General features: G+C 46.4%; 36 protein-coding genes, 1 other RNA gene and 2 pseudogenes (1 of these 39 cut by a window edge). 24 read left to right on the top strand and 15 right to left on the bottom strand.

The window, feature by feature from the left end; genetic code table 11:
• The 8 genes and pseudogenes from prfC to deoD all read left to right on the top strand — a co-directional run.
• Positions 1–1,338, top strand: the 3' portion of a protein-coding gene (gene prfC, locus A8L45_RS09515) for a peptide chain release factor 3 (RefSeq protein ID WP_068901617.1). It extends 252 nt beyond the left edge of the window; only the last 1,338 of its 1,590 coding nucleotides appear in the window; the start codon falls outside the window, past its left edge; the stop codon is at positions 1,336–1,338.
• Between the two features lie 48 nt (positions 1,339–1,386).
• A complete protein-coding gene (locus tag A8L45_RS24565; protein WP_175401960.1) occupies positions 1,387–1,554 on the top strand; it encodes a hypothetical protein in 168 nt (55 codons plus the stop codon).
• 28 nt (positions 1,555–1,582) lie between these two features.
• On the top strand, positions 1,583–2,371 hold the full coding sequence (locus A8L45_RS09520) for a TatD family hydrolase (protein ID WP_068901619.1): 789 nt from the start codon (positions 1,583–1,585) through the stop codon (positions 2,369–2,371).
• Positions 2,372–2,551: 180 nt separating this feature from the next.
• Complete coding sequence (locus A8L45_RS09525) at positions 2,552–3,814, top strand: NupC/NupG family nucleoside CNT transporter (RefSeq protein ID WP_068901621.1); 1,263 nt, start codon at positions 2,552–2,554, stop codon at positions 3,812–3,814.
• Positions 3,815–4,319: 505 nt separating this feature from the next.
• Positions 4,320–5,093 (top strand): deoxyribose-phosphate aldolase, encoded by a 774-nt coding sequence (gene deoC, locus A8L45_RS09530; protein WP_068901624.1) that lies wholly within the window; start codon positions 4,320–4,322, stop codon positions 5,091–5,093.
• Between the two features lie 61 nt (positions 5,094–5,154).
• Positions 5,155–6,484, top strand: a pseudogene (gene deoA / locus A8L45_RS09535) (thymidine phosphorylase).
• 11 nt (positions 6,485–6,495) lie between these two features.
• Positions 6,496–7,716, top strand: a complete 1,221-nt coding sequence (locus A8L45_RS09540) for a phosphopentomutase (RefSeq protein ID WP_068901626.1) — start codon at positions 6,496–6,498, stop codon at positions 7,714–7,716.
• 37 nt (positions 7,717–7,753) lie between these two features.
• Complete coding sequence (deoD, locus tag A8L45_RS09545; protein WP_068901628.1) at positions 7,754–8,485, top strand: purine-nucleoside phosphorylase; 732 nt, start codon at positions 7,754–7,756, stop codon at positions 8,483–8,485.
• A 93-nt stretch (positions 8,486–8,578) separates the two neighbouring features.
• On the opposite strand, the gene A8L45_RS09550 is transcribed toward deoD, so the two are convergent.
• Positions 8,579–9,184 (bottom strand): YtjB family periplasmic protein, encoded by a 606-nt coding sequence (locus A8L45_RS09550; RefSeq protein WP_068901630.1) that lies wholly within the window; start codon positions 9,182–9,184, stop codon positions 8,579–8,581.
• A gap of 215 nt (positions 9,185–9,399) precedes the next feature.
• On the opposite strand from A8L45_RS09550, the gene serB reads away from it, so the two are divergent.
• On the top strand, positions 9,400–10,374 hold the full coding sequence (gene serB / locus A8L45_RS09555) for a phosphoserine phosphatase (RefSeq protein ID WP_068901632.1): 975 nt from the start codon (positions 9,400–9,402) through the stop codon (positions 10,372–10,374).
• Here serB and A8L45_RS09560 read toward each other — a convergent pair.
• Both A8L45_RS09560 and A8L45_RS09565 read right to left on the bottom strand, forming a co-directional pair.
• Positions 10,353–12,311, bottom strand: coding sequence for a PilZ domain-containing protein (locus A8L45_RS09560; protein WP_083228281.1), 1,959 nt, complete (start codon positions 12,309–12,311; stop codon positions 10,353–10,355). The genes serB and A8L45_RS09560 overlap by 22 nt on opposite strands.
• 464 nt (positions 12,312–12,775) lie before the next feature.
• Positions 12,776–14,770 (bottom strand): PilZ domain-containing protein, encoded by a 1,995-nt coding sequence (locus A8L45_RS09565; RefSeq protein ID WP_068901637.1) that lies wholly within the window; start codon positions 14,768–14,770, stop codon positions 12,776–12,778.
• 71 nt (positions 14,771–14,841) lie between these two features.
• On the opposite strand from A8L45_RS09565, the gene radA reads away from it, so the two are divergent.
• Positions 14,842–16,221 carry a DNA repair protein RadA gene (gene radA / locus A8L45_RS09570; protein ID WP_068901639.1) on the top strand — a complete coding sequence of 460 codons (1,380 nt, stop codon included), beginning with the start codon at positions 14,842–14,844 and terminating at the stop codon, positions 16,219–16,221.
• A 130-nt stretch (positions 16,222–16,351) separates the two neighbouring features.
• On the opposite strand, the gene A8L45_RS09575 is transcribed toward radA, so the two are convergent.
• The 3 genes from A8L45_RS09575 to ettA all read right to left on the bottom strand — a co-directional run bounded on the left by A8L45_RS09575 (position 16,352) and on the right by ettA (position 19,797).
• Positions 16,352–17,464, bottom strand: a complete 1,113-nt coding sequence (locus A8L45_RS09575; protein ID WP_068901641.1) for a M23 family metallopeptidase — start codon at positions 17,462–17,464, stop codon at positions 16,352–16,354.
• Between the two features lie 64 nt (positions 17,465–17,528).
• Entirely contained in the window at positions 17,529–17,900 is a 372-nt protein-coding gene (locus A8L45_RS09580; protein ID WP_068901643.1) for a PilZ domain-containing protein, read from the bottom strand.
• Between the two features lie 229 nt (positions 17,901–18,129).
• On the bottom strand, positions 18,130–19,797 hold the full coding sequence (ettA, locus tag A8L45_RS09585; protein ID WP_068901645.1) for an energy-dependent translational throttle protein EttA: 1,668 nt from the start codon (positions 19,795–19,797) through the stop codon (positions 18,130–18,132).
• 157 nt (positions 19,798–19,954) lie between these two features.
• On the opposite strand from ettA, the gene sltY reads away from it, so the two are divergent.
• Both sltY and trpR read left to right on the top strand, forming a co-directional pair.
• The gene (gene sltY / locus A8L45_RS09590) at positions 19,955–21,892 is read left to right on the top strand and encodes a murein transglycosylase (protein ID WP_245680694.1); all 1,938 of its coding nucleotides are present in this window, start codon (positions 19,955–19,957) and stop codon (positions 21,890–21,892) included.
• Positions 21,893–21,956: 64 nt separating this feature from the next.
• Positions 21,957–22,250: a trp operon repressor gene (trpR, locus tag A8L45_RS09595; RefSeq protein WP_068901646.1), complete on the top strand. Its 294-nt coding sequence runs from the start codon at positions 21,957–21,959 to the stop codon at positions 22,248–22,250.
• A gap of 89 nt (positions 22,251–22,339) precedes the next feature.
• Here the strand turns inward: trpR and yjjX are convergent, their stop codons facing one another.
• A complete protein-coding gene (yjjX, locus tag A8L45_RS09600) occupies positions 22,340–22,873 on the bottom strand; it encodes an inosine/xanthosine triphosphatase (protein ID WP_068901649.1) in 534 nt (177 codons plus the stop codon).
• 14 nt (positions 22,874–22,887) lie between these two features.
• A complete protein-coding gene (locus A8L45_RS09605; RefSeq protein WP_068901651.1) occupies positions 22,888–23,727 on the bottom strand; it encodes a sterol desaturase family protein in 840 nt (279 codons plus the stop codon).
• A 219-nt stretch (positions 23,728–23,946) separates the two neighbouring features.
• Here A8L45_RS09605 and A8L45_RS09610 point away from each other — a divergent pair, with 219 nt between their 5' ends.
• Both A8L45_RS09610 and A8L45_RS09615 read left to right on the top strand, forming a co-directional pair.
• The gene (locus tag A8L45_RS09610; RefSeq protein ID WP_068901653.1) at positions 23,947–26,268 is read left to right on the top strand and encodes a marine proteobacterial sortase target protein; all 2,322 of its coding nucleotides are present in this window, start codon (positions 23,947–23,949) and stop codon (positions 26,266–26,268) included.
• A complete protein-coding gene (locus A8L45_RS09615) occupies positions 26,265–26,879 on the top strand; it encodes a class GN sortase (protein ID WP_083228283.1) in 615 nt (204 codons plus the stop codon). Before A8L45_RS09610 ends, A8L45_RS09615 begins: the two co-directional genes overlap by 4 nt.
• Positions 26,880–26,934: 55 nt before the next feature.
• Here A8L45_RS09615 and A8L45_RS09620 read toward each other — a convergent pair.
• Positions 26,935–27,701, bottom strand: a pseudogene (locus tag A8L45_RS09620) (ribonuclease H1 domain-containing protein).
• A 264-nt stretch (positions 27,702–27,965) separates the two neighbouring features.
• Between A8L45_RS09620 and A8L45_RS09625 the strand changes: the two are divergent.
• The 4 genes from A8L45_RS09625 to A8L45_RS09640 all read left to right on the top strand — a co-directional run bounded on the left by A8L45_RS09625 (position 27,966) and on the right by A8L45_RS09640 (position 33,728).
• A complete protein-coding gene (locus tag A8L45_RS09625; RefSeq protein ID WP_068901656.1) occupies positions 27,966–29,936 on the top strand; it encodes an LTA synthase family protein in 1,971 nt (656 codons plus the stop codon).
• A gap of 558 nt (positions 29,937–30,494) precedes the next feature.
• The gene (locus tag A8L45_RS09630) at positions 30,495–30,980 is read left to right on the top strand and encodes a DUF3015 family protein (RefSeq protein ID WP_068901658.1); all 486 of its coding nucleotides are present in this window, start codon (positions 30,495–30,497) and stop codon (positions 30,978–30,980) included.
• Between the two features lie 61 nt (positions 30,981–31,041).
• Positions 31,042–32,895, top strand: a complete 1,854-nt coding sequence (locus tag A8L45_RS09635; RefSeq protein WP_068901660.1) for an Lnb N-terminal periplasmic domain-containing protein — start codon at positions 31,042–31,044, stop codon at positions 32,893–32,895.
• Positions 32,896–33,164: 269 nt separating this feature from the next.
• Complete coding sequence (locus A8L45_RS09640; protein ID WP_068901662.1) at positions 33,165–33,728, top strand: DEAD/DEAH box helicase family protein; 564 nt, start codon at positions 33,165–33,167, stop codon at positions 33,726–33,728.
• Positions 33,729–33,876: 148 nt separating this feature from the next.
• Here A8L45_RS09640 and A8L45_RS09645 read toward each other — a convergent pair whose 3' ends face one another.
• A complete protein-coding gene (locus A8L45_RS09645) occupies positions 33,877–34,128 on the bottom strand; it encodes a hypothetical protein (protein ID WP_068901663.1) in 252 nt (83 codons plus the stop codon).
• A gap of 287 nt (positions 34,129–34,415) precedes the next feature.
• Between A8L45_RS09645 and A8L45_RS09650 the strand changes: the two genes are divergently transcribed.
• The gene (locus tag A8L45_RS09650; RefSeq protein WP_068901664.1) at positions 34,416–34,814 is read left to right on the top strand and encodes a hypothetical protein; all 399 of its coding nucleotides are present in this window, start codon (positions 34,416–34,418) and stop codon (positions 34,812–34,814) included.
• Between the two features lie 13 nt (positions 34,815–34,827).
• Here the strand turns inward: A8L45_RS09650 and A8L45_RS09655 are convergent, their stop codons facing one another.
• The 3 genes from A8L45_RS09655 to A8L45_RS09665 form a co-directional block, all read right to left on the bottom strand.
• Positions 34,828–35,310, bottom strand: a complete 483-nt coding sequence (locus A8L45_RS09655; RefSeq protein WP_083228284.1) for a very short patch repair endonuclease — start codon at positions 35,308–35,310, stop codon at positions 34,828–34,830.
• Between the two features lie 91 nt (positions 35,311–35,401).
• The gene (locus A8L45_RS09660; protein WP_068901665.1) at positions 35,402–35,611 is read right to left on the bottom strand and encodes a hypothetical protein; all 210 of its coding nucleotides are present in this window, start codon (positions 35,609–35,611) and stop codon (positions 35,402–35,404) included.
• A 70-nt stretch (positions 35,612–35,681) separates the two neighbouring features.
• Positions 35,682–36,254 carry an HNH endonuclease gene (locus tag A8L45_RS09665; RefSeq protein WP_217492150.1) on the bottom strand — a complete coding sequence of 191 codons (573 nt, stop codon included), beginning with the start codon at positions 36,252–36,254 and terminating at the stop codon, positions 35,682–35,684.
• Positions 36,255–36,434: 180 nt separating this feature from the next.
• On the opposite strand from A8L45_RS09665, the gene A8L45_RS09670 reads away from it, so the two are divergent.
• The 3 genes from A8L45_RS09670 to A8L45_RS09680 all read left to right on the top strand — a co-directional run bounded on the left by A8L45_RS09670 (position 36,435) and on the right by A8L45_RS09680 (position 42,553).
• Positions 36,435–37,622 carry a DNA cytosine methyltransferase gene (locus tag A8L45_RS09670; protein ID WP_068901666.1) on the top strand — a complete coding sequence of 396 codons (1,188 nt, stop codon included), beginning with the start codon at positions 36,435–36,437 and terminating at the stop codon, positions 37,620–37,622.
• 125 nt (positions 37,623–37,747) lie between these two features.
• Positions 37,748–40,615, top strand: a complete 2,868-nt coding sequence (locus A8L45_RS09675; protein ID WP_217492151.1) for an ATP-binding protein — start codon at positions 37,748–37,750, stop codon at positions 40,613–40,615.
• Positions 40,616–40,708: 93 nt separating this feature from the next.
• On the top strand, positions 40,709–42,553 hold the full coding sequence (locus A8L45_RS09680) for a response regulator receiver domain (RefSeq protein ID WP_068901667.1): 1,845 nt from the start codon (positions 40,709–40,711) through the stop codon (positions 42,551–42,553).
• Positions 42,554–42,641: 88 nt separating this feature from the next.
• Here A8L45_RS09680 and ssrA read toward each other — a convergent pair.
• Positions 42,642–43,028, bottom strand: a transfer-messenger RNA (tmRNA) gene (ssrA, locus tag A8L45_RS09685).
• A 46-nt stretch (positions 43,029–43,074) separates the two neighbouring features.
• Entirely contained in the window at positions 43,075–43,560 is a 486-nt protein-coding gene (gene smpB / locus A8L45_RS09690) for an SsrA-binding protein SmpB (RefSeq protein WP_068901690.1), read from the bottom strand.
• A 363-nt stretch (positions 43,561–43,923) separates the two neighbouring features.
• On the opposite strand from smpB, the gene A8L45_RS09695 reads away from it, so the two are divergent.
• Together A8L45_RS09695 and A8L45_RS09700 are read left to right on the top strand one after the other, a co-directional pair.
• A complete protein-coding gene (locus A8L45_RS09695; RefSeq protein WP_068901668.1) occupies positions 43,924–44,358 on the top strand; it encodes an SRPBCC family protein in 435 nt (144 codons plus the stop codon).
• On the top strand, positions 44,348–44,695 hold the full coding sequence (locus A8L45_RS09700; RefSeq protein WP_068901692.1) for an RnfH family protein: 348 nt from the start codon (positions 44,348–44,350) through the stop codon (positions 44,693–44,695). The genes A8L45_RS09695 and A8L45_RS09700 overlap by 11 nt, the downstream gene beginning before the upstream one ends.
• Positions 44,696–44,739 lie beyond the last annotated feature (44 nt).

Raw genomic sequence — 44,739 nt, forward strand, 5'->3', positions numbered from 1 at the left:
AACTTACTCGATACCCCCGGACACGAAGACTTCTCTGAAGATACCTACCGTACGTTGACAGCGGTTGACTCCTGCTTGATGGTGATCGATGCGGCAAAAGGTGTCGAGGATCGCACCCGTAAGCTGATGGAAGTTACCCGTCTGCGCGATACGCCTATTGTCACCTTCATGAACAAGCTAGACCGCGATATCCGCGATCCGATGGAATTGCTGGACGAGGTGGAAAGCGAGTTGAATATGGCCTGCGCGCCTGTCTCATGGCCGATTGGCTGTGGTAAAGAGTTCAAAGGGGTGTATCACATCCACCGTGATGAAACGATCCTTTACGCGACCGGTCAGGGCCACACTATTCAAGATGCACGAATCATTAAAGGTTTGGATAACCCAGAGCTTAATGAGGCAGTTGGTGACGACTTGGCCGAACAGCTTCGTGAAGAGTTGGAACTGGTGATTGGCGCTTCACATGAATTCGACCACGAGCTATTCCTGAATGGTGAATTGACACCTGTCTTCTTTGGTACGGCACTGGGTAACTTTGGCGTTGACCACATGCTGGACGGGCTCACAGAGTGGGCACCTAAGCCACTGCCACGTCAGACCACAGCTCGTGCTGTCACGGCCGATGAAGAGAAGTTCTCGGGTTTTGTCTTTAAGATTCAGGCCAACATGGATCCAAAACACCGAGACCGTATCGCGTTCATGCGTGTGGTGTCTGGTAAATACGATCAGGGCATGAAGATGAAACATGTTCGCCTTGGTAAAACGGTATCAATCTCTGATGCTGTGACCTTCATGGCGGGTGACCGTGCCCGTGCGGCGGAAGCATTTGCCGGTGACATTATTGGTCTGCACAACCATGGCACCATTCAGATTGGCGATACCTTTACTCAAGGTGAAGATTTGAAGTTCTCCGGCATTCCAAATTTTGCGCCTGAGCTGTTCAGACGTATTCGACTGAAAGATCCGCTGAAGCAAAAACAGCTGCTGAAAGGATTGGTTCAGTTATCTGAAGAGGGTGCTGTTCAGGTGTTCAGACCGTTACAAACCAATGATCTCATCGTTGGTGCCGTCGGTGTTCTGCAGTTCGATGTGGTTGTTGCCCGTCTGAAAGCTGAGTACAACGTTGAGGCGATTTACGAGCCAGTTAATGTTGCCACAGCGCGTTGGGTTGAATGCGGTGATGCCAAGAAACTGGATGAATTCCAGCGCAAGAACCAGTCCAGCCTGGCGCTAGATGGCGGCGATAACCTCACATATATCGCCTCTACCATGGTTAACCTGCGTCTGACACAAGAACGTTACCCTGATGTTGATTTCCGTGCTACCCGCGAGCACTAATAGAGAAACGCTATCAGCCATCGCTCACTAACGCTTGGGCTGTGGTAAATGAATAAAGCCGTCATTTTCGACGGCTTTTCTATTTTTTCGCCACTGTTCACGCCTTCACTTGAGCTTAAGTATCAAACTCTACTTCTGTTATCGCCTGAGTATTTCGACATTCAGGAAAATTTGTTTCAAACTGGCAATATAAATGAAGAAATGCGTCAGCATTGATTTGTCTGACTAGACTGAGCCAGATTGTATGTATATCGACAGCCACTGCCATTTTGATTTCCCTCCCTTTGAACAGGACCCTGATAACTGGCTCAAAACAGTTAAATCGGCAGGTATCGCCAAGCTTATTGTGCCTTCAGTCGCGGTGTCCAATTGGGAAAGAATAGAAAAATTAGCGCAACAATCTAACGATGTCTTGTATGCACTTGGCCTTCATCCCGTTTGGCAAGATGAACATCAGGAGCAGGATTTACTGTTGCTTGAGCAGCGTTTAAGAGCATGCCCCTCTCAGTGTGTCGCAGTGGGTGAGTGCGGTCTCGACTTCGCTTTGCCTGACGCTCGTCGCGAGTGGCAGTTAACCTTGCTGGAGCGACAGTTGGCACTGGCTACCGAATTGGATCTGCCCGTTATTCTGCACTGTCGAAAGGCACACAATGAGCTTTTGCAAATGCTCAACCGTTTCCCCTCTGTCAGGGGGGTGATACATGCTTTTAGCGGCAGTTATGAACTGGGGATGAACTACGTCAGGCGTGGTCTTTATCTCGGAATTGGCGGAACAATTACCTATCCCCGAGCCAATAAAACCCGTCAGGCAGTGGCAAAACTCCCCCTAGAATCGATGCTATTGGAAACGGATTCGCCCGATATGCCGATTTATGGTCATCAGGGTAAGCCCAATTCTCCTGAGAAATTGATCGATATTGCGTGCGTGTTGGCAGAGCTTAAGTCGACGACTGTAGATAATATTGCCCATAAAAGTTTTCATAATGTCCAGATTTTATTTTCGCTGAACGCGCTGACTTCGTCGCATACGTAAACGATTGCGTTTTTCAAATTTCATTTATCTAGATCTAAATCACTTTTTCATGTTTCTTACATAATTATTTTCACCAAAAGAGTGATCTTGGCATTCCCCAATACATCCTGCTGTGCGTATAATCGCCGCCGAAATTTACCTCTTATTCGATACGTGAACTAAAAAAGGAAGCCATAAACCATGAGTCTGTTTATGAGCGTGATCGGCATGTTTGTACTGCTGGGTTTTGCAGTACTGTTGTCAGATAACCGCAAAGCAATCAATTTACGCACAGTAGGTGGTGCGTTTGCCATTCAGTTTGGTCTGGGTGGTTTCGTTCTTTTTGTCCCGGTAGGCCGAGACATTTTGTACAGCATGTCGCAATACGTGGCTAACGTTATCAATTATGGTAATGACGGTATCAATTTTCTGTTCGGTGGCCTGACATCTGCCAAGATGTTTGAGGTGTTCGGTGGTGGCGGCTTCGTTTTCGCCCTGCGTGTTCTTCCTGTCATCGTCTTCTTCTCAGCACTGATCTCCGTTCTTTATTACATGGGTATCATGCAGTGGATCATTAAGATTTTGGGTGGCGCACTGCGCAAAGCACTGGGTACGTCTCACGCTGAATCTATGTCTGCGACAGCGAATATTTTTGTTGGTCAAACCGAAGCCCCTCTGGTAGTTCGTCCGTTTGTACCTAAAATGACCCAGTCTGAGCTGTTTGCCGTTATGTGTGGTGGTCTGGCATCTGTTGCTGGTGGTGTTCTGGCGGGTTACGCATCAATGGGTGTTCCTCTTGAGTACCTGATCGCTGCATCTTTCATGGCGGCTCCGGGCGGTCTGTTGTTCGCAAAAATTATCAAGCCTGAAACAGAAGAACCTGTTGAACAACTGAATGCTGAAGAAGATGACGAAAACAAACCTGCCAATGTCATTGATGCCGCAGCATCTGGTGCGTCTTCAGGTATGCAGCTGGCACTGAATGTTGGTGCGATGTTGCTGGCATTTATTGGTTTGATTGCCCTGATTAACGGTATTCTTGGCGGTGTAGGTGCATGGTTTAACATGCCTGACCTGACACTTGAAATGATTCTGGGTTATGCCTTCAGCCCTGTTGCATTCATGATTGGTGTACCATGGTCTGAAGCTCAAGTCGCTGGTTCCTTCATCGGTCAGAAACTAGTAGTGAACGAATTCGTTGCTTACCTGAACTTTGCCCCTTACCTAGGTGAAGCGGCTGAAGTTGTTCTGTCTGACAAGACGAAGGCAATTATTTCCTTCGCATTGTGTGGCTTTGCTAACCTGTCATCAGTAGCGATTCTACTGGGTGGTCTGGGTGGTCTGGCACCATCACGCCGTCCAGAGATTGCTCGATTCGGTTTGAGAGCAGTAGCAGCAGGTACCCTGTCTAACCTGTTGAGTGCAACTATCGCAGGCTTCTTCCTGAGCCTCGGCGCACTGTAACAACCTTCTCTGAGAATAGCGCTGCCGTTTGGCAGCGCTATTTTTTTGTCTTTATAAGCCATTATTCATGCAGTAAAGAGTGGCGAATGTTTTGTCAGTAAAATAACAACAGAGACACATTCACCGCGTTGAAATCAGGTTACTGTTATCAGTGACTGATAACCACCAGGGGCCTGTCCCTGACGTGGTTGAGGGTTACTTCTGTCGAATATTAATAATTGCTTTTAATCACAAAAATTAAAGGTTAGTTACATTTTAATATTTCATTTATGTGACAAGAAGCGACTTAAATAAATCCTAGGTACATATAATTTTCATTCTGCATTCATCGCTGTCAAACAGTGTGAAATGCAGAGCCGGACTCCTTTCCGGTATGCGGCAACAAGGACGTTGATTGAAAGCCAGACTTTCAAACTTCAAGGAGCCAAGTCCGCTCATCAGGCTTATGTCACCACAGGGTGTGGTGCAAAGCTAAAATATGGTTCAACAATCATTTGGAGACATGATGAGCGATTTAAAAGCGGCAGCGCTGCAAGCGTTGAAACTGATGGATCTGACCACACTGAACGATAACGATACTGACGAAAAAGTTATCGATTTGTGTAAAGCGGCAAAAACAGCAGTAGGTAATACCGCCGCTATTTGTATTTATCCGCGGTTTATCCCAGTAGCAAAGAAGCAGTTGAAGGAGCAGGGTACCCCTGAAATCCGTGTAGCAACCGTCACTAATTTTCCTCACGGTAACGATGATATTGATATTGCCGTTGCAGAAACTCGGGCTGCCATCGCGTATGGCGCGGATGAAGTCGATGTTGTCTTCCCTTATCGCACCTTGATTAGTGGTGACGAAAAAGCCGGTGTAGAGCTGGTGAAACAGTGTAAGGCTGCATGCGGTGACAAACTTCTCAAGGTCATCATTGAAACGGGTGAGCTTAAAACGCCAGCATTGATCAAACGCGCCTCTGAGCTATCGATTGAGGCGGGTGCAGATTTCATTAAAACCTCGACCGGAAAAGTTGCAGTCAACGCAACACCGGAGGCAGCAGAGATTATGCTGACTGTCATCAAAGATATGAAGGTCGCAGAACGCGTTGGATTTAAGCCTGCAGGTGGTGTGCGTACCGCCGAAGACGCAAAAGCCTATCTTGCCATGGCTAAGAATATTTTGGGTGAGAACTGGGCCGATAGCAGCCACTATCGATTCGGTGCTTCCAGTCTCCTTGCAAACCTTCTCCATACTTTGGGAGAGGGAGAGCAGGCCGCGGAAGGCGGCTACTGACAGTGGCTTGCCAGCAACTATCTGCTGGCATAGAACCGTCGTTGTCTAATCGGAGAACAGGATGTTTTTACCTCAGGAAATTATCAGGAAAAACGCGAAAACATCGCGTTGACTCACCAAGAAATCGCGGATTTTGTTCAAGGGATCAGTAATGATACTGTCTCGGAAGGACAGATTTCCGCGTTTGCCATGGCAGTTTATTTCAATGATATGTCGATGGATGAGCGCGTGGCACTGACCTGTGCAATGCGCGATTCTGGCATGGTGCTTAACTGGGATCATATGGCTTTTGACGGTCCTGTTGTTGACAAACACAGCACTGGCGGCGTGGGTGACGTGACGTCATTAATGTTGGGGCCTATGGTTGCAGCATGCGGGGGTTACGTGCCAATGATCTCAGGTCTGGCCTTGGCCACACTGGTGGCACTCTCGATAAGCTGGAATCGATTCCCGGCTACAATATCACGCCAAGTAATAAGGTGTTTGGTCAGGTGACCAAAGAGGCGGGCGTGGCTATTATTGGTCAAACTGGCGATTTGGCTCCCGCTGACAAACGGGTATACGCGGTGCGGGATATCACCGCCACCGTAGACAGTATTGCAATGATCACAGCCTCTATACTGTCGAAAAAACTGGCAGCAGGACTGGATGCACTGGTTATGGATGTCAAAGTTGGCACCGGCGCTTTTATGCCAACGTATGAGGCCTCAGAGAATCTGGCGCAATCCATCGTGGCTGTGGCTAACGGCGCGGGGACTCCAACCAGCGCGCTGCTGACTGACATGAACCAAGTGTTGGCCTCAAATATTGGTAACGCACTCGAAGTGCGGGAAGCCGTGCAGTTTCTGACTGGTGAGTACCGCAACGAAAGGCTGCTTGAGGTGACCGTTGCACTCGGCGCTGAAATGCTCATGCTATCAGGTATCTGTCGTGATGAGAGCGAGGCACGCAATAAATTGATGTCAGTGCTCAATTCCGGTCAGGCCGCAGAACGTTTTGGCAAGATGGTATCAGGCCTTGGTGGCCCAGCTGACTTTGTTGAAAAGTATCATGACTATTTGCCAACGGCTGGTATTGTTCGTCCTGTTATGGCACCGCATGTTGGTGTAGTAACAGGGATGGATACCCGAGAAATAGGCATGGCAATTGTCGGTTTAGGTGGCGGTCGACGCGTTGCCAGCGATAAAATAGATTACTCAGTTGGAGTCAGTGAGATGATCCGCTTAGGACAGGAAACTGACAGTACGACGCCACTGGCCGTGATCCATGCTCAGGACGAACAGCAATGGCAGCGGGCAGCAAATCAAATTCAGGCCGCGGTGAATATCACCGGACAAGCAGGAACAGCGACTCCGGACATTTACCGACGTATTGGCCAAGAAGACGTCTGATGGAGGCGATCATGAAACGTGCAATTATTCTTGTCTTGGATTCATTTGGCATTGGTGCCACAGAAGACGCAGTTAAATTTGGCGATGTTGGTTCAAACACCCTTGGCCATATTGCACAGGCTTGTGAAAAAGGTGATGCCAACAACGACGATCGTTCCGGTCCTTTGCGTTTGCCTAACCTGAACCGTCTTGGATTAGGAAAAGCCTGCGAAGAGTCGTCCGGCTATTTTCCTGCTGGACTGGATGCCGATGCGGACATTATTGGTGCATTCGGTCACGCAAAAGAACTCTCTTCCGGTAAAGATACTCCCTCCGGACACTGGGAAATTGCTGGTGTACCTGTGTTATTTGACTGGGGATATTTCACTGATAAAACCAACAGTTTCCCGCAGGAATTGCTGGATCGTATTGTTGCTCGCTCCGGTATTCCCGGGTATCTAGGTAACTGCCACGCATCAGGGACTCAGGTACTTGACGATCTTGGCGAAGAGCACATGAAAACGGGCAAGCCGATTTTCTATACCTCTGCGGATTCTGTATTCCAGATCGCCTGCCATGAAGAAACTTATGGTCTCGACAACCTTCTTGAGCTTTGCCAAATCGTGCGTGAAGAGCTGGAAGACTACAACATTGGCCGAGTGATCGCCCGTCCATTTGTCGGAGCGGGTAAAGGTCAGTTCGAGCGTACTGGTAACCGCCGCGATCTGTCTGTTGAACCGCCATCGCCAACCGTGTTGTCAAAGCTGGTTGATGAGAAGGGTGGAGATGTGATCTCTATTGGTAAGATTGCAGATATTTACGCCCACTGCGGGATCACCAAGAAGGTAAAAGCGACAGGTCTTGATGCCCTGTTTGACGCGACCAAAGACGCCATGCAAGACGCAGGCGATAAGAGCATTGTCTTCACGAACTTTGTCGACTTCGACTCATCTTATGGTCACCGCCGTAATGTGGCTGGCTACGCCGCTGCGCTTGAGTATTTTGACGGCAGATTGCCTGAGATCATGGAAATGCTCAAAGAAGGGGATCTCCTGCTGCTGACGGCAGACCATGGCTGTGACCCAACCTGGCCGGGTAATGATCACACCCGTGAGCACATTCCCGTTCTTGCTTTCGGTAACGGCGTTAAAGCAGGTTCGTTAGGCCGTCGCGATACGTTCGCAGACATTGGGCAGACACTGGCAGAGTACTTTGATGTCTCTGACATGGAATACGGTAAATCTTTCCTCTGACAAAATATTCAGAGGGAATAGAAACAAGGATAGATTGATGGCAACTCCACATATCAATGCAGAAACCGGCGCGTTCGCAGACGTTGTTCTTATGCCGGGTGATCCACTCCGTGCGAAATATATTGCGGAGACTTTTCTGACTGATGCAAAAGAGGTGACAAATGTACGTAATATGCTGGGTTATACCGGCTATTACCAAGGGCGTAAAATATCCGTAATGGGCCACGGCATGGGTATTCCCTCATGCTCAATTTATATGACTGAGCTGGTCAAAGATTACGGTGTGAAGAAAATTATCCGTGTCGGAAGTTGTGGCGCTGTCCGTGACGATGTAAATCTTCGTGACGTGGTGATTGGTGTCGGTGCCTCAACTGACGCCAGCGTAAATCGCATCCGATTTGGTGGTTATGATTTGGCAGCTATCGCAGATTTTGACATGACGCGTTGTGCTGTGGATGCAGCCAAAGCCAAGGGCATAGACGTTAAAGTCGGTAACCTGTTTTCGGCAGACCTGTTTTACACGCCTAATCCAGAATTTTTCGACGTCATGGCGAAATATGGCATTCTGGGTGTAGAAATGGAAGCGGCTGGCCTTTATGGCGTCGCTGCAGAATATGGTGTCCGTGCTCTGACTATCTGCACAGTATCAGACCACATCATCAAAGGTGAGCAGACGACTTCAGAAGAGCGTCAATCGACATTTAATGAGATGATTGAAATCGCATTGGAGTCGGTGCTGCTGGGTGACAAACTGGAAACTACTGCCTGATTCAGCATGTGAACACTTACCATAATTGAAAAGGACAGCATAGCTGTCCTTTTTTGATTGCGGCGGCCCACCATGATTGACGTTTGATATCTCTCAATCATTGATGGGGAGGCTGAGTCTGCTGTGTCCTGTTTTTCGGTGGAAGAGCGTAAACGCCAGCCAAGCTCCCGTCGCCAGAGCCAGCAGTATCATTGCCCTGACCAAATTAATGCTCTTATCAAGCCGATTCGCCGCAGCCTTTATCACACTGCCATGCTCGAGGGTAACTCGCAGGAAACCCACAATGCGATCGCCTTTTATAATGGGTTCAACTAACTGTTGGCGTCCAATACTGGCAACGGACAATGGCGTATTCAACCCGGTCAGTTGAGAAAGTGGCATGGCATTGTCTGAATTAGCGATCACCAGTCCCTCTGCGTTGTATATCGTTGCATCAAGGACAAGAGGCTCTTTCTGAAGGTTATTGACCAGCTTTTCCAGACGTCCGGTGTTGTCGTCAGAAATAGCAGGCACTGCGCTAACAGCCATTTGACGCAGAAATAGCCTCGCCATATCTTCTGTCTGATCAAACAGCATCTTGTAGTTTCGGTTATTAAGGTTATTACTGTAAACGAACAGCATGACCACAGTGACCAAACAGATAGAAATAACCAATAATTGCCAGAGCCTTCTCAGGCGCTTTTTGTTAATTTGCAGCATATACCTCTTCCGGCCGCAGTGATCCATGTCCCCCGATGGTCATGGATACCAAACTGTCAGTTTGCTGATATAACGCGATAATTTCAACTTCACTGTCTCCACAAACTGACTGCCTGTGTCAAACCAACAACCTATCAGCGGATTTTACCTTCAGACTGTGATACTTGTGGCAATTTGATATAGTGAAAGGAGATTGAATAAGGAAATGATAAAACATGGATGCGTTTAAACCCTATCCGCTCAAAAAACAGTCCCGCCTGTACCGCCAGTTTCCCTCTTTAAGACGTTATAACCCGTTCTCAGTGAAGCAAGCTGGTTGGATACTATTTGGCCCGTCGATTTTACCGTCCCATCTCGAACATATTAGCTTCTATCTGGGGGAAGACGTGGAGCCAGTGGCGGGGTGGACAGTCGCCGACCATACCGTGCTGCTTATGCCTGGGACGCTCAATCCCGATATTGAAGAGATATGTCAGGCAATAGAGCTGGACTATGCGTCAGTCGACTGTCTGCCTGAATTGGACCAACCGGGTCTTGCAGTCTTTGACATGGACTCCACCGCGATACAGATTGAATGTATCGATGAAATAGCTGCACTTGCCGGCGTTGGCGAGCAAGTCTCGGAAGTCACTGAGCGCGCAATGCAAGGTGAGCTGGATTTCGAGCAGAGTTTGCGTGAGCGGGTTGCTGCCCTGAAAGGAGCTGATATGGCGATACTCACACAAGTTCGTGACAGCTTGCCGTTGATGCCGGGAATGGGACAACTGGTGGCGACGCTGAAACATTTTGGCTGGAAAGTGGCGATTGCCTCCGGCGGTTTTACGTGGTTTTCAGACAAGTTGAAACAGGATCTACAGCTTGATCATGCTGAATCCAACCAGCTTGTTATTGATGGCAATGTTCTGAGTGGAGAACTGACAGGCAACATTGTCGATGCACAAAGAAAAGCAGACATATTACGTGAACTGGCCGATAAGTTTGATATACCGGCCACCAACACGATTGCGGTTGGCGATGGCGCGAATGATCTGGTAATGATGGCCTCGGCAGGGCTGGGGATAGCATTTCATGCGAAGCCTAAAGTTGAGGCACAGGCTCAGGCCGCTGTGCGATTCAGCGACCTTGTCGGTGTTGCCTGCATTCTCTCTGCCTCATTAATCAAGACAGGTCAGCTTTCCCTCAAGGGCTGACGGATCTTCAGGGTAGCTCGCAGTAGCACCTCATCGGTGATATCTGTGAGCTCTCCATAAATACACATCTGGTCCATTTCACTTTCCAGCGCTCTCACTTTGTTGCTTGCCGTAAAATAGAGGGCTTCAAGTTCATTGCGTTTTACATGATTCAATATACCTGACAGTGCCTGCATGGTATTTCTGACTGCAATGAACTGACCGCGTTTTCTACTTTCAACAATAAAAGCAACTCTTTGCTCATACGTGGCGAAATCAGAGGCAGCCTTCACGACGATTTTGTCGTCATGGCCAAAGTTGTACAGCACCACATAAAACTCCTGATAAATGGTGCCGCCGTTTTGAAAGACCTGCCTGACGGCCTGATAAAAGATTGCATGAAAAATAGGCTCCAGACTGAGCTTACCCTTCTCATTGTAAGTCGCCAGTACCTGATTCAGGAAATTGTCCATGGAGCTGATACCAAATGCCCTGACAGATAACGCATCACCGTCACGGGCAATAAAATAGCGTGTGGATGACAGATGTCCAATCGCTACTTTCTTGAGTCCTTCGCTAAGGTGCGAGCGATCAGCGGCGAACACCTCACGGACCTCCGAACGCGATCGTTTATGACGGGTAAACGGAGTCAGGCTATCTACCTTGGCAGAAGCCACATCGGCAGGCATATAATCTTCCGTGTGCTCTCTGGTAATATCCTGAACGAAAGCGATGTGTGACAGCCGGGTTAAATCAGGGTAACCCTTTAGCTCTTTCCGGTTCACTTCGCTGAAGGTTACCCTGAGTACCCGCCATGAGCTTTTCTGAGAGCCAATCTGACAAAGGAGGTGTCTTTTCTTAATCGAAAGCTCATGAGAGCCCGCGCAAAGGTAATACTTTTTCCCATTGTGATGTTGATGGAAACAATAGAAGAAGACTTCCTGCAGGCGTTCCAGTTGCTTAATACGCTCCGCAGAAAACAGCTGGTCGAAGAAGTGTTGGTTGTTTTCATCGTGCCAATATGTCCATTCGGCTTGATTATTGGCGTTCAGTAACACAAAACGTGGAGTCTCACCTTCAAAATAAATCGGCAAGCTCTTCGTCCGCTCAGCAATAACACCCTCAAGTGCCCGGTTTCTCAGGTTTTCTATTTTATCCTGATTCTCAAAGCGCCTTTTCGGTTCTTTTCCTGCAATTAAAGGTTGGATGATCCCAGTAACAGATTCTGACTCAAACTGAGAAACCAGCGCCAGTCCCAACGACACCCACTGAGAACTGTGGCTGTACTCTTTTATCCGAGTAATTCGATAGCGAAAGCCCATGATATTACCGGGTGGTCTGGCATCTTTGTAAGGGTTTTTAAGCTGGACAGTCAGCGTATCGCCCTCTCGATAATCAAATGCCGATGTCAGCCTGAGTTTGATGCCAGATCGAGAGATATTTTGGGTAGAGCCATGAACAATCGTGTTGTCTTCCAGCATTGCCGTGATAGGGATCGACAGATTAAACCGACTCTCCTTGCGCAAAATGTTTTTACCGAACTCAACGTAGCGTGCGCTCAGCCAAGGTGAGGTCAGTTTGCCTTGCTCGTTATCCTCGCTGGTTTGCAGCAGACGGTTACTATTCGGCATACGCTGCAGCTCTTCGTAGAGTCCTTGGGTAAATACTCCTCCAAAATCGGGAAGGCGTTTCAGATAATGGTTGAGTGCCACGTCATCAACCCAGGATCGCGTATTATGCAGTAGGTACAGTCGGCAATCTCCCTGTACTTTACCGCGCAGGTCTAAATGCTTATTGCAGGGTGCCATAAGGCGTTTAAGTTCAATCTTTATAAGTACTTTTGCTGCACTTGGCAGACTTTGAGAAAGCTTGTTCAGCTTGTCTTCAAATTCAGACAAAAAATAAAGAGGTAACAGTGCCTGAACCTCTTTATGGTACTCATGCATTTTTATCGTCATGGTTTTATTTTTTTGAGTGTATTCTGGACGAACACCAGTGGAGGATTTATCTAAACATAACGATATCAGTCGAACTTATGGGTATACAAAAATAGGCAAAATGTGAATGAGAAATTAAGCTTATACGGCAATTTTTGTACAACTAAGTGAAAACGTAATATTGTTATCCGACTCAAATCACTCCAAAAATTCAGTATTCTTTGGTTTATCCGTTATTGGAATTTTATTAGGCAATGGGACGTATATTGAGTCAACTCAAAAATAATATGATGTGATAAAAGTGCGTATTCTGGTGGCTAAAAGTCGTTATTTGTGGCGTTTTTGCTGTAATGTGTGTAAAAAATGCAAAAGAATTTGAGTTGGAAAAGATAGGCAATATTATATTCACGCGCACTGTTATGTTAAGACTATTTAGCCTGTGCAACCATTTTGCAGAGCCTAAATTGCCTTTTTTTCTGGTCAAATTACTGGTTGCCTAACAAATACCGCTTCAATACTTCCTGAGTAATATTGGTCAGCTCACCGAAAACACATATTGAATTCATTTCATGTTGTAAAAGGGTGATTTGATTTCTTGAATTTGTGAGCAGGGGACTGAGTGCTCTGTTGTCGGCATAATCATAAACGCGCCGAATGGGCTGCAACGTGTTTCTTACTGCGACAAAACTTCCCATCTTACGGGCATTAATGATGAAGTTTACTCTGTCTATGGGTGATGAAAATTCACTGAAGGTTCGCACGGCTGACCTGACCTTGTTTTTCCCGGCAGGAAATATCGCAATATAAAAGTCGATGTGGCTGATGGGGGGAGGTGAGTTTTTCTTGGCCGCTTTTTTTATCAACCTCATTAGCTCGTCGTGATAAAGAGGCTGAAGTGACATATTGCTGGTTTTTTTCTTCTCCAGCAGAATCTGGTTAAGAAAGTTGTTATGGGTATTAATCACAAAGGCATGGGCAGAATAAATCATGTCTTTTTTGCCCAGAAAATAGCTGGTGCTGTCAAAATGGTCGACAGAAATTTTACGCAATAAATCAGCAAATTGAGACTGGATGTCTGGATTGATTGGGCTGATACGTGAGCTGTTATATAAACTGCGACTAAAGCGGTTCAGCAGCTCCGTCTTCACCTCTGGTTCAGGTGACTCAATCTGGTAGTCGTCCCGCTGGTCATGGTCGGTCAGATCCTGAATCAATACAATGTGACTCAACGCTGCCATATCGGTAGGAGAATCTTTCAGCTCATCTTTTTCTATAGCACTGAGTCTGAGGCGCAGTATCCGCCATGAAGGTTCATTAATACCGATCGACCAAAAGTGTTTTCTTTCCTGCTCGGAAAGTTCTGTATCCGATGCGCAGACATAATATTTCTGGTCTTTTTTGTAGCGACAAAAACAGTAAAAAATGAGCTCACGTTCTTTTTGGAGACTCTGTAAACGCCCCTCACTGAGCAGTTGTGAGAAGAACTGCTCGCCTTTTTCGTTGTGCCAGTAATCCCAGATGCCCCGATTCATCAATGTCATGAGTGCAAAGCGAATGGCACCAAACTCCAGAAAAAGCGCCAGTGTGGTGGTATGATTGACCACCACTTTTTCAAGTGCTCTATGCCTGATGTTATCTATCTGGTGATTGCTATCTTCTGTTGGTTTTTGAGACTTCTTGTTGCGGTGCCGATTATCAATAACTGCTCCTATCGCCTTTGACGGCGACACGATTTTCAGCCCCAAGGTCATAAAGTGGCTACTGTAGGAATAGTCACGAATTTGGGTGATAGTGTAGGTAATTCCCTCAATAAGCTCCGGCATCTCTTCTGCTTCGTCGAGTTTGGGAAATCGAATCGTGACTTCATCGTCGACATGATAATCGAATGCGGCCGTTGCTTTGATTTTTAGACCTGATGAGGAAATATCCAGCGTGTTACCATGCACCAAGCACCCGTCAGGCAGCACCAGTTCTATGGTGGCGAAGAATTTATATCGACTCTCTTTTCGCAGTATCCCTGCACCTGATTTGAAGTATTCAGCCGAGAAGTTAGCGGTCGGTTCTGCTTTGTGTTGGGTGGGTTTGAGTAACACATTTCGTTTTTCCTGCTTCGGCTGCAGCTCCTCCCACAGACCATGGGTTAATGAACCACCATAAAACTCTATGCGTTTGCGGTAATGATTGAGTGCAATATCATCAAGCCAGCAGCGCTCATTCTCCAGTTCGTACTCCCTCACTTCACCCGGTACCCGGCCACGCAAATCCAAGCGTTTGGAGCATGGCGTCATCCTGCGGTTAATCTCCATTTTAATCATGAAGACCTCGGTAGAGGTGTATTTACTGGATAATGCGTCTAATCTTGCTTCAAAGTTAGGTTTAAGAAAATGTGGGAGCAACTCAATGACAACATGCTCAAATTTCTGCGCGCTAATAGTCATGTCTGATAAACTGAAATGCCATTCTATGATCAATCGTTTCATGTAATTGTAGTTTGTTCCTCATAGATAACAGGGTATTACACTTTTTTTCCTCAGATCATTTCGGAGAGCGAATGGCAAAAGCAAAACGCGCCTACGTTTGCAACGACTGCGGCGCTGATTATCCGCGCTGGCAGGGACAGTGTTCGGCGTGTGCCGCATGGAACACAATTACCGAAGTTAGGCTTGCCGCGTCACCTCAGGTTGCCCGTAACGAAAAATACGCAGGCTATGCGGGAACCACAGAAGCCAAGGTACAAACGCTGGAAAGTATCGACCTACAGGAAGTTCCGCGCTTTACCAGTGGTTTTAAAGAGTTGGACCGTGTGCTCGGTGGCGGTATTGTACCGGGAGCGGCGATCCTGATTGGCGGCAACCCGGGGGCGGGTAAAAGTACTTTGTTACTGCAAACCATGTGCTGGCTAGCCAGCCAGATGCCAACCCTTTATGTGACAGGAGAAGAGTCACTTCAGCAGGTGGCAATGCGTGCTGATCGTCTTGGGTTACCGAAAGATAAGCTGAAAATGCTGTCGGAAACCAATGTTGAGGCTATCTGCCAGATCGCCCGGCAGGAAAATCCGAGGATCATGGTGATTGACTCGATTCAGGTGATGCATGTTTCTGACGTGCAGTCGGCACCGGGCAGCGTCGCTCAGGTAAGAGAGTCTGCTGCGGCGCTGACCCGTTATGCTAAACAGCATAACGTGGCTATTTTTATGGTCGGCCACGTAACCAAAGATGGCAGTCTCGCTGGCCCTAAAGTGTTGGAGCACTGTATAGACTGCTCTGTGCTATTAGATGGCTCCAGTGACAGTCGTTTCCGCACGCTGCGCAGCCACAAAAACCGCTTTGGTGCCGTGAATGAGCTTGGTGTATTTGCGATGACCGGGCAGGGGCTTCGTGAAGTCAATAATCCCTCCGCTATTTTTCTCAGCCGGGGTGAGGAAGTTACCTCGGGCAGTTCTGTCATGGTGATCTGGGAAGGCACCCGGCCTTTGCTGGTTGAGTTACAGGCATTGGTAGATTACTCACAGCTGGCTAACCCAAGACGGGTGACAGTGGGCCTTGATCATAACCGACTGGCGATCCTGCTGGCAGTGTTACACAAACATGGTGGCCTGCAGATGTCGGATCAGGACGTATTTGTGAACGTTGTCGGTGGCGTTAAGGTGGGTGAAACCAGTGCGGATCTCGCTTTACTGCTGGCACTGATCTCCAGTTTCCGCGATCGTCCTCTGCCCAGAGATCTTGTGGTGTTCGGGGAAGTAGGGCTGGCAGGGGAAATCCGCCCTGTCCCTAGCGGTCAGGAACGTCTGATGGAAGCGGCTAAACACGGTTTTACCCGCGCTGTTGTGCCCTCTGCCAATGTACCTAAGGCAGAAATGAAAGGGATGAAGGTTTATGGCGTTAACAAGCTATCTGAAGCTCTGCAGGTTTTAGATGAGTTTGATTGATGCTATACGCAAAAGCGAAAAGAGCGCCGAGGCGCTCTTTTTTTCCGACGTAAGTGTTTAATGTCCAAACGGATATAGCGTTGACACATGCACGACGCCACTAGAGCTATTCGAACTTCTCCTATCGAAGCTATTCTTTTTCTTCCTGTCGAGCGGGCTTGCGGTTCGCCAGCATCGGCGATTGCTCTGGCGGTGTTGATGAGGCCACCTGAATATTGGTTGCCACCATTCCTTCAATGATGCTGATAAGATTTGCCCAATCAACCCGCTTTTCTTTGTGAAGCAGTGACTCAAAACTTTCCGGTGTCCATGACATGAAAAATGAGGGGTTCAATGCCCTGCCAACAAATCGCACTTCGTAGTGAAGGTGTGGTCCTGTAGAGAGGCCTGTGTTACCCGTCCATGCAATCAGATCTCCCTTGCGGACAAACTGCCCGAGCTTGACGTTAAACTTCTCAAGGTGCGCATATAGCGTCATAAAACCAAAGGCATGCCCTACTTTGAGTACATTACCGTAACCGGTTTTTCTGTTGTTACGTTTGTACTCCACCACACCGTCTGCCGGAGCGTATATTGGCGTACCAATATTGGCGGTCAAATCCAAGCCGAGATGAAATTTTTTTTTGCCGGTCACTGGATGTTTTCTCGAACCGAATCCAGACGAATAACGGAATTTTTTGATGGGTTTACCGCTGGGGATCAGCTTGAGCATGGTCGCACGTACCGCAGAGTTCATGGCTGCGGCTTCGATTCTGCTACTGAGCTCCTCAATGTCAGACAGCTCTTTGTCCAACCCCAACACTACCTCCACGCTTGAAACACGCTGAGAGAGGTAAGTCAGCTCGGTATCTTTTTCCTCAATAACCTGAGCATGAGCACTTTCCTTGGCTTCAATGATTTGTTCATACTCATCCTGCTTGGCTGCGATGATCTCAGCATGATCCAGCTGAATATCGTCGATGTCCTCAATAAGTTGCTGACGCTGTTCAATCAAAGACTGCCGCTGAAGTGCCAGCTCTTCCAACTGATTGGTTAACTCTGTTTTTTTCTCCGCAAGGCTCTTCACCGTCATTTCGGCTGTACTTGAACGGTGAGTAAGATAGTAAATAGCCGATATACCGAGCGCGATAGACAGAAAAGAAAACAGTACAGCGAATCCCAGTACTTTTCTTTTCGACGGAGATAGGACAAAAAACTTCGACCCATAGGGGTGCGAGACGGTGATTCGAATATTATCCGCCATAAAAACAATGCTCTGCTTCTTGGTTGTCAATCCCTGACTAAATAGCGTACTCAGCAGCTATTCATCAGACCTGTTCCTTCAAATCTGCCAGCTGCGCCAATTCCCGGCGCAAAAGATTATGGTCTCCAACATTCAGTTCAATTAAACGTTTGAGGTGGCTGGCACTGTCAATATCAACATGCGTGATCTTAAACCTCAGGTGGTGTTCATCTTCGTCGACCAAAGTGACGTCCATAAAAAGCTCAATGTCTGAATCGTGCAAACAGAAGCAAAGCTCAAAAGAGGCTGTGTCAGTCTGTTCCCAGTTTTCAGGCTTTTCAAGCAAGGCTCCTTTCAACGAAAGATCAAGAATACTTGATGGCCATGTATTCTCATCCTGACATACGACTGCTTTTGCATGATAAACCACTCTGGAGAACTTTCGGCGTTCGCGCATGAGACAATCCTAGATTCACTATCAGATTTATTTTGAATGTTGACAGGGCTCATGCATCGAAAAAAACACAGACCCTAGCTAAAAAACTAGCTTGGAAGGAAAATTCAGCAAGGAATAGAGGGAGAAAAAACGGTGATCTGTCTGATAAACGAGAAGGTGGCAAAAGGCCACCTTCTCTGTTTTTTAAGCCTGTGTACGAAAGTAAATACTTACCCTTAGTATGAAGAATTTACTTGGTTACACGCTTGTATTTCATACGGTGAGGCTGGGCTGCCTGAGCACCAAGAGTTTGTTTCAGCCACTCGCTGTACTCGGTGTAGTTACCTTCGTAGAAGTTGACCTGACCTTCATCGCGATAATCGAGAATGTGGGTTGCGATGCGGTCGAGGAACCAACGGTCGTGCGAAATCACCATGGCGCAGCCAGGGAACTCAAGCAGGGCTTCTTCCAGTGCACGTAGGGTTTCAACGTCGAGGTCATTGGTTGGCTCATCGAGCAGCAGCATGTTGCCGCCAGCTTTCAGAAGTTTAGCCAGGTGGACACGGTTTCGTTCACCACCAGACAGGTCACCGATACGTTTCTGTTGATCGCTGCCTTTGAAGTTGAAACGCGAGCAATAAGCACGTGCCGGGATCTCAAAGTTGTGGATACGGATGATATCTGCATCTTCAGAGATCTCCTGATACACAGTTTTGCTGTCATCCATGCTGTCGCGGAACTGTTCTACTGACGCCAATTGCACAGTGTCGCCGAGATCAATGGTGCCTGAATCTGGCTGCTCTGCGCCACTCAGCATCTTAAACAGGGTTGATTTACCCGCACCGTTGGCACCGACGATACCGACGATCGCACCCTTTGGAATACTGAAAGAAAGATCATCAATCAGCACGCGATCACCGAAAGACTTGGTCAGGTTGTTGACTTCCAGTACCTTATCACCAAGACGTTGACCCGGTGGAATGAACAGCTCGTTAGTCTCATTACGGCGCTGGTAGTCTGACGTGTTCAGCTCTTCAAAGCGTGCCATACGGGCTTTTGACTTTGCTTGTCTGCCTTTTGGATTCTGGCGAACCCATTCCAGCTCTTTCTCGATGGTTTTCTGGCGTGCTTTCTCTTGCGAGGCTTCCTGCTTCAGACGGGCATCTTTTTGCTCAAGCCATGAGGTATAGTTACCTTCCCATGGAATACCTTCACCACGGTCAAGCTCCAGAATCCAACCCGCAGCGTTATCAAGGAAATAACGGTCGTGAGTGATAGCCACCACGGTACCGTTATAGTCAACAAGGAAGCGCTCCAGCCAGCCCACAGATTCTGCATCCAAGTGGTTGGTAGGCTCATCAAGCAGTAGCATATCCGGTTTTTCAAGTAGCAGACGGCAGATAGCCACACGGCGACGCTCACCACCTGACAGGTGTTTGATTTTGGCGTCCCACTCAGGCAGGCGGAGGGCATCTGCAGCACGCTCAAGTGCGTTATCCAGATTATGTCCGTCTTTCGCCTGAATCAGTCCTTCCAATTCACCCTGCTCTTTCGCGAGTGCATCAAAATCAGCATCGGGTTCTGCATACGCTGCATAAACCGCATCAAGACGGGTCAGCGCATCCTTCACATCGGATACAGCTTCTTCAACAGTTTCGCGAACGGTTTTCTCTTCATCCAGTTTGGGCTCCTGAGGCAGGTAGCCAACTTTCAAACCGGGTTGTGGCCGGGCTTCACCTTCGATATCGGTATCAATACCAGCCATAATGCGTAGAAGGGTAGACTTACCTGCACCGTTCAGACCCAAAACACCAATTTTGGCGCCAGGGAAAAAACTCAGTGAGATATCTTTTAGGATCTGTCGCTTAGGTGGCACAACTTTGCCAACGCGCGACATGGTATAGACGTACTCAGCCATAACTGCTTCGTTCTCTTGTAAGACAAAGTGATTATTCTACCCATTAAAAAAATAAATTTAACAGCAAATCTCTCAGATGGTGATTAAGCTATTAAGTGTTAGCTGAGTAGGGGTAACCAAAATGATGATAAAGGATGTATATAAATTGCGGTTTTTAATGGATAAAAATGCATTTTCTCAGCTAATCGTATCGGTTTTTTTTACCCTCGTCTTGTGTCTGGTAATGTCGACAAATCTGTCAGCCGCCTCACTCCTGGAACAGCGTTCGGACTATCGTGCAGCCATAACAGCTGACGACAAAAAAAGGTATCGAGACTTCAAGAGACTTAAATATGGATTGAAAGATTATCCGCTTTATCCTTATCTGGCCTACCGGGAATTTATGCGTGAGCTGCCGTCAGCCACATTGACCCGGGTAAAGCGTTTTGAAGAACGATATGCGGACATGCCATTCACAACTACGTTAAGGTCGCGTTATCTCGGTCTGCTCGGCATTCGCAAAGATTGGTCGACCTTCCTCGCTTACCAGCCTGAACCACCAAATTCCGAACAATTACAATGCTATTACTACCGGGCCAAAGCGCAGCGGGGCGCAAGAGATGAAGCCATTGAAGGTGCAAAATCGCTGTTCTTGAAAGGAAAATCAGTGAAAAAGGCTTGCGACCCCTTGTTTTTGTATCTAAAACGAAGCGGTGAAATGACAGACGCTTTGATCCTTGAGCGCCTGCTGTTGGCCTTCGATAGTCGCAATCTGCGTCTGATGAAGTATCTGGCAAAGCAGCCCTCTCAGTCTGGTAAAGCCAGTGCTGCCGCTGCGATCAGGTTATATGGTCGTCCGGATAACGTTGAACATTTTTCTAGAGCGAGCAAAGTTACTGCTTTTAATGGTGAGCTTGTGATGTCTGCAGTGAAAAAGCTTGCCCGCGCCAATGTCAAAGAGGCGGTAAGACAGTTCAATGGTGCGATGAAAGGGCAAAAAATTGCTGACGACAAACGTCAGGAAACGGCCGAATTCATTGCCGGACGTTTAATGTCTACCACAGACGCGGCCTTGATGGTGTGGCGTGATAACATCATCCAAAACTCATCTAACGTCGCCTTGATCGATCGCCGCTTTCGACTCGCCTTAACCAGAAGCAGTATGAATGCTGCCGGTCGCTGGATTGATCAGTTACCAGAGGAAGAGGCAAACAAACTGAAATGGCGATATTGGCAGGCAAGAGTGGCGCGTGATCGAGGGCATCACTTTTCTGCTAACCAGCGTTTTGAAGATATGACGGGAGAGCGCAATTTTTACAGCATTGCCGCAGCCGTTCAACTGGGACAATCTCCTTATCTGCCGTTCGCCAATCCAATTGCAGAACCTCAGAGTCTGGAGGTTTTCAAAAAACCGCTTGAACGGGTTCGTGAACTCTTGGCCCTTGATAAAGTGGTTGCCGCCAAGCGGGAGTGGGAATTTTTGCTCCGCCGCTCCAGCCGCGAGCAAATAGAACAACTCGCCGTCTATGCCTCGGATAAAAAGTGGCATCATTTGGCGGTACAGGCGACGATACGAGGAAAACTGTGGAACCTGATTCAGCACCGCTTTCCCATCGCCCATCGTGGCTGGTTTGATATGTTCAGCAAAAAGCGCCAGCTCCCCCTTACTACTTTGCTGGCATTGTGCCGACAGGAAAGTGCTTTTTACAGTCAGGCTGTGTCCCCTGTCGGCGCACGTGGGCTGATGCAATTGATGCCCGCAACGGCAAGGGCGACCTCGAAAAAGCTGGGTATCCGCTATCGGGGTAAAAGCAGTTTGACAGATCCCGTGACCAACATTCGCATAGGCAGTGGTTACCTGCGCGAGTTACTGGATAAATACGACGATAATCGGGTACTGGCGCTGGCAGCTTATAATGCTGGGCCGTCACGGGTAAAACGCTGGCTGAATGACTCTAACGGCAATTTGGATGCTGTCGCGTTTATAGAAACCATACCTTTCAAAGAAACGCGTGGTTACGTGCAAAATGTGCTGGTATTTGAGATGTATTATCGTGAGCTGCTTGGTAAACCACAGCTTTTTCTTCAGCCACACGAGCGCAACATGCGTTACTAATTTTTTTGCACAGCTAATTTGTGTATATACTGGCGAGTAATAGAAGTAAGAACATGAGGTTGCCATGTCCAATACCCCGAAATATACAAACTGGCCAGAAGTCGTGGCATTAATTCAGCGAGCTGCCGAACAGGACAAAGAATCGGAGCTGCTGAATATGCTGCTTACGCAAGACGAGAGGGACACGCTGGTGGCCCGGGTAAATATTTTCCACGAGTTACTGCGGGGAGAAATGAGTCAGCGTCAGGTCAGTCAAATGCTGGGGGTGGGCATTGCAACCATTACCCGGGGCTCGAATGAGCTCAAGCGGGTAGATGACGAAACCAAAGCCTGGTTGGTTGACCTACTGAAAAAGTAGTGGATTAGACGATGTTAAAAAGGGCCTGATGGCCCTTTTTTTATGCTTTTAGCTGAAAATAATGAAACGCCCACTGTTCAGCGGTTGAATCAGTTGGCCAGTTCAGAAGCAAATAAGGAAGGATTGATAAAAGGTATCAGTGCCAGAATCAGTGCCTGGTGGTAAACAGAACTGCGGGTTAGCTTACCGTCAGTCAACATGGCAATCGCTCCGCCTTTTTGCTTCACATTGGTCTGGCTGAACATTTCATCCATCACATCGCCCAGCTCCTTGCCCTGATGTATACCAGTCATTGCCTGTTCTGGCAGAGGAAGACTTGCGGAGCGGGACTCTCCCCGCTGGCTGCCAGACTCAATGACCATCCATGCAAATGTAAAGTGACCATCAATGCCAGCCTCAAGGCCAACAAAATAATCGCCTTCACATTGACTACGAGCGTTTTTCACCCGGTTTTCCGCACCCAGTTTGGTTTCTTCGTTAGTCATAGGTTGGTCAGCAACTTCGCTCGGCACTGATATACCTTCAAACATCATTTCTTTGTCGGGAAAGACTTCTTTGAATGCGGTTTCAACGGCAGAAATTTTTGCCGGGTTGAGAGAGGCTACTATCACTCGGGTTGTCATGGTACGTCCTGTTATTACTTGTCGTTTGTTGTTGTTTTTTCTTGTTGGTCAGAAGGTTTCTGATTTCTGAAAGGCAATGCCAGCAGGCCTGTGATCCATACCGTCTGGTTTTCGGTCTGAAACTGACTCAGGCCAATATCCATCTTGTCATGGCCGTCCTTTGGCTCGGAATTATACGTGCCAAACAGCTTATCCCAGAAAGAAAAGTTAAAGCCGTAATTGCTGTTGGTTTCCTCTGGGCGTACCGAGTGGTGAATGCGATGCATGTCCGGCGTGACGATTAGCCTCCGTACGATGCGATCAAGCCAGTTGGGCAGGGCAACATTGCTGTGATTAAACATAGATGTGCCGTTGAGGATGATTTCAAACAAAATCACTGCTGCTGCGGGAGCGCCCAGACAGGCAATTGCCACAAACTTAATCAGCATTGACAGGATAATCTCAATGGGGTGGAACCGACCGCCTGATGACACATCCAGGTCCCGGTCAGCATGGTGAACTGCATGCAGTCGCCACAGCACGGGGATACGATGAAACATTAAGTGCTGACCCCAGATAATGAAATCCATCACAATCACACTGATCAGGACAGCCAGCCAGTAAGGCACAGCAAAGATGTTCAACAGTCCCCAGCCCTGTTGCTGACAGTAAACGGCAAAACCGGCTGCAGCGACCGGAAACAGCAAACGAACCGTGATGGTATCCACGACCAAAAGACCAAGATTATTAAGCCAGCGTTTGACCCATGAGACTCTGAGTGCACGTTTGGGTGCCAGTCGTTCAGCAATGGCCATGATCACGAAGATACCGATAAAGGCCGAGAGGCGGAACACAACCTCATAAGACTCCAACATGCTGATCTCCCTTTTAATCCGCCTGAGTAACAAAATGGCGGTATTTCACTGATGCTGCTTTCAAGAATATCACCTTCTTTAGCGACAGCACTATTGATGGTTTTCAGTTGCCATATTTCGGCCATATTTGGCCTTAATTAACCATTATCTGGCCCTTCTAACGCCTAGGTTGCTTGTTGTAATGCCGTTATGGCAATTCAATAACCGGGGACACTGCATATGAACGGCTTTTTTCATCCATCTTTCACCCAGCGTCGACAAATTATCCGGCGTTTTAACCAGTACTGGCGATGTGGCTTACTCATAGTCGCGAGTACAATACTGACTGCATCGGTCAGTGCCGCGCCTGACAGTGACGACGTTGGCCTTCACTATCAGCTCAATGGCACACGTCACGCCGTACCTTTGCTGTCCACCAAAGTCACAATGAAAACGTCAGGACTTATCAACCGGGCCAGTGTGGTGCAGACCTTTACTAATCCGAGTAATACGTGGATCCATGGCCGATATGTTTTCCCTTTGCCAGACACTGCGGCCGTTGATCGACTGAAAATGATCATTGGCGATCGGATCGTAGAGGGTGAGATCAGTCCTAAAGTAGCCGCTCGCAAGCAATATGAAAAAGCCAAAACTGAGGGAAAGAAAGCCAGCCTGATCGAACAGCACAGGCCGAATATCTTTTCGACAGAAGTGGCGAATATTGGCCCCGGAGAAACTGTCAAGATCGAGATTGAATATCAGGAAACGGTCAGTTACCGCGACGGTGAATTTTCATTGATGTTTCCTACTGTTGTTGCTCCCCGCTATATACCCGGTCTTGGTAACCGCGAACCTGAACCGGCAATTGATGATTCGCTTACCTCGGATGTGCAGAATAACGAACAGTCTTCCCCTGCGGTGAGTTTTCCTGCTGAACGCAGTGCGTTGTCCGGGCTGGTAACCCAGATGCCTGAGCTGAATCGTGGCTGGGCGAAAAATAACACCCGGGTGCCTGATGCCAAAGAGATCACCCCCTATTACCGCAATCCGACAGATTCCGAACTCCCTTTTGAGATCACCGTTGAACTGGATGCGGGGCTTCCGCTGTCATCGATCTTAAGCCCAACCTTTACGATCAAAACCGACAAACAGGGTGAAGGGCGCTACGCCATCACGCTCGGTCATCCTGATATCTCAGATCGGGATTTTATTCTCAACTGGCGACCCAGAGCGTCTGCTGCGCCACAGGCAGCCCTTTTTGTCCAACCCGATGCGCAGGATGGGAACAGCTATGGGTTGTTGATGACTATGCCACCGCAGGCCATTAATAAGGCGGGGAGTATCGTGACGTCGTCGATGAGAAAAGACGTCATGTTTGTGCTCGATGTGTCCGGTTCGATGGAAGGTGAGTCAATCCGGCAGGCCAAAGCGGCACTGTGGTACGGATTAAGAAAGCTATCCGCCGATGACACCTTCAATCTGATCATTTTCAACGATAAAACCTCTCGTTATTCCGACAGCCCCCTGCTCGCCACTGAAAAAAATCTACGTGATGTTTCAACCTTTATCGCAGGCCTTGAGGCCAACGGCGGGACAGACATGTTACCCGCCCTGCACCGGGCATTAGATCAGCCTCCGGGTGAAGGACAACTGGGTCAGGTTGTCTTTATCACCGACGGCAGCGTGGGGAATGAAAGTGAGTTGTTTCAGGAAATTCAGCAAATGTTGGGTGACTGGCGACTCTTTACCGTTGGTATCGGCGCGTCCCCCAACCGCTATTTTATGGAGCGGGCTGCTGTGGCAGGGAAGGGGACCTACAGCTATATCGGTAACACCGACAAGGTCGATAAAAAGATGCGCATACTGTTTGATCGCCTCTCAACGCCATCCATGCGTGATATTTCACTGGCGACAGACAAGGGAAAACTGGATTTCTGGCCTAAACCTATACCTGATCTTTACTTGCAGGAGCCTCTGCTGGTGGCTTTCAGGATCCCCAAAGGAGCTAACGAAGTGCTGGTCAACGGAAAGCTTGCCGACACACCTTGGCATCACAGTGTGCCGCTCGGTGATATAGCGCAACAGGCACAGGCAACAGGTATCGACGTGTTGTGGGCAAGAAACCAAATTAAAAGTATCAATTTGAACCCTGAGATCAGCGCAGAAGATAAAAAAACGATGATCACTCAATTAGGTTTGACCCATCACATCGTGACTGCCCACACCAGTCTGGTCGCGGTCGACAAAACGCCTGTCAGGCCTGTTGACGCATCGGCAGTAGAAAAGGGTATCGCAATTCACCGTCCTGCGGGGATGACCATGGCGTTACCAACCGGTCCAAGAATGGCGGGTACTGGCAAGGGTAGTGACATGCTCATTGTTTTATCAGGCTTGTTAATGATGGCGGGTTTGATCCTGCTCCGCCTGCGGGTAAGAGCGTTTGGTGAATGTAAGGTCATACAGGGAAACACCGACGATGTTGGAGGAACCACAGACTTTGTTGACCAAGTTCCCGTAATGGGAAACGGCCTGTCGGCAGCAATAGAGGGGAGAGCAATATGAGCCCGAATCTATTTTGTTACCTTAACTATTACGATGACAAACGCTGGTGGCAATGCACCCGAACCAGCCTTGCCGCTGGATTGATACTGGCATCATTACTTATCGGTAGTCAGGCCGTCTGGATCAAGGCCAAGGCTACACTGGCGCAGTACCTGATTGAGGATGTGTGGTTACTGCAAAAACAGACAGGAGACAAGATCCCACCTTGGCCTTGGGCGGACACATACCCGACAGCAACCCTGACCTTGCCTGACCAATCTCCTCTCTATGTGCTGGCCGGCGTGAGTGGCCGGAACCTGGCGTTTGGCCCGACCTTACAACAATATACTGCCCAGCCCGGAGAACACGGCAATGTCGTTGTGTATGGTCACAACGATACGCACTTTAAAGGCCTAGAATCTCTGAAACCGGGGCAATTAATCGCCTTAGAGAATACCATTGGGGAACGGATATTTTATCGGGTGTCGTTAACTGAAGTGGTCAATGAGATGGATACCGAATGGGTGACTGATAACAATGAGGATATTCTGACACTGGTTACCTGTTATCCGTTTAACAGTGCCACAGTGAATGGACCACAACGTTATGTTGTGGTCTCAAAGCGGGTTTGAAGGCGAAGATAAAAGGCCAGAGTTCGAGGTTGAAAACACTGATTGGGCGGGGATATCAGCCCGCCCGCATTGCCAGTATGCCCGGAACATCGAGTGCCCCGGTATAACGACAAAAGTCAGGCTCTCTTTCATCTATCGCCAGTATCGACATCCGGTCCGCCATTTCATTGCCTTCAATGCCAACATGCCCGTTAACATGTGAGATGGTCAGGCGGTCTTTGAGCAACAGATATTGACGGTACATGGTTTGAATCAGGGACAGGTTTTTAATTTCACCGCCAGACTTTTTCCAGCCTTTCTTCTCCCAGCCCTGTGCCCACTGAGTAATACAGTTAATGGCATAGACAGAATCACACAGAATAGTGACCTTAAGATCATTATTCAGATAGGTTTCAGCCATCAACAAGGCTTGGTGAAGCGCATTCAGTTCAGCAAGATTATTTGTGCCTTCGGAAGCGTAGAGGCCATACCAAAGCTCTGTCAGCTCATTGTCCTGATAAAGCGCCAGTCCCGAACCTGCTTCACCGGGGTTAGGGTCACAAGCTCCATCGGTGAAAATTTTGATATTGGCATCCAGTGCCAGTACCTGCGACTGCGTCAGAGAGCCCGCTTTTTTTGTCGTCGTCTTTTTCACCGCTCCTTTTTTGTCCGTGGATGTGGCGACTGTCGCGACCCCTTGTAAGCCTGTTGAGCTTCTTCAATCGTCGGGAAAGACTTATATTTTGCTCCTTGAAAGCCATGCACCTGTTTCTGGCAATCTGGCCAGTTGTCATAAACTCCCGGTGAATGTCCTCGCCAAACCACGTAATATTTTTTTGCCAAAATGCCTCCATTTCTGATAAGTCGGCTATCCAGCCAGTATGACACTGCTATTTGTTCTTTCAAAGATCGCTGCAGAGCCGTTGGAAAAACAGCCATTCTTAAACTACTGTTTTATCTGTTTTTTACCTAAGCAGTCAGAGTAAATCCGTTCACAAATTAGGCTTTCTGTGTGTTTATTGTGTAATTTTTGTGATGAGATTATCTTTTCTTGATGGTATTTTGCGGCGCTGTTTGAGTTTTTTAAGCTAAGAAAAGGTAGCTTCAATGCGAGAAAGCAAAACCCGTACATTTAAAAAGTACCTAGGGCCTGTCTATCCGTTTGCTGTGTTTATTGGCCTGTGTTTGGCAGTGTTTACCATCTCTCGCCTTGGGCTTTCCATCTGGCAGGCTGATCGTGTCAGCGAACACCATGGTTGGTTACCTATCCTACTTAGCGGCCTTCGCATTGACCTTACGTCTCTCAGCTGGTTGTTTATTCTGCCTGCCTTTATCTCCTGTTTTGTTCCTTCAAAAGGTGTGATTAACAAAGGCTGGTGGCTGATTGCAAGAGTGTGGATGACACTCGGTCTATGGTTTGTGGTGTATATGGAGCTGGCAACGCCATCTTTCATTGCTGAATACAACCTGCGTCCTAATCGCCTGTTTATCGAATATCTCATCTACCCGAAAGAAGTCTTCAGCATGCTGTGGACTGGCTACAAGCTTGAGCTATTCATCGGCTTTGTCGGCAGCATTATTTCAATTGTCGGTGGGTGGAAGCTTAGCCGGAGAGTCACCGAAGACCTCACTTATCCTCGCTGGTACTTTAAGCCTGTGGCGGGTTTTGCCGTTCTGTTGATCATGTTTATGGCCGCTCGCTCAACACTGGGTCACCGTGCGATTAACCCGGCGATGGTAGCGTTTGCCCCTGACCCGTTGGTAAACGACCTGGTGCTGAACTCGCCTTATTCCATGCTGTTTGCGGCTAAAAACATGTCATCTGAAATTGATGCCAGTAAGTACTACGGCAAAATGTCAGAGGAAGAAATTATTCGTCGTGTCCGAGAAAGCTCGGGCATGAAAGGGGAGATGCTCAATGCGTCTGTCCCTACGCTGTCAGCGCATACAGCACGTTATCAGGGGAAGCCGCGCAACGTCGTAATTTTGCTTCAGGAAAGTCTCGGTGCCCGTTTTGTTAAAACGCTGGGCGGTAAAGATCTGACGCCGAATCTGGATAAACTGATGACCGAAGGTTGGAACATGACCAACTTTTACGCGACTGGAACCCGCTCTGTGCGCGGTATTGAAGCGGTCACCACCGGGTTTTCACCGTCACCGTCACGCGCAGTGGTAAAACTGAGCAATAGCCAGACCGGTTTCTTCTCTATCGCTGAACTGCTTGCTAAACATAACTACCACACCCAGTTCATCTACGGTGGTGAAGCACACTTTGACAATATGCGCAGCTTCTTCCTTGGCAATGGTTTCCAAGAGATTGTTGATCTGCCGACCTTCACCGACCCGAAATTTGTTGGTTCGTGGGGTGCATCTGATGAAGACCTATATAACGAAGCTGACAAACAGTTCACCAAGCTACACAAGCAAGGACAGCCGTTCTTCTCGCTGGTGTTTACGACCTCAAACCACTCGCCGTTTGAGTACCCTGAAGGGCGTATAAAAGAAACCGCGCCAACCCGAGATAACGCAGTACGCTACACAGATTGGACGATGGGAGAGTTTTTCAAAAAAGCCCGAAAGTCTGAATACTGGAAAGACACGATTTTCTGGGTGATCGCCGACCATGACGCACGTGTTTATGAGCCAGAAATGCTGCCGGTGAAAAGCTTCCACATCCCATCACTGGTTTTGGGTGGCGGTATACAGCCAAGACAGGATGACCGTCTCGCCAGTAGCATGGACGTGGTACCGACTATGCTCTCCCTTGCCGGGATCAGTGCTGATATCCCGACAGTGGGCAACGACCTTAGCGGTGAGGTACCGCCAGAGCGACAACGTGCGCTGATGCAGTTTGATAAAAACTTCGGTTATATGACCAAAGATGGTGTGGTGGTGATGCAGCCAGAAAGGCCGCCACAGGGGTACCTCTTTAACCGTGTCACTGGCAAGTTAACCCCAAGAGCGTTGAGCAAAGAAGAAGCTGAAACCGCGAGAGCACACTCACTGTGGGCGAATCTTGCCTACCGTAAAGGCCTCTACCACCTGCCGGGTGAAGGTATGGCGATGGCGTTTGAATAAACACGGCTTTCAAATAAATAATCAGCCCCGCTACTGCGGGGTTTTTTATTCCCCATACAGCGAAATTATCCTCGATTTTGATTTCTTAAATTTATTACTATTTAAATATCGATATTCCTCGCAAAAAAATAGGCTTGCACAAAAAGTAAGTAGATTAATTAATTTCCAACCGATTATTTTATATTTTTCTTGAAAAAATGAGTTATTTTTACTCAGCTTTAGTATTTTTAATTTGTTTTTACGTTAATAAATAGTAATAAACACCTATCATTTATTTTTATTCTGTCGAAAAAACAGCCAGCTTTTAATGGGTGGTTTATCGTTGGTTTGCTGTTGGCAATATTTTTGGTAATAATGCCGCCTGATTCTGTTTCTATACTCGCAGTGTCTAAAAATTCGGGGCCGCTCAGTTGGCAGCAGTGGCTAATAATGATTATTTATCAGCACTGTCCCCTGAATAAAAAATACTCAATAACAGCAAGTGAAAACTTGTTTTAGTTGGGTTTTACTAAAAATATTTGTTTATTCAATAGATGGAATAAACACAAGGAATATAAAATGAAAAAAATTCTGGCAGCAGCTGTAATGGCAGCAACTCTTCCTCTTTCTCACGTTGCAATGGCTGATTCTGATATCGGTTGTGGTCTGGGTACCATGATCTTTGACGGTAAATCAGGCAAAGCATTCAAGATCTTGGGTGCGACCACTAACGGCACTTCCGGTAACCAGACTTTTGGTATCACTTTTGGCACTCTGGGCTGTGACGGTACTTCAACGATCACTTCTGCTGAAAAACTGTCTCTGTTCATCGACGGTAACATGGACAACCTTGCTCGCGACATGTCTCGTGGCGAAGGCGAAACTCTGGCAAACCTGTCTGAAGTATGGGGTATTGAAGATCAGGACAAAGCGGCATTTAATGAGCTGGCGCAAGCAAACTTCAAAACCATTTTCAGCTCTGAAAACGTTAATTCACAAGACGTTTTCGCTAACCTGAATACACTGGTATCTGCAGACGAAGCTCTGTCTGTATACACCATCTAATAAGCGCCAATCTTATATAAATTAAGTGCCCAATTGTGGGCACTTTTTTATGCGGTATATAATGAAATTACGACTTGAAATAACGGCTCTATTACTGGGATGCCTATTTTTATTTCCCACCCTGTCTTTTGCCTCAGAGAAAGAGAAACTTGCCGAGCTCTCAACACACGCATACTGGTATAAGTTAGGGCATTATTTACCCAAGCCACTCGGCCGTATCGAAAGCACAGTAGATAAACCGACGTTTTTTTATTCTAAAGACGGTAAAGTCGACCCTTATTCCGAGTTGGTTGCGACTTATGACGCCTTTTACAGTGATGATCCTGAAAAGGCAAACGCAGCCCGCTGTGCGTATCCCGCACGTTATACATGGCTAGAGCAGCAATTTGGCCGCCAAGCCGAGCTTAATTGTCCAGAGATGGAAAACTGGCACAGTGTATTGAATCCAGAGGGCATGACGCTGGTTTTCCCGACCGCCTTTATGAACAACCCCTCATCCATGTTCGGGCATACCCTGTTACGAGTAGACACCAAAAACCAGAACAGAAATAAAGAACTGATGGCCTTTGCCATTAATTTTGCTGCTGAGCCAGACAGCCAAGACAACCCGGCACTGTTTGCCATAAAAGGGCTGTTTGGACAATATCCCGGCCGATTCACCGTCATGCCGTATTATCGAAAAGTACGCGAATACAACGATATAGAATCAAGGGATATCTGGGAGTACAAACTCAGTCTGACAGAAGAAGAGGTAAATCGGATCCTGCTACACCTCTGGGAAATGCAAAGGGCCGACTTTGACTACTTCTTCCGGGATGAAAACTGCTCGTATCAGTTACTGGCCCTGCTGGAGCTCGCTCGTGAAGACCTACACCTGACCGATGGTTTTCACCTTAAGGCGATTCCGTCTGATACGGTTGCCAAATTGGCTCAACAAGGCCTGCTGAAGGAGACTCGCTACCGCGACTCGTTCGGAACTCGTCTACTCCACCTATCAGAACAGATGGATGACCACTTATTTGCTGCCGCTGTTCAGGCAAAAAAAGGCAACATGCCACAGCCAGAGAAATACAGCGTTGAGCAACGGATAAAGATTTTGGAATTTGCTTACGAGTGGCTGAATTTTGAGTTATATGATGATGCGCTTGAGCGCGACGGTACTGCCGCCATTCTGACAACATTATTGTATGAAAGAAGTCGGCTAAAAATGGACTCCCCATTTACCGAGCCACCACGCCCGGCTGCATCTCCAGAACAGGGGCATCCTGCCAATCGAATAGGGTTGGCAATGAACGTTGGCGATAAATTTGGCCCCCGCGGCTCAATGGAATGGCGTGACTCGTATCATGATTTGCTGGACTCGCAGAAAGGGTTTGTACCCGGCGCACAGATCAGCTTTTTCGATACTCAAATCAGCATTGACGATCAGAATACTACCCGACTCGACAGACTGTACCTGTTGGATGTTATGGCACTTGCGCCAAGTACCCGAACGCTGGACAGCCTGAGCTGGAATATCCGTTCAGGCTTTGACAGACAGCCCGGCAAAGACAAGATGGCTGGCCGCTGGTTTGCACAGGGTGGCATGGGTAGATCGTGGGGAACACCAGACACCTTCCATCTTTACTCACTGATCAGTGCAGAGGTCAACGGTGGCGAGTTAACAGGGCAGGAGTTCACATCCGGTGCGGGTGTCGAGGCAGGCTTGATTTATCAGGCCAGCGACAATCACAGGGTGGGTATTCAAGGACAGTATCTCAAACTGTTCAACAGTGACGCCGAGCAGCATGCCGATGTATCAGCAAGCTGGAACTGGTCGCTAAACCGCCAATGGGCATTAAGAACCAAGCTGACCTATCAGCATTGGTATCAAGAAGAGCTGAATACTAAACTCACCGCGTTTATGTATTTCTGATATCGAAGCCACCGAGCCTGTTGTTTACCTTTGCGAATACCTTTAATTACTGATGATTGGCGCTGAAAAGCGCCAGTCTACTTCCTCTTATCACATACTACTTATTCAGGCTGTGACGGGTCAGTTTGTAAACCTATTCGCCGAGTGTGTTCGAAAATAGAAAGCGTGCTTATCCGCCTCTGGTCGCACTTTCTGGTTACAAGTTTTGAGTCAATTTCAAATTCACGCTTTACTGAACCTCTTTTTTTAGCGCAGTTAAAGGAACCTTGATGGACGTCGTTGTAATTTTTGGTCCTCCGGCAGTGGGCAAAATGACAGTAGGCATGGCACTTGCCGAATCAACAGGTTACCGACTCATGCACAACCATATGACGCTTGAGCTGGTACACAACTTTTTTGAGTTTGACGATCCCGAGTTCTGGCCTTTGGTGCGCGAAATCAGAGAGAAACTATTTTCGGCGATTAAGGACAGTAATTTACCAGGTCTCATATATACGTTTGTCTGGGCATTGGATCGGGATAGGGACCGAGAGTCGATAGAAAATTACTGCTCTGCCATCGGCGTCAGTATTAACGATGTTAAGTTCGTTGAGCTAACCGCTGATCAAGACACGAGACTGCTTCGAAACAAAACTGAACTTCGTTTAGCCGAGAAAAAGTCAAAAAATGATCTTGAGAAATCTGAAGCGAATTTACTGGATTTTGACCAAAAGCATCAAATGAATACAGAAAATGACTTCATCTTTTCCAATCATTTAAAAATTGATAATACTAATCTCTCACCTCAGCAAACAGCCCAACGCATCGTGCGTCACTTTGGTATATCAAAGTAAAAAGACTCGTTTTTAGTCCACCTCAATGTTGCTGACACGCAATTAACGCTATCACTCGATAACAGATCTTGCGCGAGACATTGGGGTAGAGAAGAAACGCGTTGAGCGGTTGATAAAGAGTGACGAAGCCCCAGCAATCTCAATTGGCCTATTTAAACCACACCTTGCCACCAATCATTTTGAAGGCTGGCGCACCCCTTATCAGCGTATCTCTGGCAAAAACCGCCTCGCAGTTCGGACAGGTGCAGGGAGTACGGGTAAAATCTTCGCTAATCCGCTCCTTAAAACACTTCACCAAGGCACCTTTTCCGCCTTTGCGATACTTATAGAGTTGCTGATTACACTTTTTACAGAAGATATCGACCGTCTTCGTCGGGCCTTTTTTATTAGGCTGAGCCATAGATGTGAGCACACATAAGAATAACAACGTCAATATTATACGCATCCGGCCTGAAAATACGCGACGTTGAAAGCCATCAACTTAATCTACACAGGGTTAACCCGTCTCAATTTATTCTGAAAACTAAGCAGTGAATTCGCTATCTTATTAATGCTGGTGTGAAGAAAATGGGCACGACAAACTTAAGACACGTGTCGGTTGGGTGCATGAGTGATGATATGCAGTGATCGCGTTCTGCCACACAAGCATAATGAACAGCTCTGGACATTATTTATTCAAGGATGACTATGGCGGTATTATCGTCTTTATCGTTTCGAAGCCTGCTATTGCTTCGCTTGGCACTCGACGCAAACGAGTATGGCTGTGATATAGAACAGGACATCATGGACCTGTACCTGTTTCCCGAAAGGCTGGCTGAAAGCTACCCCGATGAGTGGCGCTCATACATCAAACGCGGCTTGGCGCGACTGAAAATTAAAGAGTCATCCGTCGCTGCCATGCTCTCTGACCAACCTCATACCCTGAACGACGACGAAGAAAAGCTACTGGAAAAGATACGCAACGCAAAACCCCAGTTTGACAGACTGATCGCCGTGGTTGATGAGGCGCAGCGCGCCCAGCACGCCGACAACGTCAGCGCACTGCAAACCCCACTGCACAGATGGTTGGAGTGGGCGATTTCGTAAGGCGAATGTGCGTTTATACTATTGTATCTTTGATGGTGAGCCCGTCACTGTCGATAGCGGCAAAGCTTGCCGCTGTATTTAGCCAAGTACATATCAACACCATAAGGCTCGTGTCCGCCAAGCTGTGCTTACCTTTTAGCGCGTACTCCCAGATAACCAGAACCCGGATATGGCTGGCGAGCAGCTTTCGAATATTTCGTTTATCCCTATCAGCGTTGCTTGTCAGCTTGTTGAACCAGAACTCACACCGGGTTTTGGGTATGTGAGACAGGTGGCATTGGTGCAGATGCCAAAAGCAGCCATTAACAAAAATGACAGCGTTGTATTTGGGGAGCCAGATATCCGGTTTACCCGGAAGGTTAGGCGGACAGAGTCGAAAACGAAAGCCCCTGGCATGAAGGGTCTGCCGCACGATCAATTCCGGTTTGGTATCGCGTGGCTTTATTGCACGCATGTTTTTACTGCGAGACGCAGGGATAGCTTCAACATCCGCCAACAGTAACCCTCCCAAAAACAATTCTATATTTTGCGCCTTTTGTCAGGGCTGAATTGTCTAAACGGTGCGAGTAGCATGTGGATAGGCTAAGTTAGCCAGCAATTAGTCGGTCAATCCATTCTTTAGCTTCCGCGTGAGCTGATGGCACATCAAAGCAGAGAAGGGTTTGAAGAATGCTATCGCCAATAGAAATCGAGACCTCATAGCCACCCGTTTGTTGATCAGGGTTATCCTCGATAACTATGCTTCGGCCTCTGTAAGTGAATTCCAACTCAGAGTGCTCGATATAATCTACGAACATACTTGCCTCTTAACTAACAAGAACGTGATTAATATCGTATGCATTAGGAGGAGGGTCTACAGACTATGAGTCACATCGGTTTTTTAATGAAGGCCTGATCAAGTTCTTTATAGAGTTCAAGCGACTTTTCTGACTCAATCTTTATATTTTCATAAAGGCTATTTGCAATCACTCGTATGGCGTGCTTCTCAGACTCGTTGAGTTTCGGGTACTTATACTGCTCAATATGGTTCAAAATACGCTGGCGACGGTCTTCATACTGGTCTTTTTGTCCGTGTTTGTCACAAACCTCTTTAAGGTGCTGTTCCCAGTTACAAAAGGTTTTATCAAGGTTCCTTGCCCGCTTATTACAGCTTTTGCAACACGGCACAACGTTACCGGGATGATGCAAACCAAACTCAGTGCGATTGAACATGAATAAATGCTCGATTTGTAGGGTTTGCGAAGCCTCTTCGCAGTATGCGCATCGCGAGGCAAAATCCTGTTCTTTGATTTTAAGCCAAAGTTTTTTTCCGTTACCGCTAGCAGTGTTAAAGGATGAACCGAGGTAAAACTCACCTACTTTGGTGAGGAGAGCACGAACAGCAGTGTTCGCAGAATCAGAAGAAGTGTTATATACAGCCATTACTACATTTTCAGACATTAAGACTTGCGCATAGTAGCTTTATCTTCCAAGTTTTTTAAGCATTACAGTTTGCTTTATTGGTCAGAGAGTGTGTTTTATCAGTAAAGGCCCGAAAATACGTCCAAATAAGTAATGATCATGGATTTTTGTTAGCGGCTCTGTAGAATTAGCCGGCTTTTGTTTTTTTGAGTAGGAAGTATGACGTTCAAGGCAATAGATCTTTTCGCGGGTGCTGGTGGTTTTACACTATCTGCTTTAGATGCAGGTGTTGATGTACTCGCAGCTATCGAGTTTGATTCGGCTGCAGCTCGCACATACGAGAAGAACTTTATTCGCGGCAGACGACATAAACTCAATATTGATCTGCGCGGTGGGCCTGTTAACGGAGACATCAACGAAGTTGATCCAGGTGAACTGCGTGATAGCCTCTCTTTGAATGAAGGCGATTTAGACCTTATTCTTGGCGGTCCACCATGCCAAGGTTTTTCCACTCACCGGATCAACAACGCAGGGGTGGACGACCCTAGAAACCAGCTACTTCTTCGTTACTTCAAATTTGTGGAAGAGTTTAAACCAAAAGCATTTTTGGTTGAGAATGTCGCTGGCTTAATGTGGAAAAGGCACGAAGAATACCTAGAGAAGTTTCTTGACCATGCCGATGAGGCGGGGTATTCCATCAAATTTTGCAATGTACTAAATGCAAAAGATTATGGCGTACCTCAAAACCGAAAGCGTGTATTTATCTTAGGTGTAAGAAAGGAACTAGATCGCGAAGACTTAACTTTTCCACCTAAGCCAACACATTTTTCGCCCAATTCGGGCAAGCTTCCATTCTGGCGAACTGCTTCATGCGTTTTTGAACCTGTACCTGCCTACCATTATCAAACGTATTGGGACGAGTACTTTTCTCGAAAAACAAAGCTCTCAAAAGAAGAGGCATTCAAATTGCTCAAAAATCTTGAGAAGGGCAGGAAAGTCAGGAAAAACGATAGCTGTAATTTCCATATGACACCAAGCAAGGAAATGGCAGAGCGCTTTGAAGATACGCCTCTAAACGGAAGCAGAGAGGATGCAGGTGAAAAACACCGTCTAGCTTGTCACTCAAATGGCTACAAGGGTCATAAAGATGTGTACGGCCGAATAATGATTCACCTCCCAAGTAATACGATAACAACAGGCTGCAATAACCCGTCAAAGGGGCGCTTCGTTCACCCATGGGAAAACCACGGTATTACACTTCGCCATGCAGCAAGGCTGCAAACATTTCCGGACTGGTATTCTTTCAATGGAAGTTCTACCGAACAAGCAAGACAAATTGGTAATGCTGTCCCTCCCCACTTAGGTAAAAGCCTGTTGGTTTCTATCAAGAAATTCCTGCTAAATTAGAGAGCTTATACTCTATCCCCCAAGGTGCGTCTCGCAATTTGGTATAAATATCCGCAATAGTAAGTTTATCTAGACAAGTAAACTTACTATCATCTCCAGTCAATATAAAAAAAGAGCAATCAAAAATGGTCTCCTCAGCTGTTTTTCAAACCAGAGCGCGCACAATTGACCACCTAGGTCGTGAGCAAATCGCAGACTGTCCTACTGCAATTTCTGAATTATGGAAAAATGCCTTTGATGCGTACGCCCGAAATGTATCACTGCATATTTTCGATGGTGAAATACCAGTTGCGACTCTTGTAGATGATGGGCATGGTATGTCACTGCAAGATATTCGCCAAAAGTGGTTAACTGTCGGCACTGAGTCGAAAGCAACAATAAGTGAAACTCCTATTGAAGATAGGGGGGGCATCCAGCAAGAGAGAGTGAAACAAGGCCAAAAGGGGATTGGTCGACTTTCATGTGCAGCACTCGGTAAGCTGATGCTCTTGGTATCTAAAAAAACAAATAGTGAGTTCTCTGCCTGCTTACTAGATTGGCGTTTATTTGAAAACCCATTCGTTATGTTGCAAGACATAAAACTACCTCTTGTGGAATTTCAAACTCGTAATGAACTCATTTCACAGCTACCGGATATGTTCGATGCTCTTATGGGCAATATTTGGGGAGACGGCGAAGATGAAGGGAGAGATCAGCGAATTGAATCTGCATGGCAGCTATTTCATGAACAAGAGCTATCGGAAGAGAAAGATTCCACTAAGCAGGCAATAGAAAATACTGTCATTAATGCTTGTTTTACTGAGCGTCACTTTGATACATGGGGTGTTTGGAATGGCCATTCAAGCCAAGGGACCGCTATGTTTATCGCGGATATTCATGATGACCTTAAGTCACATATATCTATAGACTCAAGCTCAGACGCTGAAGGAGCAGACATAAGGGCGAAAGAGAGATTTAACCAAACGCTGGCAAGCTTTGTGAATCCTTTTCTTAGAGAAGATGAGCCTTCTGTTACTGACTTTAAAACGAGTGTTGTTGCATGGAATGGTTCTCTGCAGCGAATTATCATAGATAGCCTTCATGACTTCAATATCGACAAATTTGATCAGCTTGAACATATCATTGAAGGTGACATTGATGAGATGGGGCAGTTTAGAGGTAGAGTGAAAGCATTTGGCGATTGGCATGAAAATATAACTATTTCCCCAAAATCTAGATATAAATTTCGTAAAGATACCCATTTTGGCGCTTTCCAAATACGCCTTGGTACTTACGAGGTTATTCTTAAAAGCAGTTCATTATCAGAAAGCCAGCATGCGATGTTTGAAGATAACAAGAGTGTGTTTGGTGGCTGTATGGTTTACCGTGATCACTTACGTGTTATGCCATATGGACGTGAAGATAACGATTTTTTTGAAATTGAGAAACGTAGGTCAAAAAATGCTGGTATGTATGTTTTTACTAACCGAGCTTGCTTTGGTGGCGTATATATTTCAAAGAAAAATAATCAAAATCTAAAAGATAAAGCGGGCCGTGAAGGTATTATTGACAATAAAGCATCTAAATTATTTAGAGAGGTTGTTGAAAATATACTTATCGAGGTGGCAAAGAGGTTCATTGGTCGTAGTTCTGATATAAGATTTGAAAAAATAGCAGAAAATAAAGCGAGGCATGAAGCCGAAAAAGCGTTAGCAGATAAGAAGAAGCTATTAAAAAAAGAGCTAAAAAGAGTCAAGTTATCAATAATTAAAGATATGCCATTATTGCTTGAATCAAAAAATGAACTTATTGATATCACCAATAAGTTTAAGAATAGTGAAGTTAACCTGAATCAAGACGAGTTGGTAAGCTTAAAACATAAGATCAATGAAATAGATGGTAATGTAAAAAGTTATTCTCTATCGCCTGTTCCTCGAACGCTCGGTAGTGTTGAGCAAGATTATCGGGACTATAGAAAAGTTGAAACAGACTCTATAGAATTAATTAAAGATATAAATGCAACGATAAATAATGCACTAGACAAGCTTATAATTAAAGAAGATATCGATATAGCAGAAAAAGACTTCCAGAGTAAAGCGGGTATTCTTCATGCGAAAATTCGTAAATTATCAGCAGAAGGAAGGGATCTCCTTAAGAAACAAAGTGCGAAATTTGAAGAGAAAATAAATTTAGCTAATAAAGAGTACCATCAGAAAATTTCAGTATACCTAGATGACTTGGCTGCTAAAAGAACGACATTAGAAAAAGTTCTGGTCATTATTGATGAAGAATATCAAGAGCATGAGTTAAGGATAAATCAGCAATTGTCACCATATATCTCTGCATTGGAGGGGTTGGATGAACAAATCGATTTGGGGGGCTTAGCGCTTCAGACCGTTAATGAGTCAACAAAATTAAAGAAACAAGTTGAACAGGTTAATGCGCTAGCTCAACTTGGTATTTCAATAGAAATCATAGGCCATGAAATTGAAGGCTTTGATTTAACGATGGAAAGGGGTCTAAAAGCGTTAGGTGAATCAACACTAGATAATCACCAAACTAATGACCTTTCAAAAGTTGTTCAGGCCCACCAATCCTTAAGCGATTCTTGGCGATTTTTGAGCCCTCTTAAACTCTCTGGTGAGAAAGTTAGAGTTATGCTTACAGGGGACGACATATATTCATATGTAAATAGTTTTTTCAAATCTCGCCTTGAGAAAGCTGACATTAAGTTCTCTCAGACTGACTCATTTAAAAACTTATCAATATATGAAATGCCATCTCGTATTTATCCTGTTTTTATAAATCTGGTTAACAACTCTAGATATTGGGTAAAGGATACAGAAGAGAGTGAAAAGTTAATAACGCTTGATGTTAAAGATAACCTTGTCTATGTGAGCGATAATGGCCCAGGTGTTCACCCTGAAGATGTCGACGAGTTATTCAGTATTTCTTTTCCAAGAAACAACGAGGAGGTCGTGGTGTTGGCCTCTATCTTTGTCGCCAAAATCTAGCCGTAGGCGGTCATGAGATATATTACGAGTGTAATAGAGAAAATAAAGTTCTAAGTGGGGCTAACTTTGTAATTAATTTTAAGGGGATAAAAAATGTCGGTTGATTTTGATTATAAGCCTTTCCTTAAAAAAGCATATATAGATCCGGTTAGAACAGTAACTGTTATTGATGATGAATATCCAACTTTAGATGATTTAATTACTAAAACTAAAGATGACTTTAAAACAGATGATATAGATAGACTTCGAGAGATTGTTAAGGTTAGCAGAACAAGTGAGTTTAATTGGCTTCTTGATGTTTATAATGGTCAAGAAGATAAAATTGAAGAGAAGATAGTATCTAATAGACTTCACCATAGTGATCTATTAATTCTCGATTATCACCTTGACGGTGAAGATAATGGTTATTGTAAAAAGTCAATTGACATAATAAAAGGACTGTCCACCAATAGGCATTTTAATATTGTTGCCGTACATACAAAGGGCTATTCGGGAGACAAAGGGTCTGTAAAAGATGTACTTGTCGATATAATCGTATCACTTCAGATAAGGCCCAAGGTATCTATTCTTAATGAACCATTATTGAAAAAAATTGATGACCATATTGATGACTGGGAGCTTGAAGACGATTCCATAAGAAGTAGGATCGTTGAGTCCATATCAACATTGGACTTACTGCATCTAATTAAAGATTATGGCGATGATATAGCCAGGCCTACATTTGAACATGAGCTCTTTATCGAACTCGACAGCATATATGGTGAGCTTCCTTCTGATATTAAATTAAATAAGGCACTATTTGTTAAATGGCTGTGTCACCAAAAGCTTAAAAAGTATGATGGATTTTTTAGTAGTTCTCCTGCCAGCTACCTAGATTGGGGAGAGGGACAAAGCGCGAATTGGCTTAAGACAGAGGATCTTTTCCTTACAGTACTCGGTAAAAAGCAAACTCCTGTCAATGAGATACCTTCTCAGATAGTTGCTGCTATGGATATGTGGCGACCTCATCCACACAAACTAATTTTGAGTAAACTGAGAAATGAAGTGGAGAGTAAAGGGATCTCAGCCTCGAGCAGCATACTTCATAAAAAGTTCTTACAAGCATCATGGCTCAAGGAGCTACTCGGTAGGGAGCACGATAGTTACGCTGTGCAAACGGCTGCTTGGTCAACAATTTCGAAGCTATGGGAGTCCTTGGCATATGAAATTAAGCCAGAGTTAGGCAGTTTTACTGTTGATTTAGTCAATGCAGTAAAAGCTATCCCCGATCCGTTGAATTATTTTTTAGAAAAAACGACGAGGGAAAATGAAATTGAACAAGTGAAGCATGCTAATTGCTTTAGCTGTTCTCGCAAAGTAGCTACACATCATTTGGTGACTGGTCATGTGCTAGAGATAAACACAAATTACTGGTTATGCTTAACTCCAGCTTGCGATTTAGTGCCTGGTCAAAAGAAGCAAAGTGATGGTCTAATGCCAGTGACTCTTGTGCAAATGTATGATGCCAAACAGGCATTGAATAGCACTCGGGAAAGTATGTGTAAAAGCTTGGGTTTAAAAGTCTCCGATCTTGAGGTTCTAAACGAGTCTCAGCAACTAGAAAAGATTATTGAATACTCCACTGAAAATAACCTTCTTTTTATTCAGCCAAATGACCGCTCTGATGATATTAAAATTTTGAGCTTCACTGTAGGCCTTGATGGGAAGGCCAACCCTAAATGCAGAGAGTATCACGCTGAAAATCAGGGTATCTTTGATGTAGATAAACTAGAGGTCAATCTTCACTACGTGAAGCCTTGTGATAAGGACAATGCATTAAAACCCGAACAGGTCTCAGCTAGAGTTGTGGCGGAGCTGCGGTACGAATATGCTTTGAATTTGCTTGGTAAGTTGGGTGTGGCACGGTCACGAGTGGGTTTAGGCTTCGTTGGTAGATAAACATCGCGGCACTCTCAGTGCCGCTTCTTCTCGTTCACACGAACAAAAAAAAGCGCCAACCCTTTCGAGTTGGCGCTTTCCAAACGTTTGGTGGAGCTGGCGGGAGTTGAACCCGCGTCCAAAATCAGTCTAACTAATGGCGCTACATGCTTAGTCTTTCTTTATTCTCGTCAGTGGGCTGCGGAAAGACACGCCACACAAAGACATACCCGAATTGAGTTTAACGCTTCCGCTCTCGAGTCAAAGCTTCCACGCGATCCTGTTTAGGTTTGATCCCTCGTTGTTCCCAGTCCTACAGGCGGAGGCTAGGGCGAGAGAGAATCGGTAGGGTATTAAGCTACTATTACGCTGCTAGAGCGTACGATTCGAAGTTTTCGTCGTTTGCGACTATTTTTTTGCGGCTTTTAACGAGGCCAACCGCCCCTCGGCATGCTCCACAAGCCTTCATGATCCTGTCGAATCCTGAATCAGCCCCGGAATCAGACGGCAGATACTATCATAACTCTCTGCTGCGTCAATGTTTATCTGGCACTATGCTTCATAATGCGCGCCTTATCGCGCTGCCAATCGCGTTCTTTATTTGAATCGCGTTTGTCGTGCATTTTCTTACCTTTAGCCAAACCTACTTTTATTTTAACCCATGACTGTTTCCAGTACATAGAAAGGGCGACCACGGTATATCCGTCTCGGGTAACTTTACCCATCATATTGTCGAGCTCACGACGTTTGAGCAGGAGCTTTCTGCTGCGTGTCGGGTCTGCCACAATATGTGTTGATGCTGCGTTGAGTGGAGTGATAGTAGCACCGTATAAAAACGCTTCACCGTTGTTAAACGAGACATAGCTATCGCCAATGCTGACTTTGCCAGCACGAAGTGCTTTAACTTCCCAGCCTTGAAGCTCAAGCCCTGCTTCTATTTCGTCTTGGACGAAGAATTCATGGCGAGCTTTCTTATTTTGCGCAATTGTGTTGCTGCCGGGTTTTTTCTTTGAATTTTTCTTTGCCATAGTGGCCGCATTATACGTAGTTGGCGGAAGGCGGTGAAATACTTTTATCACTTTTTTGTTAATTATCCCCAAACTAACACCCGGTTTTATTTCTGATTTTGTCGATGCCCACCAAAGGGGCATCTTTTGATGTTGATGCCTTTTTCATCAACAGGGGACAGCTAAGTGATTCGTCATGTTTAGCGCCGGGTTCTATCTACTGCTACAGTAGAAATATAGTGATAGACCACGTTTTTTCTGTGTTTTTGAGGTGTCACGTATTCTTTACTGGTCTGGTTTTCGGCACGTCGTCCAGAAATCCTGATCTTTCAGGTTAACTGGGTATGGTGATATAATCCGTGTCATTCTTTTAAAGGAGACACTATGCCAAGAATCACTCGTTCCGCTTTGGTACCGTTCAGTGCAGAGCAAATGTTTGAGCTTGTAAATGATGTTGAAGCCTACCCGTCGTTTTTGCCCGGTTGTGCCGGTTCGCGTGTGCTCGCGACCGATGGCGCATCGATTACGGCGTCGGTGGATGTATCGAAAGCAGGCATTCGAAAGACCTTTACCACTCGCAACTCGCTGGTAGACGGTCAACGGATTGACATGCAATTGGTGGATGGACCGTTCAGAAAGTTGGTTGGTGGTTGGCACTTTACTTCTTTAGATGTCGATGCTTGTAAAATTGAGCTGAACCTCGATTTTGAGTTTACTAACAAGCTGGCAGAAATGGCTTTCGGCACGGTATTTAATGAATTGACCGGTAATATGGTTAAGGCGTTTACGAAGCGCGCCAGAGATGTTTATGAGCCATGATGAAAAACTGCTTCACATAGAAGTTGTTTATGCGCTGCCTGATGAGCAGCGCGTTTTTAAATCTGCTGTCACGCCAGACATGCACGTTGAAGATATTATTATCCATTCAGGCATTCTTGAGGCTTACCCTGAGATTGATCTGAAAAAGAACAAAGTAGGCGTATTCAGCCGCACGGTGAAACTTGATGCCACTGTCCACGATGGCGACAGAATTGAGATTTACCGCCCGCTTATGGCCGACCCGAAAGAAATTCGACGCCGACGAGCGGAAAAAGCCAAGCTTGAGGGTAAGGCTGACCCGGTAACGGGCGGTAAGGTTAATACGCAGCGTAAATAGGGCGTAGCCTTTGCCCGGTGAGCACATTTAATTTGTACAAAAAA

This window comes from Veronia pacifica (assembly GCF_001707825.1).
In the GTDB taxonomy this organism is placed as follows: Bacteria; Pseudomonadota; Gammaproteobacteria; order Enterobacterales; family Vibrionaceae; genus Veronia; species Veronia pacifica.

Coding starts and splice junctions, on each gene's coding strand:
- A8L45_RS24565 (WP_175401960.1), top strand. CDS start 1,387: ATGAATAAAGCCGTCATTTTCGACGGCTTTTCTATTTTTTCGCCACTG.
- A8L45_RS09520 (WP_068901619.1), top strand. CDS start 1,583: ATGTATATCGACAGCCACTGCCATTTTGATTTCCCTCCCTTTGAACAG.
- A8L45_RS09525 (WP_068901621.1), top strand. CDS start 2,552: ATGAGTCTGTTTATGAGCGTGATCGGCATGTTTGTACTGCTGGGTTTT.
- deoC (WP_068901624.1), top strand. CDS start 4,320: ATGAGCGATTTAAAAGCGGCAGCGCTGCAAGCGTTGAAACTGATGGAT.
- A8L45_RS09540 (WP_068901626.1), top strand. CDS start 6,496: ATGAAACGTGCAATTATTCTTGTCTTGGATTCATTTGGCATTGGTGCC.
- deoD (WP_068901628.1), top strand. CDS start 7,754: ATGGCAACTCCACATATCAATGCAGAAACCGGCGCGTTCGCAGACGTT.
- A8L45_RS09550 (WP_068901630.1), bottom strand. CDS start 9,184: ATGCTGCAAATTAACAAAAAGCGCCTGAGAAGGCTCTGGCAATTATTG.
- serB (WP_068901632.1), top strand. CDS start 9,400: ATGGATGCGTTTAAACCCTATCCGCTCAAAAAACAGTCCCGCCTGTAC.
- A8L45_RS09560 (WP_083228281.1), bottom strand. CDS start 12,311: ATGACGATAAAAATGCATGAGTACCATAAAGAGGTTCAGGCACTGTTA.
- A8L45_RS09565 (WP_068901637.1), bottom strand. CDS start 14,770: ATGAAACGATTGATCATAGAATGGCATTTCAGTTTATCAGACATGACT.
- radA (WP_068901639.1), top strand. CDS start 14,842: ATGGCAAAAGCAAAACGCGCCTACGTTTGCAACGACTGCGGCGCTGAT.
- A8L45_RS09575 (WP_068901641.1), bottom strand. CDS start 17,464: ATGGCGGATAATATTCGAATCACCGTCTCGCACCCCTATGGGTCGAAG.
- A8L45_RS09580 (WP_068901643.1), bottom strand. CDS start 17,900: ATGCGCGAACGCCGAAAGTTCTCCAGAGTGGTTTATCATGCAAAAGCA.
- ettA (WP_068901645.1), bottom strand. CDS start 19,797: ATGGCTGAGTACGTCTATACCATGTCGCGCGTTGGCAAAGTTGTGCCA.
- sltY (WP_245680694.1), top strand. CDS start 19,955: ATGGATAAAAATGCATTTTCTCAGCTAATCGTATCGGTTTTTTTTACC.
- trpR (WP_068901646.1), top strand. CDS start 21,957: ATGTCCAATACCCCGAAATATACAAACTGGCCAGAAGTCGTGGCATTA.
- yjjX (WP_068901649.1), bottom strand. CDS start 22,873: ATGACAACCCGAGTGATAGTAGCCTCTCTCAACCCGGCAAAAATTTCT.
- A8L45_RS09605 (WP_068901651.1), bottom strand. CDS start 23,727: ATGTTGGAGTCTTATGAGGTTGTGTTCCGCCTCTCGGCCTTTATCGGT.
- A8L45_RS09610 (WP_068901653.1), top strand. CDS start 23,947: ATGAACGGCTTTTTTCATCCATCTTTCACCCAGCGTCGACAAATTATC.
- A8L45_RS09615 (WP_083228283.1), top strand. CDS start 26,265: ATGAGCCCGAATCTATTTTGTTACCTTAACTATTACGATGACAAACGC.
- A8L45_RS09625 (WP_068901656.1), top strand. CDS start 27,966: ATGCGAGAAAGCAAAACCCGTACATTTAAAAAGTACCTAGGGCCTGTC.
- A8L45_RS09630 (WP_068901658.1), top strand. CDS start 30,495: ATGAAAAAAATTCTGGCAGCAGCTGTAATGGCAGCAACTCTTCCTCTT.
- A8L45_RS09635 (WP_068901660.1), top strand. CDS start 31,042: ATGAAATTACGACTTGAAATAACGGCTCTATTACTGGGATGCCTATTT.
- A8L45_RS09640 (WP_068901662.1), top strand. CDS start 33,165: ATGGACGTCGTTGTAATTTTTGGTCCTCCGGCAGTGGGCAAAATGACA.
- A8L45_RS09645 (WP_068901663.1), bottom strand. CDS start 34,128: ATGGCTCAGCCTAATAAAAAAGGCCCGACGAAGACGGTCGATATCTTC.
- A8L45_RS09650 (WP_068901664.1), top strand. CDS start 34,416: ATGGCGGTATTATCGTCTTTATCGTTTCGAAGCCTGCTATTGCTTCGC.
- A8L45_RS09660 (WP_068901665.1), bottom strand. CDS start 35,611: ATGTTCGTAGATTATATCGAGCACTCTGAGTTGGAATTCACTTACAGA.
- A8L45_RS09665 (WP_217492150.1), bottom strand. CDS start 36,254: ATGTCTGAAAATGTAGTAATGGCTGTATATAACACTTCTTCTGATTCT.
- A8L45_RS09670 (WP_068901666.1), top strand. CDS start 36,435: ATGACGTTCAAGGCAATAGATCTTTTCGCGGGTGCTGGTGGTTTTACA.
- A8L45_RS09675 (WP_217492151.1), top strand. CDS start 37,748: ATGGTCTCCTCAGCTGTTTTTCAAACCAGAGCGCGCACAATTGACCAC.
- A8L45_RS09680 (WP_068901667.1), top strand. CDS start 40,709: ATGTCGGTTGATTTTGATTATAAGCCTTTCCTTAAAAAAGCATATATA.
- smpB (WP_068901690.1), bottom strand. CDS start 43,560: ATGGCAAAGAAAAATTCAAAGAAAAAACCCGGCAGCAACACAATTGCG.
- A8L45_RS09695 (WP_068901668.1), top strand. CDS start 43,924: ATGCCAAGAATCACTCGTTCCGCTTTGGTACCGTTCAGTGCAGAGCAA.
- A8L45_RS09700 (WP_068901692.1), top strand. CDS start 44,348: ATGAGCCATGATGAAAAACTGCTTCACATAGAAGTTGTTTATGCGCTG.